We start from the raw sequence: 52,058 nt of genomic DNA, 5'->3' as shown, positions 1-52,058 counted from the left end.
CAGGCCCCGGTGGACGACGCGTCCACCGGGGCCCACCCGCGTCACCACCACGCGGTCGATCGTCCTTCCGGCCGCTCAGCCGCCGAGGATCCGTAGCCCGGGCAGCAGGCCCGGGATCAGCGGGGGCACCTCGACGCCCTGTTGCGGGGCGCCGTCGGCGGTCGGGCTGGGCGTGGCGGACGGTTGGGCCGGTGCCTGGTCCGGCGCCGGGTCCGGACTGGGCGAGGGCTTGGCGCCCGTGAGCCCGTTGGTGAGGTTGTCGACCAGCCCGCCGACCGGGGCCGGGACGACGTTGCCGGGCACGCTGCTCGGCAGGATGTCGACCGGGGCACCGGGAGCGGCCGGAGGCGCAGGAACGGTCGCCCCCGCGGACGGGGCACGCTCGGCGGTGCCGGGCCTGCCGCTGCCGGCCGTGCTGCCGGCCGGACCCGCGCCGGAGCCGCCCTGCGCGGGCGCGCCGGGAGCCGGGTTGCCGCCCGTGGCCGTGGTGCCGGCGGGACCGCCGTCCCCACCGGTGGCCGGGGTCTGCGCGCCGCCGCCCGCCCCGCCGCCGGCCGGTGCACCGCTCTTGGCGGGCGGTTCGGCCAGGCGCAGGGGCGCGACGTCCTCGCTTATGTCGTCGAAGAGCTGTTCCACCAGGTGGGCCTGCGGGATCAGCTGGACGGGCAGCTTGGACTGGACCTCGGCCCAGGCGCCGTCCTCGCCCTCGGCGAAGCCGGCGAGGGTGCGCATCGGGTCGAGCGAGCCGTTGCTGCGGTACACGGCGCGCAACAGGTCGCGGCCCCGGAGGGCGTCGGCGTGCATGTCGTCGAGCGCCTTGCGGACCTGGTCGACCGTGCCCGGGCTGAGCGAGCCGCCGGTTCCGGTCCGCCCGACCAGCGACCGGGCCTCGCCGAGCCGGGTGGCCGCGTTGTCCAGCAGCAGCTCGCCGCGCTCGGTGTCGGATTCCGCGAGGTTGAGCCGGAGTCCTTCCAGGCCGCGCTTCATCCCGTACAGCGGATCGCCCGGCAGTGCCCCGGTGCTGGCGGCCGCGGCGCCGGCGAGGCTCCCGACGGCCAGCCCGGCCACCAGCCCGCCGATCGCGAACCGGCGGCTCCAGCGGCCGCGCGGTGCACTCCGGATCGCCCGATGGCGGCGCTGCCGGGGCACCGTGGCGCCCGGTCCACCGGCGAAAGCCTGCTCGAACGCGGCCATCAGCTGGGCGCGTTGGACGGTCCGGACTTCGCGGTCCAGCTCCGGGCCGGGCAGCGCGCCGAGCGCGCCGACCATGTCGATGAGCCCGGCCATGGTGGCCGGACCTGCGCTGCCGGCCGTGCTCCTGGCCGTTTCCGCGCCGTCGGTAGCGAGTTGCTCCGCCTGGTGGGCCTCCAGCGCCTCGGCGAAGGCCTTCGCCCGCCGGTGCTCCAGCACGTTTGCCGTCACGGGCCACACCTCCCTTCGTCGTTGTCGACACCCCGGCCTGCCGGACGGTTGCCCCGGCAAGCCAATGCCACTCCATCGGGTGAGAGGTCGCAATTCGACTTGACCGTACGCCTGGTGGAGGCTTGCACGCTGGCCAACGAGTGGTGCGGGCGGTCGGTTACGCACGGCTGATCATCGGACCGACCGTTCACCCGGACGTGTCGGACCGTCATCGGGGATGACGGCCCGCCGGTTATCTCCCCCGCCGCGCCGGGGCCGCCCCCGGCCTGCGCCCCGTTCACCGTGCGTCGGGCGGGAGCAGGCGGGCCAGGGTGCGGACGGCGCGGTACTGGAGGGTCTTGATGGCGCCCTCGTTCTTGCCCATGATCCGCGCCGTCTCGGCGACCGAGAGCCCCTGCAGGAAGCGCAGTGTGACGCACTCCTGCTGCTGCGGGTTGAGCCGCCGGACCGCCTCCAGCAGGGCCGCGTTGGACAGCGACTCCAGGACCGAGTCCTCCGGGCTGCGCTCGCACTCGTTGGAGTCGAGCATCTCGCCGGTGGTGACCTCCAGCCGGAACCGGCTGGACTTGAAGTGGTCGGCGACCAGGTTGCGGGCGATGGTCACCAGCCAGGCGCCGAAGTCCCGGCCCTGCCAGGTGAACGTGCCGATCCGGCGCAGCGCGCGCAGGAACGTCTCGCTGGTGAGGTCCTCGGCGGTGGCCCGGCTGCCGACCCGGTAGTAGATGTAGCGGTAGACCGTGTCCGAGTAGTGGTCGTAGAGGCGGCCGAAGGCCTCGCTCTCGCCGGCCTGGGCCCGCTCGACCAGCTCCATGATCGGATTGTGCTCGGTCTCGTAGCCGGGGCCGGTGGTGGTTCGGGTCCGGCTCCGGCCGCCCGTGCCGGCGGCTCCGGTCCGTCCGCGCGCACCGGTGCCGGCGGAGCCGGCCGAGCCGGCTGCGGTGGTGCGCAGCAAGGGGGCTCCGGTGTGCGGCTGGCCGGGGCCGAACGCGGCTCCGGCGGGAACCGGTTGGGGCGAGGTCACGAGCTGGCTGCGGAGCAGGGTGCGCAGCAGTTCGAGGCCGGTGGAGATCTGCCGGGGCGGGACCGGGCGGCCGCGGAGGCTGGTGCGGGAGCGCAGGGGCGCGGACGACGGGCGGGAGGGTGCAGGCGCGTCGTTCCGGACGGGTGGGTACACGGGACTCCCAGAGGCAGAACTGTGGACGGATCACCTCCGCCTGCGCGGAGAGCACGGCCGCACCACCCGGTCATGCCGGGGCGGGTGGGTGACGCGCATCCAGGAGAGAATAACGCTTTGTGCAATGACAGCTACACCGTGTGGTCGAAGTGGTCGTTTGGGATCCGCATTGACCACTTATAAGGCTGACACTGACCGAACGTGTCATCGATCATCCGGCCCAACGTGACCGAACGGGTGCGCCGGGTGACCAATTCGGCGGCGCGGGGGGCGGTTTCCCTGTCCTGGGCGCGGATAACCCCTGACTTTCCCGGACTGGCGAGCGATCAGAACCGGTCACCTGGTGTCGGGTTCGGTCGATGACCCTGAATCGACGTCCGGCGCGCCGGAGTTAGCCCGTAAGAGCGGCCTGGTCAGCGCGCGAATTGACCGGGCTCACTCCGTCGGGCGGCCTGGCGGGAGGATCGGGTCCGGGTGCGCGCCCGGGCGGGTCCGGGCCGGGGTCAGGCCCGGTGGCGGCGGTGCAGGGCCACCGCCGCCGCCACCGCGCCCGCCGTCACCCCGAGCGCGGCCGCCGCCGGCAGGCCCACCCGGGCCGCCTTCCGGCCGGTCCGGAAGTCCCGGACGCGCCAGCCCTGCGAGCGGGCGTGCCGCCGCAGCGCGCCGTCCGGGTTCACCACGTACGGGTGCCCGACCAGCGAGAGCATGGGGATGTCGTTGGCCGAGTCGCTGTACGCGGCGCAGCGGTCCAGGTCGAGCCGCTCCCGGCGGGCAAGCGAGCGGACGGCCGCCGCCTTGGCCGGGCCGTGCAGCATCTCGCCGACCAGCCGGCCCGTGTACGCGCCGTCGCGGGCCTCGGCGACGGTGCCGAGCGCGCCGGTCATGCCGAGCCGGGCGGCGATGATCCTGGCCACCTCCACCGGCGCGGCGGTGGCCAGCCAGACCCGCTGGCCGGCGTCCAGGTGCATCTGGACCAGGGCGCGGGTGCCGGGCCAGACCTTGTCGGCGATGACCTCGTCGAAGACCTCCTCGCAGAGGGCCTCCAGATCGGCGGTCCGCTTGCCGGCGACCAGGCCGAGCGCCGTGTGCTGGGCGTCGGCCATGTGGTCCGGGTCCTCGGCGCCGTGCAGCCGGAACCACGCCTGCTGCCAGGCGAAGCGGGCGATGTCGCGGCGGGTGAGGAAGCCGCGGCGGTAGAGGCCGACGCCGAGGTAGAAGATGGCGGCGCCGCGCAGGATGGTGTTGTCGCAGTCGAAGAAGGCGGCGGCGCGCGGGTCGTCCGGCTCGGGGGTGTGGTTCTCGGTGGGGGCCTTGGGTGCCTTGCCGCGCCGCGCGTGCTGCCCGGCGCCCTCCCCGGCGCTCTCCTCGGTGCCTTCCCCGGCGGGCCCGGTCTCCCCGCTCGGCCCGGCGACGGTCCCGGGGGCCGGCTCCACGTCGGCGGGCGGCTGCGGCGCGGTGCGCAGGGCGGCCTCCGCGGCCTCGGCCGCGGCCTCGCCCGCCAGGGCGATCCGCGCGGTGGTGGGTCGCCTTGTCTGGAGGAGCCTTCGGAGCACGGCCATGTCACCGAGCATAGCCAGCGGGTCGCGGGGCGGCCGTGACGGCGGCGTGCCGGGCCGGTGAACAGCCGCGCCGTCCGCCCGACCGGCCGCTCCGCGAGCCGGCCGCGGCCCCGTCGCCCCCGGACCGCCCACGGAACCGCGCCCGACCGCGCCCGACCTCGCCCGGCCGCCCCGGCCGCCGTCCGGCGGCCTGTAGGGGCGGCGCACAATGGCGGGGTGAGCCCACTGCTGCGACGTGACAAGAACCCGAAGCCGGCCGAGCGGACCGTGACCCTGGTGGCCAAGCCCGGTTGCCACCTGTGCGACGACGCCCGGGAGGTGATCGTCCGGGTGACGGGCGAGCTGGGCGCGACCTTCGAGGAGAAGGACATCACGCAGGACGAGGAGCTCTACCGCCGCTACTGGGAGCAGATCCCGGTGACCCTGATCGACGGCCGCCAGCACGACTTCTGGCGGGTGGAGGAGAAGCGTCTGCGCGCCGCGCTCGGCGGCTGACGCCCCCCGGGGGCCCGGCGGGCGGCGCCCGCGCCCCCGCCGGTCGGCGGGGTCGGTTCGCCGAATCGTTGTGAAGAATCCCCGCACGCGGCTTGGGGCGCCCCCCGGTGCTCGGCTTACGATCGAACTCGTCTGCGCCCATGGGGGGCTGAGCACGCGAGGAGTGCCGCCATGCTTCCCGGTCCGCCCCCCGCGGCGCCCCCAGGGCCGCCCGCCGCCCCGTCGGCCGGGCCCGGGGGTTTCGCCGTGGTGGACGTGGAGGCGACCGGCCGCAGCCCCTGGCGGCACCGGGTGGTCGAGGTCGCCGTGGTGCTGCTGGACGAGCGGCTCCGTCCGGAGGACGAGTTCTGCACGCTGCTGGACCCGCTCGGGCCGGTGGGCCCGACCCATGTGCACCGGATAGCGCAGGAGGACGTCGAGGGCGCCCCGCGGTTCCGCGAGATCGCGCCCAGGCTGCTGGAGCTGCTGGCCGGTCGGGTGCTGGTCGGCCATCACGTCACCTGCGACCACGCCTTCCTCGATCGTGAGTTCGCCCGGATCGGGGTCCCGCTGCCCTCCGTGCCGCTGCTCTGCACGATGCGGCTGGCCCGGACCCACCTGCCGGAGGCCCGCGGGTTCGGCCTGGCGGCCTGCGTGGAGGCGGCCGGTCTGGGCGGGTTCGCGGCCCACACCGCGCTGGGCGACGCCCGGGCCACCGCCGGGCTGCTCCGGCACTGCCTGGGTGCGCCGTCCTGTCCGCCCGGCGACTGGGTGGAGCCGCTGCGGGCGGCGGCCCGGGTTCCGTGGCCGAGGTTGGGCGGCGCCCGGTCCCGGCCGGAGGGGGAGCCGGTCCCGCTGGTCCGCCGTGAGCTCCCGCGCGAGCCGTTGTACGGCCCTCGGCCACCCGCTGCACCGCCCCCGGCGGTGGCCCGGAAAGCGCCCGGTGCTATAGGTGCCACGGCGTGATGCGCATCACTGTGTGGGGACAAATCGGACACCATCTTTGTGCACACGTTCACAAACGCATAGCCTGGCTGCCAAAGCCCAGCTTCACCCACAGGAGCACCGTGGCAATCGGCCGATCACCACAGAGCAGTTCGCAGACGCCCGAGCAGGGCGCCGCGCGCCGACCCTCGCGTGCCCGGGGAATCCCGGAGGCGACAGTCGCGCGCCTGCCCCTCTATCTGCGCGCGCTCACCGCGCTCTCCGAGCGCTCGGTGCCGACGGTCTCCTCCGAGGAGCTGGCCGCGGCCGCCGGGGTGAACTCCGCCAAGCTGCGCAAGGACTTCTCCTACCTGGGCTCGTACGGCACCCGCGGCGTCGGCTACGACGTCGAGTACCTCGTCTACCAGATCTCCCGCGAGCTGGGCCTGACCCAGGACTGGCCGGTCGTCATCGTCGGCATCGGGAACCTCGGCCACGCGCTCGCCAACTACGGCGGCTTCGCCTCCCGCGGCTTCCGGGTCGCGGCCCTGCTGGACGCCGACCCGGCCGTGGTCGGCAGCAGTGCGGCCGGCCTCCCGGTGCGCCACATGGACGAGCTGGAGTCCATCGTGGAGAGCCAGCACGTCTCGATCGGCGTCATCACCACCCCGCCCGGTGCCGCCCAGCAGGTCTGCGACCGGCTGGTCGAGGCCGGTGTCACCAGCATCCTGAACTTCGCCCCGACCGTGCTGACCGTCCCGGACGGCGTCGACGTGCGCAAGGTGGACCTTTCCATCGAGCTGCAGATCCTCGCCTTCCACGAGCAGCGCAAGGCCGGCGACGAGCCGGACCGTGCCGAGTCCGTGCTCGACCGCGCCCCCGGCCCGGTCCGGGCGGCCGCCGCCAAGCTGCGCCGTGCCGCCGGCGGCAGCACCAAGGCCCGTCCGGCCACCGAGCCCGCCAAGGACGGCGACCCGGCGGCGAAGTCCCAGCCCGGCAAGCCCGGTGAGGGCGACCTCTCCGCGGTGATGCCGGCATGAGCGGGCAGCACTGGCAGCAGGGGCACTACGGGCGGATCGTCGGCGGCCGGGTGCCGTCCGCCGCGCCCGCCGAGCCCGCCGAGCGCGGCGGACGCCGCTCGGGCATCGGGATCCGCGGTACCGGGGGTCGGGCGTGAGTCTTCTCGTCGTAGGGCTGAGCCACCGCACCGCCCCGGTCGGCGTGCTGGAGCGCGCCGCCCTGACCGGTGAGGTCCCGACCCGGCTGCTGCACGACGCGGCCGCGTCCGCGACGGTCGCCGAGGCCGCGCTGCTGAACACCTGCAACCGGATCGAGCTGTACGCGGACGTGGACAAGTTCCACGCCGGCGTCGCCGAGCTGTCGCTGCTGCTCGCCCACCACAGCGGGGTCGACCTGGAGGAGCTCACCTCCCACCTCTACGTCCACTACGAGGACCGCGCCGTCCACCACCTCTTCTCGGTGGCCTGCGGCCTGGACTCGATGGTGGTCGGCGAGGGCCAGATCCTCGGCCAGCTGCGCGACTCGCTGGCCAGGGCGCAGGACGAGCACACCGCGGGGCGCGGCCTGAACGAGCTTTTCCAGCAGGCACTGCGGGTCGGCAAGCGGGCGCACAGCGAGACCGGCATCGACAAGGCCGGCCAGTCACTGGTGACCTTCGGCCTGGAGCAGGTCGCGGCCGGCGCCGGCGAGATCGCCGGCAAGCGGGCGCTGGTGGTCGGCGCGGGCTCGATGAGCTCGCTGGCCGCCGCCACGCTGGTCCGCTCCGGCGTCACCGACCTGCTGATCGCCAACCGGACGCCCGAGCGGGCCGAGCGGCTGGTCGGGATCCTCGGCGCGGACGTCGCCCGCACCCTCGAACTGGCCAAGGTGCCCGAGGCGCTGGCCGACGTCGACCTGGTGATCTCCTGTACCGGCGCGGCCGGCGTGGTCATCAGGTCCGAGGACGTCGCCGCCGCAGTGGCGTCCCGCCACGCCGACACCCCGCTCGCCTTCCTCGACCTGGCCATGCCGCGCGACGTCGACCACGCCGTGCACGAGCTGCCCGGCGCGCTCCTCGTCGACCTGGAGAGCCTCTCGCACGCCCACGCGGCGACCCCCGGCGCCGGCGACGTCGACGCGGTCTCCGGCATCGTCGCCGAGGAGGTCACCGCCTTCGGCGCCGCCCAGCGGGCCGCCCGGATCGCCCCGACCGTGGTGGCGCTGCGCGCGATGGCCTCCGAGGTCGTCGCCGCCGAGCTGGGCCGCCTGGACTCCCGGCTGCCCGCGCTGGACGACCGCTCCCGCGCCGAGATCACCCAGACCGTCCGGCGGGTTGTCGACAAGCTGCTGCACGCCCCGACCGTACGGGTGAAGCAGCTCGCCGCCGAGCCGGGCGGTGCCTCCTACGCGGACGCGCTGCGCGAGCTGTTCGACCTCGACCCGGCCGCCGTGCACGCGGTCTCCGGCACACCGATCGGCACCCAGCAGCCTGCGGGCGGGGGCGCCAGATGAACCGTCAGCCATCCCACGAGTACCACCGGGACGATCACCTCATGAATGGTCAACCGCTCACCGGCCAGTCCCCGGACGCCACCGCACCCCTGCGGCTCGGCACCCGGCGCAGCGCGCTCGCCATGGCCCAGTCGGGCATGGTCGCCCGCGAGGTGACCCGGCTCACCGGGCGCCCCGTCGAGCTGGTGGAGATCACCACCTACGGCGACACCTCGCGCGAGGCGCTGGCCCAGATCGGCGGCACCGGCGTCTTCGTCTCCGCGCTGCGCGACGCGCTGCTGGAGGGCCGGATCGACTTCGCCGTGCACTCGCTCAAGGACCTGCCCACCGCCGCCCCCGAGGGTCTGGTGCTGGCCGCCGTCCCCGAGCGCGAGGACTTCCGCGACGCCCTGGTGGCGCGCGAGGGTCTGACCCTGGGCGAGCTGGTGGAGAAGCTGGCCGGCTCCGGCCGCACGGCCCGGATCGGCACCGGTTCGCCGCGCCGGATGGCGCAGCTGAACGCCTGGGCCCGGGCCCGGGGCGCACAACTGGAGACGGTGGCGATCCGCGGCAACGTGGACACCCGGATCGGCTTCGTCGCCTCCGGCGAGCTGGACGCCGTGGTGCTGGCCACCGCCGGCCTGAACCGGCTCGGCCGCGCCGCCGAGATCACCGAGCACCTGGACCGCGAGCTGATGATCCCGGCCCCCGGCCAGGGTGCGCTCGCCGTCGAGTGCACCCCCACCGCCGTACTTCCGGACGGGGGGTCGCTGGCTGCCGCGCTGTCGGCTCTGGACCACACCCCCACCCGGGTCGCGGTGGCCGCCGAGCGCGCCCTGCTGTCCGCCCTGGAGGCCGGCTGCTCCGCACCGGTCGCCGGCCTGGCGGTCCGGGGCCACGAGAACGAACTGCGGCTGGAGGGCGTGGTCGGAACCACCGACGGCGCCACCCTGCTGAAGATGTCCGCCGACGGTCCGATCGTCCTCGACGAGACCGCCGAGCAGCGGGCGGCGGCCCTCGGCCGCGCGCTGGCCGCCCGGCTGCTCGACGCGGGCGCGGCCGCCCTGATGGGGGAGCGAGCCCGATGAGCCCCACCGCCGCCACCGACAGCCCGTTCCCGGCCGACAGCCCGTTCGGGGGCGTGGTCCCCGCCACCGGTCGATGCACCTTCCTGGGTGCGGGCCCCGGCGACCCGGGCCTGCTGACCCTGCGCGCGGTCGAGGTGCTGGCTTCGGCCGACATCCTGGTCGCCGACCCGCTGACCGCCGCCGCGGTGCGCAGCCACTGCCCGTCCGGCGTGCAGGTGCACGCCCCGGGTGCGGAGGGGCCGGAGTTCGACCTGGCCGAGCTGGTCCGCGAGGCCGTGCGGTCCGGCAAGCACGTGGTGCGGACCGTCGACGGTGACCCGGGCCTGGACGGCTGTGCCGCCGAGGAGATGCTCGGCTGCGCCGGCGCCGGGATCGCCTTCGAGGTGATCCCCGGGGTCGCCCAGTCGGTCGGCGTGCCGGCCTACGCCGGTGTGCCGCTGCGCGGCGCGGCCGGCACCGACGTCCGGTTCGTGGAGGGCGCGGCCCTGTTGGCCGGCTCGCCGGTGGACCTGGGCGCGCAGGAGACCACCCTGGTGGTGCGGACCACCCTGGGCCAGCTGCCCGCCACCGCCAACGCGCTGGTCTCCAACGGTCGCAAGCCGGAGTCGGCCCTGAGCGCGACGCTCTCCGGCACCACCACCCGCCAGCGCACCTTCACCGCCACCCTGGCCACCATCGCGGCCGACCTGAAGGCGGCCCGGGTGCTGCCCTCGCCGGTGTCGGCGCCGGTGGACCCGGCCACCCCGGTCATAGCCGTGGTCGGGGAGCAGGTCGCGCACCGCTCCTCGCACTCCTGGTTCGAGACCAAGCCGCTGTTCGGCTGGAACGTCCTGGTGCCGCGGACCAAGGAGCAGGCGCACGGCCTCTCCGAGCAGCTCCGCTCGTACGGCGCGGTGCCGCAGGAGGTGCCGACCATCGCGGTCGAGCCGCCGCGCACCCCGCAGCAGATGGAGCGGGCCATCAAGGGCCTGGTCACCGGCCGGTACGAGTGGATCGCCTTCACCTCGGTGAACGCGGTGCGCGCCGTGCGGGAGAAGTTCGAGGAGTACGGCCTGGACGCCCGGGCGTTCGCCGGGATCAAGGTCGCGGCGGTCGGCGAGACCACCGCGCAGGCGCTGGTCGACTTCGGCGTGAAGCCGGACCTCGTGCCGTCCGGCGAGCAGTCCGCCGCCGGCCTGCTGGAGGACTGGCCGCCGTACGACCCGGTGTTCGACCCGATCGACCGGGTGCTGCTGCCGCGCGCCGACATCGCCACCGAGACCCTGGTGGCCGGCCTGGTCGAGCTGGGCTGGGAGGTCGACGACGTGACGGCGTACCGGACGGTGCGCGCCTCGCCGCCGCCGGCCGAGACCCGTGAGGCGATCAAGGGCGGCGGCTTCGACGCGGTGCTGTTCACCTCGTCCTCGACCGTGCGGAACCTGGTCGGGATCGCGGGCAAGCCGCACAACGTGACGGTCATCGCCTGCATCGGCCCGGCCACCGCGAAGACCGCCGAGGAGCACGGCCTGCGGGTCGACGTGATGGCCCCGGCGCCGTCGGCGGCCGCGCTGGCCCAGGCACTGGCGGACTTCGGGGCCAAGCGCCGCGACACCGCGACGGCCGCCGGCGAGCCGGTCTACCGGCCCAGCGAGCGTCGTCCCGGCTCGCGCCGCAAGGCCGCACGCTGACAACGGCCGGGGGCGGCCCACCCGCCGCCCCCGGCACTCGCACCACCGTTCGGAGAGAGAAGCAGTGTCCGCTGAATTCCCGTACGTCCGCCCGCGCCGCCTGAGGTCGACCCCGGCGATGCGCCGCCTGGTCGCCGAGACCCGGCTGCACCCGGCGGAGCTGATCCTGCCGGTGTTCGTCCGCGAGGGCGTGCGCGAGCCGGTGCCGGTCTCGTCGATGCCCGGGGTGGTCCAGCACACCCGCGACACCCTGCGCAGGGCCGCGGTCGAGGCGGCCGAGGCGGGCCTGGGCGGCCTCATGCTGTTCGGCGTCCCGGAGGTGCAGGACGCCGTCGGCAGCGAGGGCACCAACCCCGACGGCATCCTCCAGCAGGCGATCCGGGACGTGGTCGCCGAGGTCGGCGACGCCCTGGTGGTCATGTCCGACCTCTGCCTGGACGAGTACACCGACCACGGCCACTGCGGCGTGCTGGCCGCCGACGGCTCGGTGGACAACGACGCGACGCTGGAGCGCTACGCCGAGATGGCCCGGGTGCAGGCCGACGCCGGCGTCCACCTGGTCGGTCCGTCCGGGATGATGGACGGCCAGATCGCGGTGGTCCGGCGGGCCCTGGACGAGGCCGGCCACCAGGACGTGGGCATCCTCGCCTACACCGCCAAGTACGCCTCGGCGTTCTACGGTCCGTTCCGGGAGGCGGTCGGCTCCTCGCTGAAGGGTGACCGCAAGTCCTACCAGCAGGACCCGGCGAACGCGCGGGAGGCCCTGCGCGAGCTGGAGCTGGACGTCGCCGAGGGCGCCGACCTGGTGATGGTCAAGCCGGGCATGGCCTACCTGGACATCCTGCGCCAGGTCGCCGACGCCTCGCCGGTGCCCGTCTCGGCGTACCAGGTGTCGGGCGAGTACGCGATGGTCGAGGCGGCCGCGGCGAACGGCTGGATCGACCGGGAGCGGATGATCCTGGAGACGCTGACGTCGCTGCGCCGGGCCGGCGCCGAGCAGATCCTCACCTACTGGGCGGTCGAGGCCGCCGCGATGCTGAAGTAGCGGCGGACGCACGAAGGCCGGGCCCCTCTGTGGTGAGGGGCCCGGCCTTTCGTCTACTTCTCCCAGCCGCCGATGTGGGCGAAGCCCTCCGCGCCGCCGACGACGTCGGTGGAGGTGGCGGCTCCCCATCCGTGCCCGCCGGTGTGGATGTTCGAGGTGTGGGCGAGACCCCACCACTCGCCGGCCGCGAACACCGGGTCGGCCGACGCGACGAACTCGCCGCCGCCGACCAGGCCGACGTGCGCGGACGCCGGGGTGGCGACACCGGCCAGCGCCAGCGCGCCGAAGGCGGTCAGCGCGACCTTGCCCAGCTTGCTCTTCATGGATCTGCCCTCTCTTCCGGAGCGTCCGGTCGGAACGCTCTGCCTCTGACGTGTGCTCCGGTCCGTGTCCGGGCGGCAGCTCTGACACGTGAACACACGCTGCCGTCCGCACCGGCGCCCCACGCGCCGTTCCGACGGCCTGTCACCCGGCCGGCCCGCACGCGGAGTGCGGCCGGCCGGACGTCCGGTCCCGTACGCCGGGAGGGCCCGGGGACCAGACGTCCCCGGGCCCTCCGCCGCACCGTGCCGCAGGATCAGCCGATCAGGTGCGAGACACCCGCGTCGCCCGAGGACTGGGTGTTCTGGCCGACGTTGCAGATCTGCTTCGGGGTGCTGTTGAGGATCGGCACCTCGACCGGGACGGCCACGCCGAGGACGGCGACCGCGATGTTGTGGACCTCCGGCAGGCAGATGTTCGCGTTGTCGAGGGTGTGGAAGTTCGGGCTGTGGTCGCCGTGGGTGCCGGTCTGGTTGGTGCCACCGTTGCCCTGGACCGAGACGGCGGAGCCGTCCGAGTCGGCGATGGCCGAGGCCGAGCCGGCGGACATCGCGATGGCGGCGGCGGCGAGGCCGGCGGCGGCGAGGGACTTCTTGATCATTTCGGTGTTCCTCTCGGGGGATGAATCGGGGAGCGATTCGAAGGGTGGTTCTGGAGGGGTGACGCAGGTGGGGCGAGCGGTCAGCCGATGAGGTGGGAGACGCCCGAGTCGCCCTTGGTCTGGGTGCCCTGACCCTGGGTGCAGTACTGCTTGCCACCGCTGTTGGCGATCGGGACCTCGACCGGGACGGCCACGCCGAGCACGCCGACGGCGATGTTGTGGATCTCCGGCAGGCAGACGTTCGCGTTGTCCAGGAAGTGGAAGTTCGGGCTGTGGTCGCCGACGGTGCCGGTGAAGTTGGTGCCGCCGTTGCCCTGGAAGGACCCGGCGGAGCCGTCCGAGTCACCGATGGCCGAGGCCGGCGCGGCGGCGGCGGCCAGCGCGGCGGCAGCCAGCCCGGCGGCGGCGAAGGACTTCTGGATCATGGGGAGATCCCTCTCTGAAATGCTCTTGAGTTTCCGTGCGTACAACGCGTACAACGCTCAGACCCGGTCTGCAGTCACTGACGTTCAGATCAAAGAATGACGGCACGGAAGGTTACGGGGATTTTTGAAAAGAGTCCGGGAGGCGCGACCCGAACCCCTTCCCGGTCGGATTATTAGCCCGAACCGGTTAACGCCCGCAATCCGGGATCCCGGTGGCTCGTTGAGACAGATTGCTTTGGGCTGCGCCCGCGCAGCCCTCCCCAGAGATCTCCAGTACGGACAGGCGGAACGGTGAAAAGCATGAGGTTCTCCAAGCGGGCCGGCGCGATGCTGCTGGCGGTCGGTGCGGGCGTACTCGCCTCCCAGGGGGCGGCCTCGGCCGCGGCCCCGGTCAGCCCCGAGCAGGTCGGGGCGCTGGAGGACCAGCTGGCGACCCAGCAGGTCCCGGTGGACGTGCCGGTGGCGCCGTTGGGCAGCCGGATCTCCGGCGGCATCCCGACCTCGCTGCTGATGCCCCCCGTGCCCGCCCACACCACCGGCGGCGCGCTGATCCCGGAGCGGATCGTCCCCGCCCTCGGCACCGGCAAGGTGGGCCCGACCGCGAAGGCCGAGCTGCCGCTGCCCCTGGTCGACCAGGGCGCCGACCTCGGCGAGCTGCTGCTGGACGCCCCGGCCGCGCCGCTGCACGCCGACACCCCCGGGCTGGGCCTCGGCAGGCCGCTCTCGGTCGTCCAGGACGGCACCGGACAGCTCGCCGACGGCCGGGTCAAGGTGGACGAGATCGACCCGCGGCTGGTGACCGGCGCCGTCCAGGCCGTTCCGGGGGCCAAGGCCACCCTCGGCAACGAGGACGAGCGGATCTCGGTGACCGACTCGGTGGGCAACCTGGCGACCACCACCACCGCGACCGCCACCGGCGTGGTGCAGGAGACCGGCCTGGCCGGCCTCGCCCAGCTGTAGCAGCCGCCCGCACCGCAGCGCGCAGCACGCCGGACGCAGTACACGGGAGAGCCCGGCACCCCGCTCCGAACGGGGGTGCCGGGCTCTCCCGCGTACGGCCGTGGATCGCGGACGGCCGCCGGGCGTCCGGCTCAGCCGGGCAGTGCCCCGAGCAGCTGGCCGACCACCGGCAGGTCGCGCGGTCCGCCGCCGGCGCTGAGCGGGCCGGTCAGCGTCTCGGTGCCGATCGGCGCCAGGCCGGTGTTCTCCGGCTTGACGGTCGCGCCGTTGTTCAGCACGTCGGCCGAGGAGTTGGCCCACGGGTCCAGACGCAGGTCCTTGATCGGTGCGACGCCGTAGCCGAGGCCGGTGGTCGTGCCGCCGAGTGCCTGGGCGAGGTCGGTCTTGGTCAGCGAGGCACCGCCCTCGGCCGGGGCCGCGTGTGCGGCTCCCGCGCCGCCGAGCAGCATCGCGGCACCCAGGGCGGCGGCGAGGCCGGCCCCGCTCTTCTTCGAAACCATGCGGAATCACCCTTCGGGGGAGTGGGTCCCGGCGCGGCCGGACCGCGCCCGGGTACGCCGAACCGCCCCCCGGCCGGTGGGCCGGAGGGCAGCGCGGCCGGAACGCGTGCCGGACGGGATCAGCAGTCGTCCTCGACGTGGTGCTGCGGCGCCTCGGCGTTGATGCAGGTGTTGCCGAACGCCGGGTTGAGCAGGCCGATGACGTTCACGGAGTTGCCGCACAGGTTGACCGGGATGTGCACCGGGACCTGGAGCTGGTTGCCGGAGACGACACCGGGCGAGCCGGCGGCGACGCCCTCCGCGCCGGAGCTGGCGGAGGCGGCGCCCGCCGCACCCATCACCAGGCCGGCGGCGGCGGCGGAGAGGACGGCGGCCTTCTTCACGTTCTGCATGGGGGTTGATCTCCTCGATCACACACGGTAGCGGGCCGCACCCCGCCACTGGCGGGGTGCGGCACGGATTCGGCAGTACGGCGGTCACCGGTGCGGCGACCGCCGGTTCAGCCGGCGTTGACGCAGGTGTTGCCGAACGCCGGGTTCAGGATGCTGACGATCCCGATGGAGTTGCCGCAGACGTTGACCGGGATGTGCACCGGGATCTGGATCTGGTTGCCGGAGAGCACACCCGGGGAGCCGGCGGCGACACCCTGGGCGCCGGAGCTGGCGAACGCGCCGCCGGCCGCACCGACCACCAGACCGGCGGCGGCGAGGGACAGGGCGGCGGCCTTCTTGAGGTTACGCATGTGGTTCTTCCTCCGTTTTCTGCCCGACCGTCTGTGGAATAGTCGGGAGCCGGGCGAGGTGAAATCCTTGCCCGTCGGCTTCTGGGAATGCCGTGATTGTCACTCGGGCGGCCCAGATGGCGCGTGTCGCCCATGGCTCGGGCGATGATTCGGCCGCCGCTTCACCGCGCGCCGCGAACGATTCCCGCACGGCCGGGAAGAATTCGTGCAGACGCACGACCAGGAGGAATTCCGGACGGGCTTGGACCGGCGTCGGATCTCCCGGAGTCGAGGTGCCGCCCGTCTGGGGGCGGGCCGGGCGGCGGTGCCGCCCCGGATCAGGCGTTGACGCAGGTGTTGCCGAACGCCGGGTTGAGCAGGCCGACCACGTTGATCGAGTTGCCGCACAGGTTGACCGGGACGTGCACCGGGATCTGGATCTGGTTGCCCGAGGCCACGCCGGGGGAGCCGGCCGCGACGCCCTCGGCGGACGCGCCGTGGGCGTGGGCGGCGCCGGCGCCGGCGGCCAGCAGGGCGGCGGTGGCCGCGGTGCCGAGGACGCCGTGGGCGAGCTTGCGCATGTGCGGGACTCGATTCGTCGTAGAGAGCGTCGTGAGGAGCGGGGCGGAGCGTGTTCCGCCAGGGAGAACGAGGGAGCGCTCGGGGGGAAACGGTCGGATGTGCTGATCACCCGAATGCCTGGCGGGCCGTTCCGTTCCTCCGGATGGGTGACAGTGGGGGTGCCCCAGCAACCGGCTCGACCGGGTCTCGTTGGAGATGTCGCACTCCCCGTGCATCTCTGTCGAACAGTCAGGAGGCTCGTATGAGCATCAAGAAGACGGCCGCCGTCGGCGCCGCTGTAGTCGGCATCGTGGCGGCCGGTGCCGGCACCGCGATGGCCAGCTCCGGTGCGGAGGGTGTTGCCGCGGGTTCCCCCGGTGTCATCTCCGGCAACCAGCTGCAGGTCCCGGTCCACGTTCCGGTCAACCTGTGCGGCAACACCATCGACATCATCGGTCTGCTGAACCCCGCGTTCGGCAACACCTGCGTCAACCACGGCTGATCTGCGACCGGTCCGGCCCGCTGCGAGCCGCCGTTCCCGTGCTTCCCTCCTGGGGCGCGGGGCGGCGGCTCTCGGCATGTCCGGGGGCGGCCGGCGGGGGCGACCGGTGAGCCCGGCCGGTTCGGTCCGCCCCGTCCGCCCCGTTGGTCCCGTCCGGCCCGTCCGGCCCGTCGGTTCGGTCGGTCCGGGCGGTCGTCAACTGCCGGTGTTGTCAGGGGCCTTGTTGCGTTACTTGTCAGTACCTAGAATATGAGACCTGCTCACCTTTCTACGCTCCGAAGCTCCGAAGCCCCCCACGCTCCGAACCGTCGGGCACCCCCCGGCCGGGCGGTCCCCACCCGCAAGGAGTCGCGTGTGATCAGGTCACGACGGGCAGGTGCGCGGCGGAACCGGACGGTCGCGCGCCGCTCCCCCTACGGCGCGCTGCTGGCGGCGGGCGCCCTCGTCGCCGCCCTCGGCACGGTCGCCACCCCCGCCGCCCTCGGCACGGTCGCCACCCCCGCCGCCCTCGCGGGCGCCGCCCCGGCGGGCTCCGGGGCCGCCACCGCCCGCCCGCCCGCGATCGTCGCCCTCGGCGACAGCGCCATCTCCGGGGAGGGCGCCGGCACCGACACCGCCGACGGCTACTTCCCCGAGACGGACAGCCCCGCCAACTACTGCCACCGGCACCCCAAGTCGGAGATCTTCGTCACCGACATCGCCGGCGTCACCCCGATCGACCTCGCCTGCTCCGGCGCCCAGACCGGCGACCTGGTCAGCGACCCCGAACTGGCGAAGATCACCGGCCCCGGCAGCGGGGACTTCGGCGAGGCCAAGCAGGACGTCCAGCTCGCCGGCGTGGCCGCCGCGTACGACGTGAAGCTCGTCGTCGTCACCATCGGCGCCAACGACGACTTCGACTTCAGCGGGATCATGATGCACTGCCTCGCGCAGTACTTCCCGATCCCCAAGGACCAGGGGTGCCGCGACACCATCGGCAGCGCCGAGATCGCCCGCCGGGCCCAGCAGGTCCGGCCCAAGGTGGTCGCCGCGCTGCAGAACATCCGGCAGACCATGCGGAGGGCCGGCTACGCCGACGGCTCCTACCAGCTGGTCTACCAGTCGTACTTCAATCCGATCACCCCGGACATCCGGCGCAACGACTACCTCGGCAAGGTCGCCGACGGCTGCCCGGCCTTCCCCGAGGACCTCGCCTGGGGCCACAACTGGGTGGTGCCGCTCTTCAGCGACGCGCTGCGCGGGGCGGCCGAACAGGTGCCCGGCGTCCGCTACCTCGACCAGCGCCGGGTCGCCTTCGGCCACGAGGTCTGCGCGAAGTGGACCAGCTCCCCGTACGAGTACACCAACGGGGACGTCATCAACCTCTCCGAGTGGGTCCGCAACGGCTGTGACCAGCAGATCGGCATCCCCGGCCTGTGCATGAACATGGTCCGCCAGTCGTACCACCTGCGGGTGGCCGGCTACCGCGGCGAGGGGGTCTGCCTCGGCCAGTTCTACGCCCGCACCGACCTCACCCAGGCGTACTGCACGCTCGACCAGCGGAACACCACCTCCATCCAGCCGCTCACCCCCGGTCGACCGATCGCCGACGAGCCCGAGGACGGCGCCTGGTACCGGTTGGCCAACGCCGCCGACGGCCGGGCGCTGGACCTCAGCGGCGGCGGCACGTACGGGGACGCCACCAACGGCCGGGCCGCCATCACCTATCCGGCCACCGGCGGGCTCAACCAGTCCTTCGTCCTGGAGGCCGGGGCCGGCGGCAGCTACGAACTCTCCTTCAGCGGCAACCGCGCCATGTGCCTGGACGCCGACGCCGGCTCGACCGCACCCGGCACCCGCATCCAGCAGTGGCGGTGCCACGGCGGCGGCAACCAGCGCTGGTTCGTGAAACCGGCCGGCGACGGCCTCTGGAAGCTGGCCGACTCGCAGGACCAGGGCAAGGTCGTCACCGCCACCGGCCGGCTCGACGCCGGGGGCAACCCGCTCGTCCAGCTCGCGGCCGACACCGGTGCCCCCACCCAGCTCTGGCAGCTCACCAAGCTCGGCATCGTCCACCTCCGGGACTGACCCGCCCCGACCGGCCGCCGCCGCCCCGCTGCCCGGGGTGGCGGCGGCCCTGCCGTGTCACCGCCGTCTCCCCGCCGCGTGTCGCCGCTGTCCGTCGCTGCCTGTCCGTCGCTGCCTGTCCGTCACTGCCGTCCGTCGCTGCCGGGCCGCGGCTCCCGGTGGTGGAAGGGCGGACACGGAAGGTTGGGGTGGGGCGGGAGAAGGCGGTGTCGTAGGCTCGGCCGGCGTCGCTGTGTCGGTCGGCGCGCCGGTCACGAGTGGGGCGGGGAGTCCAGAGCTGATGAGCACGGCATCGAGCACCGAGTCGTCGGGCGGTGGCGCGGGAGTGCCGCCGCCTCCGGAGACGGTGGAGCGGGAGGTCGGGGCGGAGCCGGAGCGACGACAGGGGCGGTTCGCCGCCGCGGTCGACCGGTTCGCGCCCGCGCTCGGCGCGTACGCCGTGGTGAAGGCGACCGGCCTGACCGTCTTCCTGCTGCTGCTCTCGCACACCGAGGACTTCCTGAAGAAGGACCCGGGGCGGGGCGGCGGCGCCCAGCCGTGGGACGTGCTGGGGACCTGGGACGGCATCTGGTACCAGCGGATCGCCGAGAACGGCTACGACCCGCAGCTGATCGCGCTGCACGGCTACCCGCTCGCCACCTACTACGAGAACTCGGCCGCGTTCTTCCCCCTCTACCCCTGGCTGATGCGCCTGGTGGGGACGATCACCGGGCTGGGGCCGTACGGCTCGGGCATCGTCGTCTCGGTGATCGCCTCGTTCGTCGCGGCGGCCGGGATCTTCGCGATCGCCGAGCGGCTCGGGGGCTTCCGGGCGGGCGTGATCGCGGCGGTGATCTGGGGGCTCTTCCCGGGCTCGGGCGTGGAGTGGGCGGTCTACTCGGACTCGCTCTTCGTCGCCCTGTCCACCTGGGCCTGCTACTGCGTGATGACCCGGCGCTGGCTGGCCGCGGGAACGCTCGCGCTGGTGGCCGGTCTCAACCGGCCGACCGCCGCCGCGCTGATCGCGGCGGTCTCGATCACGGCGCTGGTGGCGCTGGTCCGGCGCACCGACGGGATCGCCCGCCCGCTGACCGCGATGCTGATCACCCCCTGGGGGCTGCTCGGGTACGTCGCCTGGGTCGGCTACCGGATGGGCGACTGGACCGGCTACTTCAAGCTGCAGCGCGGTGCCTGGAACCGCTACTTCGACTGGGGGGCCTCGACCGCCCGCACCACGCTGGACGTGGTCACCGGGCACTGGACGTTCTGGCAGTCCAACCCCGCACCGGACCTGATCGCGGTGGCGCTGCTGATCGCCCTGCCCGGGCTGCTGGTGCTCCTGCTGCGGCTGCGACCGCCGCTGGTGCTGGTGGTCTACACGCTGCTGACCCTGTTCACCGCGCTGAGCAGCAACCAGATCTACGGCAACATCTCGCGCTACCTGCTGCCGGCCTTCCCGCTGTTCATCGGGCTGGCGATCGCGCTGCGCCGGCTGCGGCCGACCACGGTGGCGGGCCTGTTCGCCATGCCCGCGGTGGCGGCCGGATGGTACGCCGGGTACGCACTGTTCGAGCTCGGCATCCCGTAGCCGGGCCCGCCCGTGCGGGAGTTCCCGTGCGGGAGCGCCGGTGGAGGAGTGCCGGCGGGGGAGTGCCGGTGGGGGAGACCGGGCACTCCCGCACGGGATCATCCGCCTGCGGACGGTGTTGCTAGTCTCGGAGCCATGACGACGAGTCCGCCCGCGCGCCAGATCCGTGACATCTCCGGCCTGCTGGACCACGCCAGTCACGTCCTGGCGACGCGGATGGCGGCCGCCTTCGTCGAGCTCGGCATCACGCCGCGCGCGTACTGCGTGCTCTTCCACGCCCTGGAGGGCGAGCGCACCCAGATCCAGCTGGCCGAGCTCGCGGACCTGGACAAGACCACCATGGTGGTGACCGTCGACGAGCTGGAGAAGGCCGGGCTGGCCGAGCGCAGGCCGTCCGTCACCGATCGCCGGGCCAGGATCATCTCGGTCACCGGGGACGGCGAGCGGGCCGTCGAGCGGGGTACGGCGATCGCGGACCGGGTGCACCGGGAGGTGCTGGAGTCGCTGCCGGAGGGCGAGCGCACGGTGTTCGTCTCGGCGCTGACCCGGTTGGTGGGCGGCGCGCTGGCGGAGCCGGTGGAGAGCGAGCGCACGGTCCGCCGGGCGCGCCGGGCGCGGAGCTGAGGCCGCCCGAAGGACGGTCGGCGATCGGGCGCATCGGGGCGGCCGGGTCCGCCCGTGGCGCCCGGTCCCCGTCGCGGCGGTGAACCTTTTCGGTGGAGTGCGCGGCGGATCAACGGAACTGTGGCGGACAGAACGTCGCAGCACGGCGGCCGGTCCACGGAAATGACCGTTCGACAGGCGCGGAGGAGACGTCGCCGAGCCGAACCGGCGCGGGCGGCAGTCGTCAGGGGGGGCGGATCGTTTCCGGGCCTCCGCACCGAGGTGTGAATCCGCTCGCGTGTGCCTGTTCTCCCCGGCGCCGCGCAGGCACGGCGGCGGACGAACTCCGGGCAGTCCGATCGGAGTCGGGGGCGGGGCTGCGGGACTCCTCGCACAGCGGCGGCACACCGGAGAGCCGCCCCGTCGCCGCAGCGGTGACAACGCCGGTGGCAACGCCGCGACAACGCCGGTGAAAGCGGCATGGCGCGGATCTTGACCGCCCGGATCCGGGCGGTCAAGCACCGAGCGGGAGATTCCCGGCCTGCGGCCGAAGGTCCGCGAACGCCCTCCTCCCTGTTTCGTCGCGTTCGACGTCCTCCGGTGGCGTGGCACCGCGGAATTCGGCCCGACAGCGGTCGGGCATTTCCGGTTCACGGAGGGGGGCTCACGGGCGCGAGGGCATCCGCCCGCTCGCGCGACGGGGGTCGGGGAGGGCGGGGTCCCTGGCCGAACGCCCTGCCGAGGGCCACCGCGGCCCGTCCCGCCACCGGTCCAGACCTCTGCCGGGACCTCCGCCCCGAGCTCCGCCCCGACCCGTGCTCCGACCCCTGACGACGTCCTCACCCGGCGCGGCGGAAGGCGGTTTCCGGTCGGCTTGTATGCTCCACCTGGCACCAGGGGGGCATTTCCTGGCCGCCGTTCGTTCGATGGCACAGCCGTGAGAGGTGCGGGGATGTCGGGTCGCCGAGACAGGAGTCAGCCCAGCGTGGCCCGACCACGGTCGGAGGGCTCGACCGGCTCGGCGGGTTCCACGGGCGGCCCCACCGGCTCCGGCACCCGTTCCGGCGCCCGGGCGGCGACGGCTCCGGCCGCCAAGGACGGCGCCACGGGCTCGATCCCGGCCCCCCGGGCCGGCGGACGTGCCGAGGCCCGAAAGGCGGCGCAGTCGCAGGGCCGTGGCGGCCGCGGCGGCCAGGGCGGCGACGGGGGCCAGGGCGGTGGTTCCGGGCACCGCAGGTCCGGCGGACGCGGCAAGAAGCCCGAGCGGAACGTCAAGAAGATCGTCGGCTGGACGGCGGTCGGCGCCCTGGTGCTCATAGCCGGCACCGGCGGAGCGATCTACTTCAAGCTCAGCGGCAACATCAAGACCTTCGACTCGGACGCGGTCAGCAAGGACCGCCCGCCGGAGGCCACCGCGGACGCCAACGGCAACAAGCCGGTGAACATCCTGCTGATCGGTTCCGACAGCCGCGGCGGCGGGAACTCCGACCTCGGCGGCGGCAACTCCGAGGGCGCCCGCTCGGACACCACGATCCTCCTGCACGTCTACGCCGACCACAAGAACGCCATCGGCGTCTCGATCCCCCGCAACACCCTGGCCGTGATCCCGCCGTGCAAGCTGCCGAACGGGAAGTGGACCAAGGAGCAGAAGGGCGACGACGTCCTCTTCAACGCCGCGTTCGAGACGGGCGGCTCACCGGAGGGCAACCCGGCCTGCACCCAGAACACGGTGGAGAAGCTCACCGGGATCCGGGTGGACCACACCATCGTCGTGGACTTCTCGGGCTTCTCCTCGATGACCAAGGCCGTCGGCGGCGTCGAGGTCTGCCTCCCCAAGGCGATCTACGAGGGCGACATCAACCCGAACCTCAACAAGAAGGGTGCGCAGGTCCTCCCGGTCGGCAAGCAGAAGGTGGACGGCCAGAAGGCCCTCGACTACGTCCGGCTGCGGCACGGCATCGGCGACGGCTCCGACATCGGCCGGATGAAGCGTCAGCAGGCCTTCATGAGCTCGATGATCAGCACGGTGAAGAAGCAGGGTCTCGACCCGACCACCCTGTTGCCGCTGGCCGACGCCGCGACCAAGTCGCTGCGCGTCGACGAGGGCCTGAACTCGGTCGACAAGCTGATGTCCCTCGCGCTCTCGCTCAAGGGCATCGACATGCACGACCTCAAGTTCGTCACCCCGCCGTGGCGTTACCACGGTGCCAACCTCGACCTGGTGAAGCCCGACGCCGACAAGCTGTGGGAGGCCATCCGGGCCGACCACACCCTCGACGGCAAGGACGCCACCGGTCAGCAGCCCGACGCACCCGCGGCGGCGCCGGAGACCCCGGCCGTGCCGACGCCGGCGGCCCCGACCACCACCGCCCCGCCCACCACCGCGGCCGTGACGACCCCGGTCAAGGTGGCGGTCTACAACGGAACGACCGTCAACGGCCTGGCGGGCAAGGCGAGCGAGGCCCTCAAGGCGGCGAAGTTCACCGTCACCGGCACCATGACGGCGAAGTCCACCAACAAGGCCACCACCACGATTGAGTACGGCGCCGGGCAGAAGGCCAACGCCGAGAAGGTCGCCGCGCTCTTCCCCGGGGCCACCCTGGCCGCCAGTTCGGCGGCGGGGATCAGCGTGGTGCTCGGCAAGGACTACGCCGACGCCAACGGCGGCGCCGCCGCCTCGGGTGCGCCGGCGGCCACCCCGACCGCGCCCGCCCCGCTGCCCACCTCGGTCACCGAGGAGGCCCGCTCGGCCGACGACGACATCTGCGCCAACACCACCTACGGCTCCGGCGGCTGACCTGCCGACGACTCCGGCCCCGAACGTCGGTTCGGGGCCGGGGCGGGTGTTCCGGTGTCAGGTGTTCCGGTGTCAGGTATCCCAGGTTCGGGTCCGGGTTCGGACCGGAGGGATCAGGGCCAGACGAGACAGTAGAGCTGGTGGCCGGCGTCGTGCAGGCGGTTCGCGAAGTCCTGCCACTCGTGCAGCATGCTGTAGATCACGAAGGCGTCGCGCGGGCCCCGGCGGTCGGGGACGGTGGACCAGATGAACGCTGCGGCGCCGAGCTCGGTCTCGTCCGCCTTGCGCAGCGGCTCGACCACGTTCTGCGGGAGCTGCACGACGGCGTAGTCGGGGTGCAGCACCACCAGCTCCAGCGGCGGGACCTGGTGCAGCGGCACGCCCTGGATGCCGGTGAGGACCATGGCGCTCATGGTCTCCGGCTTGATCTTGGTGGAGAGGTGGCCGTTGGGCGAGCCGCTGGTCTCCATCAGGTCCCCGAGCCGGCCGAGCGAGCCGAGCTCGCCCGCGTCGAGGCCGAGCCCGCCGGGGCCGAGCGCCGTCGGGACTCTGGCGGCGGTGGCGCGGTCGGGTGCCCCGAAGTACTTGTAGGTCACCCCCACGCGTCCCTCACCCCGCCTCTCGCCACCACGACCGCCACGCCCCGTTCCCGCTCCCGTACCCCCGCGTGCGGCCTCGGCGGGGCGGCGGGGGCCACCCGCGGCCTCGTCGTAGCCGTCCTGCGCCTCGGACACTCGGACCATCCTCACCGGAATTCGCCGGAATCGACAGACCCCCGCACACCCGGCGTCCCGCCGGACGTGCTCCTTACCCGTCATGCGCCGCCGTACCCAGTCGAGGTACGCGGCAGTCCTCTTCACACCCCTGCATCGACACGGAGTGCCCGTGCATCCCGAGTGCGGGGCACTCTGGACGCACTCCGGGTACATAGTCTGACTGGTTCGGAGAGCCGACACAGCCAGGGGACCCGTTGTACGGATAACCGTACAGACTTTGGCGCCCGGATCATCGTTCCAGATGATGAGGTCCGACATGCAGAGGTGAAGGACACGATTTGAGACCATGTCCCACGTGAGCTACCCCTACGAAGCACCCCAGTCCCAGTCGCTCTTCGACCGCGCCTCGGTCGTCACCCCCGGCGGCGTCAACTCCCCGGTGCGCGCGTTCCGCGCCGTCGGAGGTACGCCGCGCTTCATGGTGTCCGGCACCGGCCCCTACCTGACCGACGCCGACGGGCGCGAGTACGTCGACCTGGTCTGCTCGTGGGGCCCGATGATCCTCGGCCACGCGCATCCCGCCGTGCTCGACGCCGTCCGGGAGGCGGTGACGCGCGGCACGTCGTTCGGCACGCCCGGCCAGGGCGAGGTCGAGCTGGCCGAGGAGATCGTCGCGCGGGTCGCCCCGGTCGAGCAGGTCCGCCTGGTCTCCTCCGGTACCGAGGCCACCATGTCGGCGATCCGGCTGGCCCGCGGCTTCACCGGCCGGGCCAAGATCGTGAAGTTCGCCGGTTGCTACCACGGCCATGTGGACGCGCTGCTGGCCGCCGCCGGTTCCGGTGTGGCCACCTTCGGCCTGCCGGACACCCCGGGCGTCACCGGCGCGCAGGCCGGCGACACCATCGTGCTGCCGTACAACGACCTCGCCGCGGTCGAGGAGGCCTTCCGGGCCCACCCCGGCGAGATCGCCTGCGTGATCACCGAGGCCTCGCCCGGCAACATGGGCGTCGTCCCGCCGCTGCCCGGCTTCAACGCCGGCCTGGCCCGGGTCTGCGGGGAGAACGGCGCGCTGTTCATCTCCGACGAGGTGATGACCGGCTTCCGCGTCTCCAAGGCAGGCTGGTACGGCCTGGAGGCGGCGCGTGAGGGCTGGGCGCCCGACCTGCTGACCTTCGGCAAGGTCATGGGCGGCGGCTTCCCGGCGGCGGCCTTCGGCGGCCGTGCCGACGTGATGGCCCACCTGGCCCCGGCCGGCCCGGTCTACCAGGCCGGCACGCTCTCCGGGAACCCGATCGCCACCGCGGCCGGCCTGGCCCAGCTGCGGGGCTGCACCGACGAGGTGTACGCCACCGTCGACCGGGTCGCCGCCGAGGTCTCCGGCCTGGTGTCGGACGCGCTGACCAAGGAGGGCGTCGTGCACCGGCTGCAGACCGCCGGGAACATGTTCTCGGTGTTCTTCACCGAGGGCGCGGTCACCGACTACGAGCGGGCGAAGACCCAGGAGGCGTTCCGCTTCACCGCGTTCTTCCACGCGATGCTCGCCGAGGGCGTCTACCTGCCGCCGTCCGCGTTCGAGTCCTGGTTCGTCTCGGCCTCCCACGACGAGCGGGCGGTCGAGCGGATCGCCGCCGCCCTGCCCATCGCCGCCCGGGCGGCCGCCGAGGCCACCGCCCCGGCCACGGCCTAGGCTCCGGACGACCCCTACGAAGCTCCCAGGAGTACTGAGAAGTGAGTGCCGAAGAGATCACCGTCGTCCACCTGATGCGGCACGGCGAGGTGCACAACCCGGAGGGCGTCCTGTACGGCCGCCTCCCGGGCTACCGACTGTCCGAGCTGGGCCGGCAGATGGCCGACCGGGTCGCCGAGGACCTGTCCGGCCGGGACATCACCCACGTGGTGGCGTCCCCGCTGGAGCGGGCCCAGGAGACCGCCGAGCCGATCGCCAAGTCGCACGGCCTGGACGTCGCGGTGGACGGGCGGCTGATCGAGGCGGAGAACATCTTCGAGGGCAAGACCTTCGGGGTGGGCGACGGCTCGCTGCGCAACCCGGCCTACTGGAAGTACCTCACCAACCCGTTCCGGCCCTCCTGGGGCGAGCCGTACCTGGAGCAGGCGGTGCGGATGATGGGCGCGCTGGCCGCCGCCCGGGACGCCGCGCGCGGGCACGAGGCGGTCTGCGTCAGCCACCAGCTGCCGATCTGGATCGTCCGCTCCTTCGTGGAGCGCCGCCGGCTCTGGCACGACCCGCGCAACCGGCAGTGCTCGCTGGCCTCGCTGACCAGCTTCACGTACGAGGGGGACCGGATCGTGTCGGTCGGCTACCGCGAGCCCGCCCGCGACCTGCTGCCGGTGCACCTGGTCGGCAAGGGCGGCAAGAGCAAGCCGGTGGGCAAGAGCTTCGGCGCCTGACCCCGCGCCCTCCGCGGCGACGCCCTCCCCGCGGCGTGGCGTCCTCGTGACGTGGCGTCCTCGCCGCGGCGTGCTCGCCGCAGCGTCACCGCCGTGGCGGCGGAACCCCGTGCCCCGGGGCACGCGGCTCCGCCGCCACGGACGCCGTGCGGCGGACGGGACGAGTGCCCCCGCCCGATGTAGGGCCCGGCTAAATATGGGGTTCATCACCCTCGCCGCGACCCGCCGCTCCGGTACCGCCGCAGGTCAGAGGGGGTTCGACACGGAAGGCCGGACCCCCCCGAACCTGCCTGGAACTCCATGCGAAACTTTTCACATGTCTGGCATGACGCGCCCCCGTCCCCGTCTCGCCGCAGCGGCCGCCGCCACCGCCGTCGCCGCCGCGCTCGCCCTCAGCGGCTGTTCCTCCTCCGGTTCGTCGGCCAGCGGTGACGGCCAGATCGGTTTCGTCAAGGCCAAGGGCAGCAACATCTCCACGGCTGCCGCCGGACATCGCCAGGACGCGCCGGACATCTCCGGCAACACGCTGGAGGACACCCCGGTCAAGCTCTCCGACTACCGGGGCAAGGTCGTCGTCCTCAACGTCTGGGGTTCCTGGTGCGGGCCGTGCCGGGCCGAGGCGGACGACCTCCAGCGGGTCTGGGACAAGTACAAGGACCAGGGCGTCCAGTTCCTCGGCATCAACACCCGGGACCCCGAGAAGGCCAACGCGGTCCGCTTCGAGCAGGAGAAGGGCGTCACCTACCCCAGCCTCTACGACCCTGCGGGCACCCAGCTGCTGAAGTTCCCCAAGGGCAGCCTCAACTCGCAGTCCGTGCCGACCACCATCGTGGTCGACCGCGAGGGCAAGCTCGCCGCCCGTGCCGTCGGCGGCCAGATCGACGACGGCCTGGAGTCGATGATCCAGCCGGTGCTCGCGGAGCAGAAGCAGTGAGTGCCGCACTCCTCGCCGACACGACCGGGACGATCCAGAGCGGGGCGCTGCTGGTGGCCGTGCCGATCGCGCTGGTGGCCGGTCTGGTGTCGTTCTTCTCGCCGTGCGTTCTGCCGCTGGTGCCCGGCTACCTCTCCTACGTCACCGGCTTCTCCGCCGCCGACCTCGCGGACGCGCGCGGGGCCCGGCGCGGCCGGATGCTGGCCGGGGTGCTGCTGTTCATCCTCGGCTTCACCGCCGTCTTCGTCTCCACCGGGGCGCTGTTCGGCTACTTCGGGTCGACGCTGCTGGAGCACGAGCGCGTCATCTCGATCGTGCTCGGCGCGCTGACCGTCGTGATGGGCCTGGCCTTCATGGGGCTGGTGCCCGGGTTGAGCATGCGCGAGCTGCGCTCGCACCGCCGCCCGGCGGTCGGCCTCGTCGGCGCGCCGATGCTGGGCGTGGTCTTCGGCGTCGGTTGGACGCCCTGCCTCGGCCCGACCCTGGCCGCCGTGCAGAACCTGGCGCTCAACGAGGCCGATGCCGGCCGCGCCGCGCTGCTGATGACCGCCTACTGCCTGGGCCTGGGCGTACCGTTCGTCGTGGCCGCGGTGGCCTTCCGCCGGGCGCTGGGCGCCTTCGGCTGGGTCAAGCGGCACTACCCGCTCGTCATGCGGATCGGCGGCGGCATGCTCGTCGTGGTCGGTCTGCTGCTCGTCACCGGGCTCTGGAACTCGATGGTGAACGAGCTGCAGTCCTGGACCGCCTCCTTCCAGATCGGAATCTGACCGTGAGCAAGACCACGACCGGTACCGAGCTGCCCGCGCAGGAGGTCGAGGACGCGGCGGAGAGGATGACCACCGCCCCGATCGAGTCGGACGGCCCGACCGGCATCGGCGTGCTCGGCTGGCTGCGCTGGATGTGGCGTCAGCTGACGTCGATGCGGGTCGCGCTGATCCTGCTCTTCCTGCTGTCGCTGGCGGCCATCCCCGGTTCGCTGATCCCGCAGAACGGCCAGAACCAGTTCAAGGTCGAGAGCTGGAAGGCGCAGCACGCCACGGTCGCGCCGATCTACGAGAAGCTCCAGCTGTTCGACGTCTACAGCTCGGTCTGGTTCTCGGCGATCTACATCCTGCTGTTCGTCTCGCTGGCGGGCTGCATCGTCCCCCGCACCTGGCAGTTCGTCGGGGTGCTGCGGGCGCAGCCGCCGGCCGCGCCGCGCAACCTGACCCGGATGCCGGTGTACGCGGCCTGGCGGACGGACGCGGACGTCGCGGACGTCAACGCCGCCGCGCACCGGCTGCTGCGGGCGCGGCGGTTCCGCGCGCACCTCGGCGGCGGCGCGGTGGCGGCCGAGAAGGGCTACCTGCGCGAGGTCGGCAACCTGGTCTTCCACCTGTCGCTGTTCGCGCTGCTCGGCGGTTTCGCCTGGGCGAGCCTGGCGAGCGGCACCGGCGGCAAGCTGCTGGTCGAGGGCGAGGGCTACTCGAACACCATCACGCAGCTGGACGACTTCACCGGGACCAGGTTCTACGGCACCGACGACCTCGACCCGTTCTACGTGAAGCTGAAGAACTTCACCTCGAAGTTCCAGAGCCGGGGCGACCAGATCGGCAGCGCACGGGAGTTCACCGCGCACGTCGAGTACTACGGGGGCAGCGACGCCGGGAAGCTCAAGCAGGGCACGATCGAGGTGAACCACCCGCTGGAGGTCGGCGGCAGCAAGTTCTACCTGATCGGGCACGGCTACGCCCCGGTGATCACCGTGCGGAACGGCGCGGGCGACGTCGTCTACACCGGCGCGACCCCGTTCCTGCCGCAGGACGGCAACCTGACGTCCACCGGTGTCGTCAAGGTCTCCGACTACGGCGACAAGGACGGCAAGAAGACCCAGATGGGTTTCTCCGGCTTCTTCCTGCCGACCGCCCCGGTGGCGTTCGACCGGAACACGGGCCCGCGCTCGCTGTTCCCCGGTGACGCGGACCCGGCGCTGGTGCTCAACGCCTACGCGGGAGACCTGGGCACCGACTCCGGCCTGCCGCAGAACATCTACCAGCTCAACACGAAGAACCTCACCCAGCTCCAGCAGGAGGGCGAGCCCGCCAAGGTCCGGTTGAAGCCGGGCCAGGGCTGGACCCTTCCGGACGGCTACGGGAGCGTCACCTTCGAGGGCTACAAGCAGTGGGCCAGCTTCAACGTCTCGCACCGTCCGGGCAACGGGATCGCCCTCGTCGGGGCGGTGCTGGCGATCCTCGGCCTGATCGGCTCGCTGTTCGTGCAGCGGCGCCGGATCTGGGTGCGGGCGGTGGCGCTTCCGGACGGTGGCACGCTGGTCGAGCTGGCCGGGCTGGGCCGCAGTGAGTCGGCGAAGATCGCCGAGGAGCTGGCCGAGCTGGCGGTCGACCTCCAGGACGACGCGCCCGCGCTCGACGACCCGGACGACGACCCGGACGACGACGCTGCCGAAGCCGAAGCCGAAGCCGAAGCCGAAGCCGAAGCCGAAGCCGACGCACACGGCTCCGACGAGGCCGACGGGGCCTCCGCACCACCCGCACCTTCCGACCCCGCAGTCCCTGCCGACCAGAACTCCAAGGAGTAGACGGTGCACCTCGCCTCGTCGGTCGACCCACAGCTGGCCGACCTGTCCAACAAGCTGATCTACTCGGCCATGGCCGTCTACCTGATCGCCATGTTCGCCTACATGTTCGAGTGGACCTTCGGTGCCAAGGGTGCCGTCGCCGTCCGCTCCATCGAGCAGGCCGGCCTGGCCGAGACCGTCGCCGAGGCCGATGCCAAGGCCAAGGGCTCCAAGAAGGTGACCGTCACCGTCGCCTCCGCGCGCGGCGGCACCACCACGCTCACCCGCACCGCACTGGCCGGCGAAGGCGCGACGGTGGTGACCAGCGGTCGCGGCGACGACGAGGTCGACGGCCCGGGTGCGGCCGGCACCAGCGAGAAGGCCGACCTGGCCGGCCGGATCGCGGTCTCGCTCACCGTGCTCGGAGCCCTGCTGCACGTGGGGGGCGTGCTCACCCGCGGCCTCTCGGTGTCCCGCTGGCCGTGGGGCAACATGTACGAGTTCTCCTGCGCCTTCGCGCTCGCGATGACGGTGGCCTTCGTCGGCCTGCTGCTGTCGAAGAAGCCGGTCCGCTGGCTCGGCCTGCCGGTCACCCTGGCCGTCGTGCTCACGCTCGGCATCGCCACCGAGGTGCTGTACACCGAGTCCGAGCAGCTCGTTCCGGCGCTGCACTCGTACTGGCTGGCGATCCACGTCTCCACCGCGATCGTCTGCGGCGGCGCCTTCTACGCGGCGTTCATCGCGACCCTGCTGTACCTGGGCAAGGACTCCTTCGACAAGCGGATGGCGGCGGGTCTGACCAGGGGCCCGCTCGGCACCTCGCCGTCGATCTGGCGCCGGCTGCCCGCCGCGTCGACCCTGGACAAGCTGTCCTACCGGATCAACGCGCTGGTCTTCCCGCTCTGGACCTTCACGATCATCGCGGGCGCGATCTGGGCCGAGGCGGCCTGGGGCAAGTACTGGGAGTGGGACCCGAAGGAGACCTGGTCGTTCATCACCTGGGTCGCCTACGCGTGCTACCTGCACGCCCGCGCCACCGCCGGCTGGAAGGGACGCAAGGCCGCCTACCTGGCCCTCGGCGCCTTCGCCTGCTGGCTGTTCAACTACTACGGCGTGAACATCTTCGTCACCGGCAAGCACTCCTACGCGGGGCTCTGACCGGGGGCTGCACCACCCACCGGCCCGGCGCTCCGCACAAGGAAGCCGGGCCGAGGTGCGAGAGGGGTAGTTCGTGCCGGCCGTCCGGTCCGGCACGGGAATGAACCGAGGAGGAAATCGCGCAATGGAGTGCGACGAGGTCATGCTGACCGTCCGAATCACCGCCGCCGAGCGCACGTTGCTCCGCCGGCTCGCCCAGGGGCACCGGAGCGACGTGTCCGAGGTGGTGGCAGACGGCCTGCTGGACATCATTCCCACGTTCAGCTCGCCGACCGACGCCTACCGGCTGCTGGGGGCCCTCGCGGCGCCCGCGCCGTGCGCGCTGACCGTCTGGCTGCCGACGCCGCTGGCCGATCTGCTGGTGCCGGGTGCGGCCCGGATCGCCCAGGTGACGGAGGTCCGGATCGGCTCTGCCAGCGCCATGCTGGGCGCCGCGCTGCGGCTCTGGCTGGCCCAGGACCCGGTCCGGCTGGCGGCCAACCTCAGCGTGATGCACGCGGGTCGTCCGTCGGCCCTGGTCGCGGCCTGACCTGACGGCGGTACCGGGGGAGCCACGGCGCCGGTGCGGGCGCCGGATCAGCCGGCGAGCGACAGGCCCCGGCAGACCGGGGCGGGCCCGACGGGGGTCGGCCCGCCGTCGGCCGGACCGGCCAGCAGCCGGCACTCGGCGACCGTCCGGCCGTCCTGCACCAGCAGGACCCGGACCGGGAGCCGCCGTACGTCACGACCGGCCCCGGGGCCGCTCTCCGGGGCGGGCTCGCGGACGGCCCGGACCAGGCAGGGGCGGTCCAGCGCGATGGGGGCGTGGAAGGACGTGACCAGCTCGACCGGCGCCACCCGGGCCGGGTGGCAGAGCCGTTGGGCGGCCTGGCGCGCCGCCTCCAGGACGAGCATCCCGGGGACGTGGTCGGGGGCCGGGTCCATCCGGTCGAACAGCGCAGGGTGGTCGGCGTCCGCGCGCAGCAGCCAGCTGCCGGGCAGCAACGAGGGGCCGAGCACGACGTCGGCGGCCCGCTGGCGGCCGACGAGTTCGGGCGCGGTGCAGGACTCCGGGGGCCGGGGAGCGGGAGCCGGGCGGCCGGGGCCGCGCAGCCGGGCGTACGAGGCGGGGGAGAGCACCCGCAGTTCGCCGGAGCCGCGGCCGACCGGACGGCCGTCCCGTTCGATCTCGGCGTGCACCCGCAGGGCGGCCAGCCGGCCGTGCCGCATCCGGACGTCCTGGCAGCCGACGCGGAGCATCAACGCGGCGGGGGCGGGGGCGATCGCGAGGCCGTCGAGGCCGGCAGGCCCGAGCGCGTAGCTGAGTTCGTCGAGCGCGTAGTGGTGGTCGTGCGGGACGCCGAAGCCGACGTGGCCGATCAGCAGGGCGGCCTGGCGGATCGTCTCGGCCATCAGGACGGGGTCGTGGTGGCGGTCGCCGGGCAGCCGGTAGAAGCCGTGCAGCCGGGGCCACTGGGCACCGAGCAGGAAGTCGTACGGGCCGGTGGCCTGCCAGCCGGTGATCAGGACCTCGGCGACCGAGGAACGGTGCACCAGACGGCGCGAGACGGTCCGCTCGTGGAAGTCGTAGCGGGCGTGGCCGGGGTGGCCGGGAGCGGGGTGGGGGTACGGAGAATCGCCGTCCGGTTCTGCGATCGCTGGCATGGCGGGCCCCACTCCCGGGTGTCGGTCGACCGGCCGCGTGAGCGGCCTCGGAAAAACATACAGGCCACCCGGTTTCTGCTCGGCGTGCGGGGCCGCCACTGCCGGAAAGCCGACATGCACACGCTACCCGGCCGCTGGTCTGCGGGAACGTCCGGCCGGGAGAGTCCGGACCTTGGACGGGGGTCGGTCCCCCCTGGACGGCGGGGACCGACCAGGGGCTAGATTAGATACCAACCATGCGGTTTCGGGCGGGCCGGTCCGCATGCGTGGCGCCGCACCACCACCGACGGCGGCGCCGAGACAGCACCCGGGCGAGCCGGAGCTCGCCGCGGCCGGGGCCGGAGGGGCCGAGTGGCTAAGCAGGAACGGGCGGGGCGAACCAGGCAGGCCGTGCTGCTGGCCGCGGCGGACACCTTCGCGGACGCGGGCTTCGAGTCGGCCAGCCTGGTCGACATCAGTCGCCGGGCGGGCGTCAGCAAGGGCGCGCTCTACTTCCACTTCGTCTCCAAGCAGGCGCTCGCCGACGGTGTCCGCGCCGAGGCCGGGGACGCGATCGGCGCGGCCGTGCTGCGGGCCCTGCGCGGCGCCGCGCCGGCCGTCCAGGAGCTGATCGACCTCACCCACGAGCTCGGCCGGCTGCTGCGCGAGGACGTGGTGGTCCGGGCCGGTGTGCTGCTCGGCCTCGGCGGCCGGCCGGCGGCCTGCGCGGGCGGACTGGTGGTGGCGCCGGCGGGATCACCCCCGGAGCCGTCGGCGGACGCCTGGCGCAGCCTGACCGCCGTCTTCCGGACCCTGCTCGACCGTGCGGGGGAGGCCGGCGAGCTGCGCCCCGGGCTGGACCGGGGCCAGGCCGCCGAACTGCTCACCACGCTGGCGGCCGGGCTGGTGCTGTTCGCCGCCGAGTCCACCGGCCGGCTCGCGGAGGAGGCGGTCCGCGGGCTCTGGGCGGCCGCGCTGCCCGCCCTCGTGCCGGCGGAGCGCTTCGGGGAGTACCGGACCTGACAGCGGGGCGGGCGGCGGATCAGGCCGGGGGCGGTCCGGGATCCGGTGCCTTCGCCGGTGGTGCGTCCGCGGGCGGCGTGCCCGCAGGCGCTTCGGCGGGCGGCAGCCGGTCGGCCAGGACGAGCCGGGCCAGGGTGTGCGGCGGGACGAGGCCGGGCAGCAGGAGCGTCCAGAGGTCGGCCATCCGCCGCAGGAGGTCCCGGCGGTCGGTGAACACCTGCGAGCTGAGCTGGATGCCGGTCACCGCGCCGGTGATCACTCCGGCCGCGGCCGCCGGTTCCACCCCGGGGCGGAGCTCACCGGAGTCCCGGGCGTGCTCCAGCAGTTCGCGGGCCGCGTCCGTCCAGCCCTGGTAGGCGGCGATCTGCGGCTGGGTGAAGCTGCCGTGCTCGATGGTCAGCCGGATCGAGCCGCGCAGCACCGGGTTGTCGAGCAGGGCGTGGGCGAAGGCGTAGCCGAGGTCGATCAGGGTCTGCACCGGGCTCTCGGAGGCCGGCTGCCAGGTGGCCAGCCAGGCGCTCTGGCCCGCGATCACGGCGAGCGCCAGCTCTTCCTTGGAGCGGAAGTGGAAGTAGAGCGCGCCCTTGGTGACGCGGGCCCGTTCCAGGATCTCCGCCATGGTGGCGGCCGCGTAGCCCCGCTCGTCGAACACCTCGGCCGCGGCGAGCAGCACCGCCTGGCGGGTCGCCAGCGCCCGGGCCTGCCTGGCCATCGCAGCCTCCTCGGATAGTTCTGGTCGTCGGCAGCGGCTGGATCCCACGGGCCGACGGGGCGGCGGGCCGCGTACCGTCCGGTGGCGATCCTATCGAGCACCCGGGGTCACTCTCCGGCGCGCGAATGGCATCGCGCGCCGGTCTGTACGCCGGTTCACGTGTACGAACGTGCGCCGTGGCTCTGCGCCGCGACCGTGCGCCGTGACTGCGCACCGCGACCGTGCGCCGCGATCGTGCACCGCGAACGCCGAGGGCCGGCCACCCCGAGGGTGACCGGCCGTCGGTCGTGCGGTCCGGTGCTGCGGGCGGGCCTCAGGCGGCCCACTGCCAGCTGACCGGCGAGTAGTACGCCGGGCGGCGCTCCAGGCGCTGCCAGTTGGCGATCGGCTCGACCGGCGAGGCGGCGGAGGCCGCCTGCTGGGCGGACGCGGCGCGCGCCATCAGCACGGCGGTCAGGGCGGCGAGCTCCTCGTCGGTGAGCGAGCCGCGGACGATGCGGACGAGTGGTTCGGCGGAAGCGGTCATGGTCCGGTCTTCTCCCGGCGGAAGAGGGTGAGGGGTCGTCGGCACTGTGGCCGCGGTGCTGTCCGCGGCCGAACCGCGCTGTTACATCGGGGGGTTGCCGTGCTTGCGGCTCGGCAGGTCCGCGTGCTTGGTGCGCAGCATGGCCAGCGAGGAGGCCAGGACCTGGCGGGTCTCGGCCGGGTCGATGACGTCGTCCACGAGGCCGCGCTCGGCCGCGTAGTACGGGTGCATCAGTTCGTTCTTGTATTCCTTGATCTTCTGCGCGCGCATGGCGTCCGGGTCGTCGGCGCCGTTGATGTCGCGGCGGAAGATCACGTTGGCCGCGCCCTCCGCGCCCATCACGGCGATCTCGTTGGTCGGCCACGCGAAGGACAGGTCGGCGCCGATCGAGCGCGAGTCCATCACGATGTACGCGCCGCCGTACGCCTTGCGCAGGATCAGCTGGATGCGCGGCACGGTCGCGTTGCAGTAGGCGTAGAGCAGCTTGGCGCCGTGCCGGATGATGCCGTCGTGCTCCTGGTCGACGCCGGGCAGGAAGCCGGGGACGTCGAGCATGGTCACCAGCGGGATGTTGAAGGCGTCGCACATCTGGACGAAGCGCGCGGACTTCTCGCTGGCGTTGATGTCGAGGACGCCGGCCAGCGACTGCGGCTGGTTGGCGATGATGCCGGTGACGTGGCCGTCGATCCGGGCCAGCACGCAGAGGACGTTGGTGGCCCAGCGCTCGTGGACCTCCAGGTACTCGCCGTGGTCGACGATCTCCTCGATCACCTTGCGCATGTCGTACGGGCGGTTGCCGTCGGCCGGCACCAGGTCGAGCAGCGAGTCGTTGCGGCGGTCCACCGGGTCGTCGTTGACGACCGGCGGCGGCATCTCGCGGTTGTTCTGCGGCATCAGGGAGAGGAGGAAGCGGACCTCCTCGATGCAGGACTGCTCGTCGTCGTACGCGAAGTGCGCGACACCGGAGACGCCGGAGTGGACGTCGGCGCCGCCGAGCCCGTTCTGGCTGATCTTCTCGCCGGTGACGGCCTGCACCACGTCCGGGCCGGTGATGAACATCTGCGAGGTCTCGCGGACCATGAAGATGAAGTCGGTCAGGGCCGGCGAGTAGGCCGCGCCGCCGGCGCACGGGCCGAGCATCACGGAGATCTGCGGGATGACGCCGGAGGCCCGGGTGTTGCGCTGGAAGATGCCGCCGTACCCGGCGAGGGCGGTGACGCCCTCCTGGATGCGGGCGCCGGCGCCGTCGTTCAGCGAGACCAGCGGGGCGCCGGCCGCGATGGCCATGTCCATGATCTTGTGGATCTTCTGGGCGTGGGCCTCGCCGAGGGCGCCGCCGAAGATCCTGAAGTCGTGTGCGTAGGTGAAGACCGTCCGGCCGTGCACGGTGCCCCAGCCGACGATCACGCCGTCGGTGTGCGGCTTCTTGGCCTCCAGGCCGAAGCCGGTGGCGCGGTGCCGGCGGAGCGGCTCGACCTCGCGGAAGGAGCCCTCGTCGAGCAGCAGGTCGATACGCTCGCGGGCGGTCAGCTTGCCCTTGGCGTGCTGCGCCTCGGTGGCCTTCTCGCTGGGGCCGCGGCGGACCTGCTCGCGAAGCTCGTGCAACTCGGCGACCCGCCCTCGGGCGTCCGCCGGGCTCTCCGGGATGTCGTCTCCGACCGGTGCCTCATGCACAACCGTCATCTCGAACCACTCCAAAGGTGAGGGAACTGTCCGACAGCCAACGTCTGCGATGCCCCCGGCTGCGAATCACTTCTTCACTTATGACTGTACGAGGGGCCGCGTGCTGGTTTCGGCGTCGATTCCGTACAAGGTCGCGTCCGTTTAGATGTCAGGGCTGCACAGAACCCGTAGCGTTTCAGCCCATGCGGCCGGTAGCTGTTCGATTACCCCGAGCTTTCGCCCAGGTGGCCGCCGGATGATCTGAGCATGAGGAAACCCGCAGGTCAGGGCTGTCATGAGCAGCGCCGATCGGGTCGGATCGAGGATCGCTCAAGGGTCGCTCGGTGCGGCCGTGAAGGCTGTGCCGGACGGCCGGTGGCGGCAGGGCAGTCGTAGGGATGCACCAAAAACTCCGCAGCCCACCCGGTGGGTACCGGGTGGGCTGTCCGAGCTACGGGGGGTCAGCTCCTCCGGCCGTCCTCCGGATCCTCCCTGCCGCGCAGCTCCTCCTCGCGGCGGCGCAAATCCGCCTCCCACTGCTTGAGCATGTCCTCGTGCTTCTTGTCGTCCTTCTTCAACGACGCCAGGAACTCCGGGTCGTCGTCCGGCGCGAGCGGCCGGCCTCCGCGCGGGCGGTCGAACCCGGAGCCGCCGTCGCCGTTCACGTGGCGGCCCGCACCGGCGGTCCGCGGGGCGTTGCGCTGCTTGCCGGCCACCAGCCAGGCGATCGACCCCACCAGCGGGAAGAGCAGCACGATGATCACCCAGACCACCTTCGGCAGGTGCTTCACCTCGTCCTCGGGGGTGGTCAGGCAGTCGATGAAGGCCCACACCCACAGGGCGAGCGGGAGTACGAAGGTCAGAATCCTCAGCACGGCGGCGATCTCCCCCGGCGACGGCGGTGGCGGGCGGGCGACTCCTGGAGCGGCGGGACGCTTCAGGGGGGCCCTTGACACAGGCCAGGCTAGCGGGTGGCGGATACTGGCTGGCATGGCATACGACGATCTCCGCTCGTTCCTGCGGGCCCTCGACCGCGAAGGCGACCTCAAGCGCATCAAGGCGGAGGTGGACCCGTACCTGGAGGTCGGCGAGATCGTCGACCGGGTGCAGAAGGCCAAGGGCCCCGCGCTGCTCTTCGAGAACGTCAAGGGTTCCTCGATGCCGCTGGCGATGAACGTCTTCGGCACCGAGCGCCGGCTGGCCAAGGCCCTCGGGCTCAAGGGCCCGGAGGAGATCTCCGAGAAGATCGCCGGTCTGCTGAAGCCGGAGCTGCCGCAGGGCTTCACCGGGTTCCGGGACGCCTTCGGCAAGCTCGCCTCGATGGCCCACGTGCCGCCGCGGAACGTGAAGTCCGGTGACGCGCCGGTGCACGAGGTCGTGCTCACCGGCGAGGACGTCAACCTGGACGAGCTGCCCGCGCTCTTCACCTGGCCGCTGGACGGCGGGTCGTTCTTCAACCTGGGCCTCACCCACACGAAGGACCCGGACTCCGGCATCCGCAACCTCGGTCTGTACCGCCTCCAGCGGCACGACCGGCGGACCATCGGCATGCACTGGCAGATCCACAAGGACAGCCGCAATCACGCGGCGGTGGCCGCCGCGCGGGGTGAGCGGCTGCCGGTCGCGATCGCCTTCGGCTGCCCGCCGGCCGTCACCTACGCGGCCACCGCCCCGCTGCCGGGCGACATCGACGAGTACCTGTTCGCCGGCTTCGTCGCCGGGGAGCGGGTGAAGATGGTCGACTGCAAGACCGTGCCGCTCCAGGTGCCGGCCGACGCCGAGGTGGTCCTGGAGGGGTGGCTGGAGCCCGGGGAGCTGCTGCCCGAGGGCCCGTTCGGCGACCACACGGGCTTCTACACGCCGCAGGAGCCGTTCCCGGCGCTGACGATCGACTGCGTGACGATGCGCCGCCGTCCGATCCTGCAGTCCATCGTGGTCGGCCGCCCGCCGACCGAGGACGGCCCGCTGGGCAAGTTCACCGAGCGGTTCTTCCTGCCGCTGCTGAAGATCATCATCCCGGACATCGTCGACTACGACCTGCCCGAGGCGGGCGGCTTCCACAACTGCGTGATCGTCTCGATCGACAAGAAGTACCCGAAGCACGCCCAGAAGACGATGCACGCCATCTGGGGCGCGCACATGATGTCGCTGACCAAGCTGATCATCGTGGTGGACGCCGACTGCGACGTGCACGACTACCAGGAAGTCGCCTGGCGGGCCTTCGGCAACGTCGACTACAGCCGCGACCTGACCGTCGTCGAGGGTCCGGTGGACCACCTCGACCACGCCTCCTACCAGCAGTTCTGGGGCGGCAAGGCGGGCATCGACGCGACCCGCAAGCTGCCCACGGAGGGCTACACCCGGGACGGCGGCTGGCCCGAGATGGTCTCCTCCGACCCCGAGACCGCCGCCCTGGTGGACCGTCGCTGGAAGGAGTACGGCCTGTGAGCACGGCGGCAGCCCTCCCCGAGGTCCCGCCCGGGAAGGTCAAGAGCTTCCTCCGGCTGGTGATGATCGAGCACTCGGTCTTCGCCCTGCCCTTCGCCTACATCGCGGCGCTGACCGCGATGTTCCTGTCCGACGAGCGGGTGCACTGGGGCGAGCTGTTCGTCGTCACCGTCTGCATGGTCGGACTGCGGACCTTCGCCATGGCGGCCAACCGGATCATCGACCGGGAGATCGACGCCCGGAACCCGCGCACCGCCGGGCGTGAACTGGTCACGGGCGCCGTCTCGCTGAAGACCGCGTACGTGGGCTCGGCGGTCGCGCTGATCGTCTTCCTGGGCGCGGCGGCCCTGCTGAACCCGCTCTGCCTGGTGCTCGCGCCGGTCGCCGTGGTGCCGATGGTGGTCTACCCGTACGGCAAGCGGTTCACCGACTTCCCGCAGGCCATCCTGGGGATCGCCCAGGCGATGGGACCGGTGGGCGCCTGGCTGGCCGTCACCGGCACGTGGTCCTGGGACGCGGTGGTGCTCGGTGCGGCGGTCGGCATCTGGATCGGCGGCTTCGACCTCATCTACGCCTGCCAGGACGTGGAGTCCGACCGGGCGGGCAGCGTGCGGTCGGTGCCGGCCCGGTTCGGCGTCCCGGCGGCCATCCGGGGCGCGCGCGGCTGCCACGTGGTCACCACGCTGCTGCTCGGCTGGTACGCGGTGCTGACGGACGCCGGGCCGGCGTTCTGGGTGGGGCTGCTGGTGGTCGCGGGCGCCTTCGTCTACGAGCACACCATCGTGAAGCCCCACGACCTCTCGCGGCTGAACCGGGCGTTCTTCCAGACCAACGGGTTCGTCGGGATCTCGCTGTTCTTCTTCGCGCTGGTCGACCTGGTGGTGCGCGGCCTCGGCATCTGAGCAGGGGCCGCGCCCTCCGGGGCGTCAGCCCTTCGACTCGTCCAGCGTGTGCTTGACGAGCGCGTTGGCGTGGCCGTGGCCGAGGCCGTGCTCGGCCTTGAGCCAGGCGACCAGCTCCGCGTGCTTGCTGAGCGGGGAGGAGCGGATCAGCTCCTTCCAGTGGGAGACGGGGTGGCCGTACTTCTCCTCGATGGAGGGGAAGTAGCTGGCGGGGCCGTTGCCGGGGAGGGCCATGGGGATTCTCCTGACGTCCGAACGGTCTTGGGAGTTCGATCTTCACGCATTCAGCTTGACGGTGACAGCGGTGAGCCAGCCGAGCCCGAGCGCGGCGCCCAGGGTGAAGGCCAGCACCGTGGCCCCCGATGCGGCGAAGCCGAGGAGCACGGCGGCGGCCACCAGGCGGGAGGCGAGCGCCCAGCCGCGGTCCAGGTGCCGGGCGAGGACGAGGAAGGCCGCGCACAGGGCGAGGAAGCCCACCGCCCCGCCGATCAGGTGGACGGTGCCGTGCGCGCTCAGCTCCGTCACCCGCCCTTCGGGCGCCCCGACCGGGAACCCGGCTCCGGGGTCGGCCGCGAAGAACCCGTCCAGGACGAAGGCCGCGCCGAACACCCCGACGAGTCGCGGCGCCCAGACGCCGGCGGGCAGCGCGAGCCGCAGCCCGACGGCGCCCGTGACGGTGAGCAGACCGGTGAGGAGGAACGCCGTCTGCTGGATCCAGCCGAGGTCGCCGAGGCTCAGCTGGCTGAGCGCGTTGCGGGTGAAGTCGAAGCCCTCGCGGGTCAGGCCCCCGACGACGCCGACGGCGAGGAAGAGCGGCCCGGCGGCGGCGCCGGCGGCCAGCAGGGCGCGGGTGGTGGAGCGGGCGCGGTCGGCCGGGGCGGTCGGGGTGATCGGCGCTGCCATCGTGTTCGTCATGCCAGTAGGACCGGGGGCGGCGCGAGAACTCATCGGGACCGGCGATGTGATCCGGGTCACTCTCGATGAGACAAGCACACTATTGCTGTTCGTGTCCCAGTCGTTCCTCTGCGTGGCTAGCGTTGCCACCGGAAGGCCCGAGCACCGGTTCCTTGAAGGGATTTGGCACATGGCCAGGGAACTCGACCCGTCCCGTTCGCCCCGCGCGTTCTGGGGCGAGGAGATCAAGCGGCTGCGGGAGGAGGCGGGGCTCTCGCAGGAGGCGCTGGGGAAGCTGCTGTTCTGCTCGGGCGCGTACGTCGGCCTGCTGGAGGGGGCGGTCCGGAACCCGCAGGAGGACATGTCGGTGCGCTTGGACGACGTGCTCAGCACCGGCGGCCACTTCCTGCGCGTCTACGAGATGTACCGGAAGTCCTCGCGCTACGCCGACTACTTCCGGCACGCCGCCGAGTTGCAGGGACTGGCGCTGACCATCAGCGAGTTCTCCCCGCTGCTGGTGCCGGGCCTGCTGCAGACGCCCGACTACGCGAGGGCGTTGTTCGAGTCGGCGCAGCCGCTGCGGAAGGCGGCCGAGAACGAGGAGATGGTCGCGGCCCGGATGTCGCGGGCCGAGCTGCTCGATCGGAAGTCCGCGCCCATGTACTGGGCGGTCCTGGACGAGGCGGTGCTGAGGCGCCCCGTCGGCGGCGAGGCTGTGATGGCAGGCCAGTTGAGGTATCTTGCCGCTCTGTTCCAGGCGCGCAAGGCACTCATCCAAGTGGTTCCGCTGACGGCGGGTGCGCACTCGTTGATGGTCGGCTCCCTCAGCCTGATGACCTTCGAGGATGCGCCGCCGACGGCCTATGTCGAAGGGCTTCTCACGGGGAATCTGGTGGACGATCCGGCGCTGGTCGACCAGTGCTCGCTGGCCTACGATCTGGTCAGGGCTGCCGCGTTGTCGCCGGAGGCGTCCCTGGCCCTGATCGAATCGGCGGCGGAGGACCACGCGGATGCAGCGAACCGAGCAGTGGCGCAAGAGTAGTTACAGCAGCGGCAACGCAAACGACAACTGCATCGAGGTGGACGACGCGCGCCCCGGTTCGGTCCGTGACTCGAAGGACCCGCAGGGTCCGCGACTGCGCTTCACCCCGGCGGCGTGGCAGTCCTTCGTGACCGCCACCGCCGACGGCGAGTTCGACGCCGGCTGACGCACTCACCGACTCGCAGCGAAGGCCGTCCCCGAATCACCGGGGGCGGCCTTCGAGCCGTTCGGGGGCGCTACTGGCAGGCGCGGCCGTCCTGCGAGGTCCTCCGATGCCGGGGACCGGCGCGGGGCGCAAAGCGGTGGGCGGGGCGGGTGCCCGGCCGTGCCGCCGACCTGGTCGCGGCCGAGCACCCGCCGGGTGCCCGCCGGGTGCCCGCCAGACACCCGCGCGCGCAGCCGGCCCTAGCGTCGCGGTGTGACGAAGACGTCGTTCACGACGTACCCGTCCAGTCCGTGCAGCTCGCCGTAGGCGATCAGGTCGCTGCTCCGGTTGATGAACCCGCGTCCCGAATAGTTGAGCGAAGTGTTGCAGAGGACGCTGAATCCGGTGAGTTCGCCGAAGGCGGTCAGCAGTGCACCCATGGCCGGGTTCGCGGTCGGGTCGACGGTCTGGGTGCGGGCCGTTCCGTCGACGTGGGTCACCGCGCGCAGGTCGGCGGATTCGACCCGGCTGAAGTACAGCATGTAGGGGTCGGGGAGGCCACCGCCGAACCAGCGGCCCGCTTCCTGCTCCAGGCAGATCGGGGCGATGGGGCGGTAGCTTTCGCGCTGTTTGATCCCGTTGAGGCTGGCCGTGGTCTCCTCGGTGAAGGGAGCGGCCAGGATCGACCGGTTCCCGAGGGCGCGGGGGCCGATCTCCCAGCGGCCCCGCGCCCAGCCGATGATCTTCCCGTCGCGGAGGTGGCGGGCGACCTCGCCGTGGTCCAGCGGGCGGATCTCGTAGCGCTGCGGGTCGAACGCGATGTCCTCCACGAATTCGCCGCCCGCGTAGACGTCCCACTCCAGGTCGGCCGACCCGGTGTAGAAGTGCTGGGCGTCGATGGCGGTGCCGATCGCGGAGCCGCTGTCGTTGGGACACGGCGGAACGAAGACCGCGGGGAAGAGCCCGCACTCGCGCCAGCGCCGGTTCCACTCGCAGTTGAGCCCGCAGCCCCCGGAGATGAGCAGCGGGATTCCCTCGGTCAGGTGCTCCCGGGCGTACGCGTGGAAGCGGTCGAAGATGGCGTCCGAGAGCCGGGCCGCCAGGTTCTTGTAAGCGCTCGATTCCACACCGACGTTGTGGAAGGGGGAATCGGTCATCCGGTCCTTCAGGCTCCCGGTGATGACCTCCTTCTGGCCGAGGACGAAGTCGATCACGTCCTGTTCCGCCCGGGTCGCCGGCCGGTTCTCGGCGAATCCGGCCAGGGCCATCTGCTTCCCCGCGTCCTGGAACCGGACGAACTCCTGGTGCGGACTGAACTTCGGGTCGGCGAGCGCGAAGCCGTAGGAGTACTTGTTGCCGGGGTAGTTGAGCACCTCCTTGAGATGGGTCACCTTCCCGTGCTGGTCGATCCGGTAGAACGAGCCGATGTTCCCCTCCCACACCAGGCTGTAGAAGGGCTGGTCCCGGCGGAGTGCCGACATGCCGTAGGACGTCATGATGTGGGAGCGCTCATGGGTGGACGAGAAGACGCGCACGGCCTTGCCGAAGAACCGGCCGGCCTCGTCCGTGATCGCGGATGCGCCCACACCGAAGTACCCGGCGCGCGAAGCCTGGTCGGTGCACTGGGTGCCCTTGATCCAGCCGCTCACGGCGACGACGTCGGGCTGCCTGTCCAGCCGGTCCGCCGCCGTCGCGAACAGTTCGGCCGTCGGATTGCTGTAGCGGAGGAACGAGTCCTTCTCCGCTTCCAGGGAGAAGAGCAGCCTGCCGTCGTCGACGGCCGCGATCGCCCCGTCATGGCCTTCCTTGAGGGAAAGAATCAGCATGATGGTCCGTTTCTCGGTGGGTTCCGCGTCCGACGGTTCGGGGCGGGCTCAGGGGCCGGGCGGCCCGGGTGCTGCGGGCGGCGCGGAGAGGGCCTTCAGGGCGAGCCGGTGCAACCGCGGGTTGGCGGACAGGGCGCCGGTGCCGTTCCGGGGCGAGGTGCCCAGGAGGTCGGTGCAGAGGCCGCCGGCCTCCTCCACGAGAACCTGTACCGCGGCGATGTCCCAGGGGTTGACGACCGGTTCGGCCGCGATGTCGAGCGTTCCCTCGGCGACCATGCAGTGCTGGAGGAAGTCGCCGAAGGCACGGTCCTCCCAGCAGGCTTCGGCCAGGCGCAGATAGGCCGCACGTGAGTGGAAGACGTCCCAGGTCCGGGTGCTGGTGGTGGAGAGGTATGCCTGGTCGAGGCGGGTGCGGCCGGAGACCCCCAGGCGCACGGGGGCGGTGCCGGCCGGTCCCCGGCGCAGCCAGGCGCCCCGGTCCGCCGCCGCCCACCAGCGGCTGTGCAGGGCGGGGGCGCTGATCACGCCGACGGTGGGGCGATCGTCCTCCAGCAGGGCGATCAACGTGGCCCAGACCGGTACGCCGCGCAGGAAGTTCTTGGTGCCGTCGATGGGGTCGACCAGCCAGGTGCGCCCGGAGGAGACGGAGCCGCCGGTCTCCTCCCCGGCGAACGCGTCATCGGGGCGGGCGGACCGCAGTTCCGCGCGGACGGCCGTCTCGACGGCGGTGTCCGCGTCGGTCACGGGTGTACGGTCCGGCTTCTCCCGGACCCGCAGGTCGAGGGCGTGGAAGCGGCGGACGGTGAGCCCGTCGGCGAGGTCGCCCAGACGGAGGGCCAGTTCGAGGTCGTCCTCCGGTGGCACGGGCGGCGTCACCGGATCACCTCGTTCGCAGTTCGAGCAGGTGGTACTCCATGACGCCCACTTCCTCGATCCGGCGGACCTTGCGCAGCATGTCGATCCGCAGGCCGGCCTCACCGGCGAGCACGTCGAGCCGTTCACGGTCCCCGAGGTGGGCGGTGCCCAGCAGCAGCCGGCCGCCGTCGGTCAGGTGCTCGTGCGCCCCGGCGAGGTAGCGGGCCTGGCCCCGGTAGCCCGGGTCGAAGACGGCGGTGTGGATGTCGCTGGAGAGGGCGAAGCCGTCCTCCACATAGGTCCAGGGCACGTTCCAGAAGATCGTGTCGAAGCGGCTCAGGGGATCGAGCGCCGTGTACATGTCGCTGTGGAGGGCGCGGACCCGGTCGCCCACACCGTGCCGCTCGGCGTTGGCGACGGTATTGGCCACGGCCTTCTCGTTGACGTCCAGTGCGGTGACGGAGGCACAGCCGCTGAGTGCGGCGGTGACGGCGATGACGCCCGTACCGCAGCCGACCTCCAGGAACGAGCCGTCCCGGGGATAGGGCACCACCGAGGCCATCACCTCGGTGGCCGCGCTCAGCGTGCTGGGCCAGACACCCCGGTGCAGGCTCCATTCCCGTCCCAGCAGGGTGAAGGTGTCCGGCAGGTCGTCACCGGCGAGGGCGTGCTGCAGGGCCCTCGCCACGTCCTCCGGCGACTCTTCGACAGTCATGCCCGCTCCCTCTTCGGCAGTGCGGTTTCGGTCATCGGGGCAGCTCGGCGGCGTACCGGACCAGCGCTTCGCGGTGACGGCCGATCTTGCGGAACGCCTCGGCGTACTGGTCGATGAGCACCGTGTCGTCGGGCCAGGCGGTGAAGGTCGGCAAGGAGAGCGCGTGCTGCTCGACGTGCTCGGCCTGCGAGTCGGCCCCCGGCGTGGTGGCCTTCTTCGGGACTCCGGGGAAGAGAGGGTTCTCGGTGCGGGCGTAGAGCGGCAGGGTGGACAGCCGGGGGCCGGAGGGGGCGCCGACCTCCATGCCCTCGGCGCGCAGCGCCCGGATGAGCACCGAACGTGGAACGCCACCCAGCGCCTGGGGCCGGTAGAGCGGCTTGTAGCCGTACCAGGCGCCCATGTCGACGTGGTCGGCGACATGGACCTGCTGCAGGTACTCCACGTCGGCGAGCTGCTCGCCGAGGTGCCGCAGGCACCGGTGCCGGGCCTCCTTGCGTGCGGGGAAGGCGGCGAGGGCATGCCGGGCGACGATGGCGTTGAACGGTGACATGCGCAGCTTGAGTCCGAAGCCCGTGACCCAGTGGGCCCGCAGGTCCTCGTCGAGGACGGAGTCCCGGGAGCGGTCCCGGTAGTGCCCGAGGAGGGTGGCGCGGTCCTGGATCCCGGGGTCGCTGGTGACGAGGATGCCGCCTTCTCCGGCGTAGACGGCCTTGTTGGCCTGGAGGGAGAAGACGGCGGCGTCGCCGAAGGTGCCGACCGGCCGGCCCTTGTAGCGGCTGCCGTGGGCGTGGGAGCAGTCCTCCAGGACGCGCAGCCCGTGCCGTTCGGCGATCGACAGGATCGCGTCCATGTCGCAGGGGTGGCCCCACTGGTGGACGACGGTGACGACCTTGGTGTGCTCGGTCAGCGCGGACTGGAGCGCCTTGGGGTCCAGGCCGCGGGTGTCGGGGTCGATGTCGGCGAGGACCACGTCACCGCGCAGCGCGAAGACGGGGCTCAGCGCGGCGTGGTAGGTGAGCGCCGGTCCCACGACATCCACCCCCTCGCGTACGCCGAGGGCGAAGTAGGCGGCGAGGAGCGCACTGGTGCCGGAGTTGAAGGTGACCGCGTAGCGCGCGCCGCCGTTCAGGAAGGCGAGGAAGTCGGCTTCGAGCCGGCCGATGGGGCCGCTGTTGCCCTTGATGGAGATGTCGGTGTTCCGCTGTGCGGCCAGCTCGGACAGCTCCGCCTCGTCCGCGGGGGGCGGCCACACCTCGTGGGGCAGTGGCCGCGAGATGGCGGGTGCGCCCCCGAGAAGGGCGAGCCGTTCGTCGGTACTCATGTGCTCTCTTCCTGTCCTTGCGGGGTGGGTCAGGCGCATCGGTCGGTGAGTCCGCTCGTCCCGCCCGATCGGGCCCGGTAGATTCCGTCGATCGTGCGAACGGTGGCGAGTTGACGCAGGAGGTGGTCCCGGCGGTAGTCGCGGTCCTCCAGGCGGTCCAGGTAGCGGATGAACATGGAGCGCGTGATGTCGGTCCTGGATCCTTCCGGGGCGTAGCGTTCCAACTGGGCCCCTCCGACGGCATGCAGGGTGGCCGCGCCGGGGGCGACGGTCAACGCGCCTTCCGAACCGAGCACGCAGAGCTGTTCGGTCTTCGCGAGGCTGTGGCGCGAGATGCGCAGCGAGCCCGCCAGCCCCCTCGACGGGTAGCTGCACAGGAGGGCGACCAGATCCTCCAGTCGGCGATCCCGCGTCTCCTGGTACTGGTGCACGAAGGCCGAGTGCACCCGGGGGGTTTCGGGGAACATCCCGTTGAGCACATCGACAAGGTGGTAGCCCATGTCGAGGAGCACACCACCCCTTGCCTGCTCCCGGGACGCGCGCCAACCCGTGGTCGGACGAGCCAGGTTGAAGTGGTAGTCGTAGGAGAACCAGTAGGGCCTCCCGATCCGCGCGAGGTTGTCCCGGGCGAACCGGAACACCGGGTCGAAGTTCCGTTGCAGCAGTGTGAAGACGCTGCGGTCGGCCTGCTGCGCGAGATGTATCAGCTGGCGCGCTTCAGGTTCGGTGACCGCGAACGGCTTCTCCTTGATGACGTGCCGGCCGTGCGCCAGCAGCCGCGTACAGACCGGGAAATGCTCGCCGTGAGGCACGGTGACCACTGCGGCGTCGAATTCGACGGCTTTCAGTGCGTCGTCGAGGCTCCCGTAGTACGGGAATCCCCATGCGTCGGCGAGTGGCACGGCGGGCGGGGCGGAGTCGACGCCGCCGACGATATCGGCAATCTCCTGTACGATCGGCAGGTACTCCTTTCCTTGATGCCCGGCAAATCCGATCATCAGCACTCGTGGTCGCGGACGGATGTCCTTCAGCCTGTCGCCGGGCATGCAGAATATTCCCCTCGCAGAACACCGCTCGACGATGACGTGGGAAGTCGGGAAAGGGTTGTTCAGCCCGGATCGGACGTACGTGTCCGCAGACGGTTCAGAGAGCCGTGCGGCTCCCCGAAGGGTCGGCGCGCCAAGCGTGTGCCGCGGTCACGACGTCCTTGATGAAGGTGCTGCCGCTGCGCAGTGTGTTCTCGTCGAGCAGCGTGACGTCCTCGGCGGCCAGCCAGGCGAACTCGGTGTGCTTGTCCCGTTCGAGTGCGGGCGAGGAGAGGTCTCCGTCCACCTCGACGAGGTAGTCCGACTCGATGTGTCGTATGCCGTCCCCCGTCCACTCCGTGTGTGCCACCCGGGCGAGAACGCGGCGCAACCGCCACCCCGTCTCTTCCGATATCTCCCTGCGGAGCGCGTCCAGGAGGGACTCCCCTGGTTCCACGGCTCCACCGACCACGTCCCAGCAACCGGGGAAGAGGGAGCGGTCGGCCGAGCGGCGTTGGACGAAGATCCGGCCGGCCGGATCACGGATCAGTGCGCCCACCACCGGTCGGGGCCGGGCTTCCCCGGTCATGAGGGTCCCCCGTCGCGCTCGGACGGGCACGGGGGTTCGGAACCAGTATTCCCGTACGAACGGCCGAACGGGCGGGGGGGCGAGCGGTCCGAACGGCGGGGTCGGGGCGGGACGAAGCGGTCTGGATTCGAACTGGAGAATGAACGACCTGAAGCTTGCCTCTCCACTCCGCGAGGTTAGCCGAATCCCGGAGAACAAGTGCGAGGGCGAACTTCTTCAGGGCGCCTTGAGTTCCACTTGACACGGCGAACGGTCGCGTGCTGAGGGATTGCCTCCCGGTGTGTGCCGCGGCCCCGCCCCGGCGGAATCGCCGGGGCGGGGCCTTGTCCGCGCACGGTCCGGTATCGGCCCGGTCCGGCTGCCCCATGGCGACGGGGCTCCGGCAGCGGATTCTTGAGCGATTCTTTCCTGCCGCCGCTGACGGATCGTGACGGAACTCTATTGGCCGGATCGGCCGCCCTTCGCGTCCCGGCGATGCCGTCCTCCGGCCCCGCCGACCCGGCCGGCGCCTCCGTTCACCGGCGGCGCGCGACCACGAAGGCGTAGCCGATCTCCGCGAGGGCACCGAACCGGGGAAGGGAACGGGCGAAGTCGAAGAACTCGTAGTGCGGGTCGTCCACGGAGGGGGTGACACGCGCGAAGGCATCGGCGAACGCCTGGTAGGTGCGCCGGACGTGCTCCCCGATGTCCTGGAACTCCAGAACCTCCAGACCGGCGCGGTCGAGGGCCGTGCGGAGCTCCGCCGGCTCGGGGAGCGCAGGGGACCCGAACGCCCGGCAGGTCCGGCGGACCGTCTCCGCGGCCTCACCGGTCACCGGCGACCGGAGCAGCACGTCGGTGACGACCAGCGTGCTGCCGGGCCGCAGGGTCCGGGCGATCTCGGTGAGGGCGGCGGTCCGGTCGGGAATGTGCATCATGGACTCGACCGCCCAGGCACCGTCGAAGGACGCGGACTCGAAAGGCAGTGCGCAGGCGTCCGCGTACCGGAAGTCCACCCGGTCGGCGAGCCCGGCGGCATCCGCCCGGGTCCGTGCGAGGGCGATGTCCTCGGCGCTGACCGAGATTCCTGACACCTGGCCACCGGTGGCCCGGGCGATGCGCAGCGCGGGCCGTCCCGTTCCGCAGCCGACATCCAGCAGACTGCGGCCGGGTGCGGCGCCCAGCCGCCCCGCCACGAGGTCGGTGAGCCGGTCGGTGGCCTGGTCGAGCGACCGTCCGTCCGCCGGGCTGTCCCAGTAGCCGACATGAATGTTCCCGTCGACGGCCGCGCCGGCCACGATCTCGGGGTGCTCGTCACGGAGCGGGTCAGGGTCGGGTGAGGACGGGACGCCGTGCTGCGCGGACGGGTTGTCGGTCATCGCGATCTCCCGGGTGCGAGGGGTGAGTCGGCGGGTGACGAGGGCCGGCGGCGTTCGCCGGGAGCGGGCAAAGGTGTTCCCGGACGAACGCGACGCCGTTCCGCTCTTCCTGAAGGACTTCCCGTGCGACCGGTGGTGGGAACCGCTTCTCGGTGACCGGCTACCGCAGGGCGGTGATGGCGGTGGCGAGGTAGACGTCGTGGACGTGCCAGTGGCCGTCCAGGGTGGGGAGCGGGGAGGGGGCGAGGAGGACGGCGGTGAAGGTGCCGTCCGGGCGGAGGGTGAGGTCGGCCTCGGAGAAGTCGAGGAAGCGGTCGTCACTGCGCGGCCGACCTGCAGATCCTGACCTCGGCAGGAACCGCGACAACACATCCCACTCGGCATCCGAAAGCTCATGACGCCGCACCACAACCGACGTGATCTCTCATCGCTTGATCAGATTTGAAGACGGACCCTAGCATCGCCGCATGATCGACGACGGCACCGACTGGAAGTCCGACCGCATCGGCAGCGCGCTGCGGGGTGAGAACCCGACCGTGATCCGGCGCCTGGACGCCGGGTTCGCTGTGATCGGGGACGTGCAGTTCCTGCCCGGCTACGCGATCCTGCTCACGGACGAGCCTGGCGTCGAGCGGCTCTCCGACCTGCCGAGGGCGCGCCGGATCGCGTACCTGGAGGACCTCGACCGGCTCGGCGAGGCCGTGGAGCGGGCGTGCCGGGCGGCCGACCCGGCGTTCCGGCGGGTCAACCTGGAGATCCTCGGCAACACCGACCCGATGCTGCACGCGCACGTGTGGCCGCGCTTCGGATGGGAGCCCGAGGACCTCGTCCGGGTGCCCGTCTGGCTCTACCCGGCGGACCGGTGGCGTGACGACCGGTACGCGCTCGGCCCGGCGCAGGACCCGATCCGGGCGGCGATCGGGGCCGAGCTGGATGCGCTCAGGTGAAAGCCGGTGGTGCAGACCACTCGTTCTCGTGAATCCGCTGACCAGGGTGCGGACGCCGTGCCAACTCCGCTCTAACCTGCGGAACATGGACATCGTGATCCCGCTCTTCGACGATTTCGAGCCGCTCGACGCGGTCGGCCCGTACCAGGTGCTCGGGTATCTCCCGGGCGCCGTCGTGCGGTTCGTCTCGACGAGCGGGACCGGCCGGGTGGTCGACACCCTGGGCGGGCTGAGACTGGACGTTCCCGCCCGGTACGAGGAGGTCGAGTCGTGCGACGTCCTCCTCGTGCCGGGCGGGAACGGGGCGCGTCCGCTGCTGGACGACGCCGGGTTCACCGACTGGATCCGCCGGGTGCACGCGACCACCCGGTTCACCACCTCGGTCTGCACCGGTGCGCTGCTGCTCGGGGCGGCCGGACTGCTCAAGGGGCTGGTGGCGACCACCCACTGGGCGGCCGCGGGCGAGCTGGCGGCGTACGGTGCGACGTACACGCCGGAACGGGTGGTCCGCCGGGAGCGGATCGTCACGGCGGCCGGGGTCTCCTCCGGCATCGACATGGCGCTCCGGCTCGTGGCGCTGCTCGCCGACGAGACCACCGCCCGGGCGATCCAGCTCCACGCCGAGTACGACCCCCAGCCCCCGTTCGACTCCGGTTCGCCGGCGAAGGCGTCGCCCGCGGTGCTGGAGCGGATCCGCGAGATCGGCTAGGCCGGGGCGGGCGGGCGGGCGGGCAGGCGGGCAGGCGGGCAGGCGGGCCTCCGGGCGGGGCCGAGGCGTCACCCCCGGAGGAAGGACTCCAGGGAGGCCGCCAGCGCGACCGGTGTCTCGTGCATCGGGTAGTGGCCGCTGTTGGGGAGCTCCTCCAGCTCGGCGTTGGGGTAGTGGGTCAGGAAGGTGCCGCGCATCACCTCGGCGGTCAGAGCGAGGTCGTGCGCTCCCACGATCACCTTGACCGGCACGGGATTCCCGTCGATCCGTTCCACCAGGTCGGCGGTGGCCCAGTCGCGCACGTAGCCGCCGAACGCCTCGCGGGTGGACAGTGACAGCGAGCGGTTCACCATCAGGTCGAGCCAGACCCGGCCGGCCCGCCGCCCGGTCACCAGATCGATGATGGCGAACCGCTTCTCGCGGTCCTCCGCCGCCCCGTAGAACAGCTTCTCGGCCGCCGCGTCCATCGGGTACACGCTCGCGGGGACGGGCGC

The 52,058-nt window shown here is 72.4% G+C and carries 55 protein-coding genes (1 of these 55 only partly in view); 28 read left to right on the top strand and 27 right to left on the bottom strand.

Annotation, left to right across the window (positions count from 1 at the left end; genetic code table 11):
* Window positions 1–75 precede the first annotated feature (75 nt).
* From ACFWIC_RS12930 to ACFWIC_RS12920, 3 genes are all read right to left on the bottom strand, one after another.
* Entirely contained in the window at window positions 76–1,422 is a 1,347-nt protein-coding gene (locus ACFWIC_RS12930) for a DUF5667 domain-containing protein (RefSeq protein ID WP_380353630.1), read from the bottom strand.
* A 277-nt stretch (window positions 1,423–1,699) separates the two neighbouring features.
* Window positions 1,700–2,473: an ECF subfamily RNA polymerase sigma factor, BldN family gene (locus tag ACFWIC_RS12925; protein ID WP_380353642.1), complete on the bottom strand. Its 774-nt coding sequence runs from the start codon at window positions 2,471–2,473 to the stop codon at window positions 1,700–1,702.
* A 626-nt stretch (window positions 2,474–3,099) separates the two neighbouring features.
* Window positions 3,100–4,155 carry an HAD family hydrolase gene (locus ACFWIC_RS12920; protein ID WP_380518211.1) on the bottom strand — a complete coding sequence of 352 codons (1,056 nt, stop codon included), beginning with the start codon at window positions 4,153–4,155 and terminating at the stop codon, window positions 3,100–3,102.
* 216 nt (window positions 4,156–4,371) lie between these two features.
* On the opposite strand from ACFWIC_RS12920, the gene ACFWIC_RS12915 reads away from it, so the two are divergent.
* The 8 genes from ACFWIC_RS12915 to hemB all read left to right on the top strand — a co-directional run bounded on the left by ACFWIC_RS12915 (window position 4,372) and on the right by hemB (window position 11,843).
* Entirely contained in the window at window positions 4,372–4,650 is a 279-nt protein-coding gene (locus tag ACFWIC_RS12915; RefSeq protein ID WP_355403235.1) for a glutaredoxin family protein, read from the top strand.
* A 246-nt stretch (window positions 4,651–4,896) separates the two neighbouring features.
* On the top strand, window positions 4,897–5,595 hold the full coding sequence (locus ACFWIC_RS12910; protein WP_355403237.1) for a 3'-5' exonuclease: 699 nt from the start codon (window positions 4,897–4,899) through the stop codon (window positions 5,593–5,595).
* 101 nt (window positions 5,596–5,696) lie between these two features.
* Window positions 5,697–6,593, top strand: coding sequence for a redox-sensing transcriptional repressor Rex (locus tag ACFWIC_RS12905; RefSeq protein WP_329885532.1), 897 nt, complete (start codon window positions 5,697–5,699; stop codon window positions 6,591–6,593).
* Window positions 6,590–6,730: a hypothetical protein gene (locus ACFWIC_RS12900; protein WP_329951432.1), complete on the top strand. Its 141-nt coding sequence runs from the start codon at window positions 6,590–6,592 to the stop codon at window positions 6,728–6,730. The genes ACFWIC_RS12905 and ACFWIC_RS12900 overlap by 4 nt, the downstream gene beginning before the upstream one ends.
* Complete coding sequence (locus ACFWIC_RS12895; protein WP_329885529.1) at window positions 6,727–8,064, top strand: glutamyl-tRNA reductase; 1,338 nt, start codon at window positions 6,727–6,729, stop codon at window positions 8,062–8,064. The genes ACFWIC_RS12900 and ACFWIC_RS12895 overlap by 4 nt, the downstream gene beginning before the upstream one ends.
* A gap of 41 nt (window positions 8,065–8,105) precedes the next feature.
* Window positions 8,106–9,131, top strand: coding sequence for a hydroxymethylbilane synthase (hemC, locus tag ACFWIC_RS12890; RefSeq protein ID WP_329951433.1), 1,026 nt, complete (start codon window positions 8,106–8,108; stop codon window positions 9,129–9,131).
* On the top strand, window positions 9,128–10,798 hold the full coding sequence (locus ACFWIC_RS12885) for a bifunctional uroporphyrinogen-III C-methyltransferase/uroporphyrinogen-III synthase (protein WP_329885527.1): 1,671 nt from the start codon (window positions 9,128–9,130) through the stop codon (window positions 10,796–10,798). Before hemC ends, ACFWIC_RS12885 begins: the two co-directional genes overlap by 4 nt.
* Window positions 10,799–10,862: 64 nt before the next feature.
* Window positions 10,863–11,843, top strand: a complete 981-nt coding sequence (hemB, locus tag ACFWIC_RS12880) for a porphobilinogen synthase (RefSeq protein ID WP_329885526.1) — start codon at window positions 10,863–10,865, stop codon at window positions 11,841–11,843.
* A gap of 53 nt (window positions 11,844–11,896) precedes the next feature.
* Here the strand turns inward: hemB and ACFWIC_RS12875 are convergent, their stop codons facing one another.
* The 3 genes from ACFWIC_RS12875 to ACFWIC_RS12865 form a co-directional block, all read right to left on the bottom strand.
* Window positions 11,897–12,166 carry a hypothetical protein gene (locus ACFWIC_RS12875; protein WP_329951434.1) on the bottom strand — a complete coding sequence of 90 codons (270 nt, stop codon included), beginning with the start codon at window positions 12,164–12,166 and terminating at the stop codon, window positions 11,897–11,899.
* Between the two features lie 254 nt (window positions 12,167–12,420).
* A complete protein-coding gene (locus ACFWIC_RS12870) occupies window positions 12,421–12,765 on the bottom strand; it encodes a rodlet layer protein (RefSeq protein ID WP_327678146.1) in 345 nt (114 codons plus the stop codon).
* An 80-nt stretch (window positions 12,766–12,845) separates the two neighbouring features.
* Window positions 12,846–13,190, bottom strand: a complete 345-nt coding sequence (locus tag ACFWIC_RS12865) for a rodlet layer protein (RefSeq protein ID WP_327678144.1) — start codon at window positions 13,188–13,190, stop codon at window positions 12,846–12,848.
* A gap of 300 nt (window positions 13,191–13,490) precedes the next feature.
* On the opposite strand from ACFWIC_RS12865, the gene ACFWIC_RS12860 reads away from it, so the two are divergent.
* Window positions 13,491–14,150, top strand: a complete 660-nt coding sequence (locus ACFWIC_RS12860; protein WP_329885523.1) for a hypothetical protein — start codon at window positions 13,491–13,493, stop codon at window positions 14,148–14,150.
* Between the two features lie 131 nt (window positions 14,151–14,281).
* Here ACFWIC_RS12860 and ACFWIC_RS12855 read toward each other — a convergent pair whose 3' ends face one another.
* From ACFWIC_RS12855 to ACFWIC_RS12840, 4 genes are all read right to left on the bottom strand, one after another.
* Window positions 14,282–14,650, bottom strand: a complete 369-nt coding sequence (locus ACFWIC_RS12855; RefSeq protein ID WP_329885522.1) for a hypothetical protein — start codon at window positions 14,648–14,650, stop codon at window positions 14,282–14,284.
* A gap of 119 nt (window positions 14,651–14,769) precedes the next feature.
* Window positions 14,770–15,042, bottom strand: a complete 273-nt coding sequence (locus ACFWIC_RS12850) for a chaplin (protein WP_329885521.1) — start codon at window positions 15,040–15,042, stop codon at window positions 14,770–14,772.
* A gap of 107 nt (window positions 15,043–15,149) precedes the next feature.
* Entirely contained in the window at window positions 15,150–15,392 is a 243-nt protein-coding gene (locus ACFWIC_RS12845; RefSeq protein WP_329885520.1) for a chaplin, read from the bottom strand.
* Between the two features lie 317 nt (window positions 15,393–15,709).
* Window positions 15,710–15,952: a chaplin gene (locus tag ACFWIC_RS12840; protein WP_329885519.1), complete on the bottom strand. Its 243-nt coding sequence runs from the start codon at window positions 15,950–15,952 to the stop codon at window positions 15,710–15,712.
* Between the two features lie 242 nt (window positions 15,953–16,194).
* On the opposite strand from ACFWIC_RS12840, the gene ACFWIC_RS12835 reads away from it, so the two are divergent.
* From ACFWIC_RS12835 to ACFWIC_RS12815, 5 genes are all read left to right on the top strand, one after another.
* Window positions 16,195–16,434, top strand: coding sequence for a chaplin (locus ACFWIC_RS12835; protein WP_329885518.1), 240 nt, complete (start codon window positions 16,195–16,197; stop codon window positions 16,432–16,434).
* A 354-nt stretch (window positions 16,435–16,788) separates the two neighbouring features.
* On the top strand, window positions 16,789–18,501 hold the full coding sequence (locus tag ACFWIC_RS12830) for an RICIN domain-containing protein (RefSeq protein ID WP_380518200.1): 1,713 nt from the start codon (window positions 16,789–16,791) through the stop codon (window positions 18,499–18,501).
* Between the two features lie 280 nt (window positions 18,502–18,781).
* Complete coding sequence (locus ACFWIC_RS12825) at window positions 18,782–20,068, top strand: hypothetical protein (RefSeq protein WP_329950297.1); 1,287 nt, start codon at window positions 18,782–18,784, stop codon at window positions 20,066–20,068.
* Window positions 20,069–20,203: 135 nt separating this feature from the next.
* The gene (locus tag ACFWIC_RS12820) at window positions 20,204–20,692 is read left to right on the top strand and encodes a MarR family winged helix-turn-helix transcriptional regulator (RefSeq protein ID WP_380353601.1); all 489 of its coding nucleotides are present in this window, start codon (window positions 20,204–20,206) and stop codon (window positions 20,690–20,692) included.
* Between the two features lie 964 nt (window positions 20,693–21,656).
* Window positions 21,657–23,468, top strand: coding sequence for an LCP family protein (locus ACFWIC_RS12815; RefSeq protein ID WP_380518196.1), 1,812 nt, complete (start codon window positions 21,657–21,659; stop codon window positions 23,466–23,468).
* 113 nt (window positions 23,469–23,581) lie between these two features.
* Here the strand turns inward: ACFWIC_RS12815 and ACFWIC_RS12810 are convergent, their stop codons facing one another.
* The gene (locus ACFWIC_RS12810) at window positions 23,582–24,064 is read right to left on the bottom strand and encodes a hypothetical protein (protein ID WP_327678121.1); all 483 of its coding nucleotides are present in this window, start codon (window positions 24,062–24,064) and stop codon (window positions 23,582–23,584) included.
* 466 nt (window positions 24,065–24,530) lie between these two features.
* On the opposite strand from ACFWIC_RS12810, the gene hemL reads away from it, so the two are divergent.
* The 7 genes from hemL to ACFWIC_RS12775 all read left to right on the top strand — a co-directional run bounded on the left by hemL (window position 24,531) and on the right by ACFWIC_RS12775 (window position 31,771).
* Window positions 24,531–25,871, top strand: coding sequence for a glutamate-1-semialdehyde 2,1-aminomutase (hemL, locus tag ACFWIC_RS12805; protein ID WP_329950300.1), 1,341 nt, complete (start codon window positions 24,531–24,533; stop codon window positions 25,869–25,871).
* A gap of 74 nt (window positions 25,872–25,945) precedes the next feature.
* Window positions 25,946–26,593: a histidine phosphatase family protein gene (locus ACFWIC_RS12800; protein ID WP_329885745.1), complete on the top strand. Its 648-nt coding sequence runs from the start codon at window positions 25,946–25,948 to the stop codon at window positions 26,591–26,593.
* A 325-nt stretch (window positions 26,594–26,918) separates the two neighbouring features.
* On the top strand, window positions 26,919–27,527 hold the full coding sequence (locus ACFWIC_RS12795) for a TlpA disulfide reductase family protein (protein WP_329950301.1): 609 nt from the start codon (window positions 26,919–26,921) through the stop codon (window positions 27,525–27,527).
* Complete coding sequence (locus ACFWIC_RS12790) at window positions 27,524–28,294, top strand: cytochrome c biogenesis protein CcdA (protein ID WP_329885511.1); 771 nt, start codon at window positions 27,524–27,526, stop codon at window positions 28,292–28,294. The genes ACFWIC_RS12795 and ACFWIC_RS12790 overlap by 4 nt, the downstream gene beginning before the upstream one ends.
* 2 nt (window positions 28,295–28,296) lie before the next feature.
* Window positions 28,297–30,105 (top strand): cytochrome c biogenesis protein ResB, encoded by a 1,809-nt coding sequence (locus tag ACFWIC_RS12785; RefSeq protein ID WP_380518191.1) that lies wholly within the window; start codon window positions 28,297–28,299, stop codon window positions 30,103–30,105.
* Window positions 30,106–30,108: 3 nt separating this feature from the next.
* Window positions 30,109–31,242: a c-type cytochrome biogenesis protein CcsB gene (gene ccsB, locus ACFWIC_RS12780; protein ID WP_329950302.1), complete on the top strand. Its 1,134-nt coding sequence runs from the start codon at window positions 30,109–30,111 to the stop codon at window positions 31,240–31,242.
* A gap of 124 nt (window positions 31,243–31,366) precedes the next feature.
* Window positions 31,367–31,771: a hypothetical protein gene (locus tag ACFWIC_RS12775; protein WP_329885508.1), complete on the top strand. Its 405-nt coding sequence runs from the start codon at window positions 31,367–31,369 to the stop codon at window positions 31,769–31,771.
* A 47-nt stretch (window positions 31,772–31,818) separates the two neighbouring features.
* Here ACFWIC_RS12775 and ACFWIC_RS12770 read toward each other — a convergent pair whose 3' ends face one another.
* On the bottom strand, window positions 31,819–32,886 hold the full coding sequence (locus ACFWIC_RS12770) for a ScbA/BarX family gamma-butyrolactone biosynthesis protein (RefSeq protein WP_380518189.1): 1,068 nt from the start codon (window positions 32,884–32,886) through the stop codon (window positions 31,819–31,821).
* 351 nt (window positions 32,887–33,237) lie between these two features.
* Between ACFWIC_RS12770 and ACFWIC_RS12765 the strand changes: the two genes are divergently transcribed.
* On the top strand, window positions 33,238–33,888 hold the full coding sequence (locus tag ACFWIC_RS12765; protein ID WP_329885506.1) for a ScbR family autoregulator-binding transcription factor: 651 nt from the start codon (window positions 33,238–33,240) through the stop codon (window positions 33,886–33,888).
* 19 nt (window positions 33,889–33,907) lie between these two features.
* Here the strand turns inward: ACFWIC_RS12765 and ACFWIC_RS12760 are convergent, their stop codons facing one another.
* The 4 genes from ACFWIC_RS12760 to ACFWIC_RS12745 form a co-directional block, all read right to left on the bottom strand.
* Window positions 33,908–34,600 (bottom strand): ScbR family autoregulator-binding transcription factor, encoded by a 693-nt coding sequence (locus ACFWIC_RS12760; protein WP_380518186.1) that lies wholly within the window; start codon window positions 34,598–34,600, stop codon window positions 33,908–33,910.
* 313 nt (window positions 34,601–34,913) lie between these two features.
* Entirely contained in the window at window positions 34,914–35,126 is a 213-nt protein-coding gene (locus ACFWIC_RS12755; RefSeq protein WP_380518183.1) for an acyl-CoA carboxylase subunit epsilon, read from the bottom strand.
* Between the two features lie 81 nt (window positions 35,127–35,207).
* On the bottom strand, window positions 35,208–36,809 hold the full coding sequence (locus ACFWIC_RS12750; protein WP_329885503.1) for an acyl-CoA carboxylase subunit beta: 1,602 nt from the start codon (window positions 36,807–36,809) through the stop codon (window positions 35,208–35,210).
* A gap of 440 nt (window positions 36,810–37,249) precedes the next feature.
* Entirely contained in the window at window positions 37,250–37,663 is a 414-nt protein-coding gene (locus ACFWIC_RS12745) for a PLD nuclease N-terminal domain-containing protein (protein WP_329885502.1), read from the bottom strand.
* A 115-nt stretch (window positions 37,664–37,778) separates the two neighbouring features.
* Here ACFWIC_RS12745 and ACFWIC_RS12740 point away from each other — a divergent pair, with 115 nt between their 5' ends.
* A complete protein-coding gene (locus tag ACFWIC_RS12740; protein ID WP_329885501.1) occupies window positions 37,779–39,236 on the top strand; it encodes a menaquinone biosynthesis decarboxylase in 1,458 nt (485 codons plus the stop codon).
* Window positions 39,233–40,138: a menaquinone biosynthesis prenyltransferase MqnP gene (mqnP, locus tag ACFWIC_RS12735; protein ID WP_329885500.1), complete on the top strand. Its 906-nt coding sequence runs from the start codon at window positions 39,233–39,235 to the stop codon at window positions 40,136–40,138. Before ACFWIC_RS12740 ends, mqnP begins: the two co-directional genes overlap by 4 nt.
* Before the next feature lie 24 nt (window positions 40,139–40,162).
* Here mqnP and ACFWIC_RS12730 read toward each other — a convergent pair whose 3' ends face one another.
* Window positions 40,163–40,372, bottom strand: coding sequence for a DUF4287 domain-containing protein (locus ACFWIC_RS12730; RefSeq protein WP_329950306.1), 210 nt, complete (start codon window positions 40,370–40,372; stop codon window positions 40,163–40,165).
* Between the two features lie 42 nt (window positions 40,373–40,414).
* Complete coding sequence (locus ACFWIC_RS12725) at window positions 40,415–41,053, bottom strand: DUF998 domain-containing protein (RefSeq protein WP_329885498.1); 639 nt, start codon at window positions 41,051–41,053, stop codon at window positions 40,415–40,417.
* 169 nt (window positions 41,054–41,222) lie between these two features.
* On the opposite strand from ACFWIC_RS12725, the gene ACFWIC_RS12720 reads away from it, so the two are divergent.
* Both ACFWIC_RS12720 and ACFWIC_RS12715 read left to right on the top strand, forming a co-directional pair.
* Window positions 41,223–42,074 carry a helix-turn-helix transcriptional regulator gene (locus ACFWIC_RS12720; protein ID WP_329950307.1) on the top strand — a complete coding sequence of 284 codons (852 nt, stop codon included), beginning with the start codon at window positions 41,223–41,225 and terminating at the stop codon, window positions 42,072–42,074.
* Entirely contained in the window at window positions 42,043–42,240 is a 198-nt protein-coding gene (locus tag ACFWIC_RS12715) for a DUF397 domain-containing protein (protein ID WP_329950308.1), read from the top strand. Before ACFWIC_RS12720 ends, ACFWIC_RS12715 begins: the two co-directional genes overlap by 32 nt.
* A gap of 239 nt (window positions 42,241–42,479) precedes the next feature.
* On the opposite strand, the gene ACFWIC_RS12710 is transcribed toward ACFWIC_RS12715, so the two are convergent.
* The 8 genes from ACFWIC_RS12710 to ACFWIC_RS12675 form a co-directional block, all read right to left on the bottom strand.
* Complete coding sequence (locus ACFWIC_RS12710; protein ID WP_380518176.1) at window positions 42,480–44,045, bottom strand: carbamoyltransferase C-terminal domain-containing protein; 1,566 nt, start codon at window positions 44,043–44,045, stop codon at window positions 42,480–42,482.
* Window positions 44,046–44,093: 48 nt separating this feature from the next.
* Window positions 44,094–44,921 (bottom strand): histidinol-phosphatase, encoded by an 828-nt coding sequence (gene hisN, locus ACFWIC_RS12705; protein WP_380518173.1) that lies wholly within the window; start codon window positions 44,919–44,921, stop codon window positions 44,094–44,096.
* Window positions 44,922–44,925: 4 nt separating this feature from the next.
* Entirely contained in the window at window positions 44,926–45,615 is a 690-nt protein-coding gene (locus ACFWIC_RS12700) for a methyltransferase (RefSeq protein ID WP_329950311.1), read from the bottom strand.
* A 31-nt stretch (window positions 45,616–45,646) separates the two neighbouring features.
* A complete protein-coding gene (locus ACFWIC_RS12695) occupies window positions 45,647–46,936 on the bottom strand; it encodes a DegT/DnrJ/EryC1/StrS family aminotransferase (protein ID WP_380353570.1) in 1,290 nt (429 codons plus the stop codon).
* 29 nt (window positions 46,937–46,965) lie between these two features.
* Complete coding sequence (locus tag ACFWIC_RS12690) at window positions 46,966–47,982, bottom strand: Gfo/Idh/MocA family protein (protein ID WP_380518169.1); 1,017 nt, start codon at window positions 47,980–47,982, stop codon at window positions 46,966–46,968.
* Window positions 47,983–48,079: 97 nt separating this feature from the next.
* Window positions 48,080–48,550 (bottom strand): NUDIX hydrolase, encoded by a 471-nt coding sequence (locus ACFWIC_RS12685; RefSeq protein WP_380518166.1) that lies wholly within the window; start codon window positions 48,548–48,550, stop codon window positions 48,080–48,082.
* Window positions 48,551–49,065: 515 nt separating this feature from the next.
* Window positions 49,066–49,908, bottom strand: coding sequence for a methyltransferase domain-containing protein (locus ACFWIC_RS12680; RefSeq protein ID WP_329885489.1), 843 nt, complete (start codon window positions 49,906–49,908; stop codon window positions 49,066–49,068).
* A 160-nt stretch (window positions 49,909–50,068) separates the two neighbouring features.
* Window positions 50,069–50,278, bottom strand: coding sequence for a hypothetical protein (locus ACFWIC_RS12675; protein WP_329885488.1), 210 nt, complete (start codon window positions 50,276–50,278; stop codon window positions 50,069–50,071).
* 97 nt (window positions 50,279–50,375) lie between these two features.
* Here ACFWIC_RS12675 and ACFWIC_RS12670 point away from each other — a divergent pair, with 97 nt between their 5' ends.
* Together ACFWIC_RS12670 and ACFWIC_RS12665 are read left to right on the top strand one after the other, a co-directional pair.
* On the top strand, window positions 50,376–50,855 hold the full coding sequence (locus ACFWIC_RS12670; RefSeq protein ID WP_329950315.1) for a diadenosine tetraphosphate hydrolase: 480 nt from the start codon (window positions 50,376–50,378) through the stop codon (window positions 50,853–50,855).
* 85 nt (window positions 50,856–50,940) lie between these two features.
* The gene (locus ACFWIC_RS12665; RefSeq protein WP_329885486.1) at window positions 50,941–51,564 is read left to right on the top strand and encodes a DJ-1/PfpI family protein; all 624 of its coding nucleotides are present in this window, start codon (window positions 50,941–50,943) and stop codon (window positions 51,562–51,564) included.
* Window positions 51,565–51,632: 68 nt separating this feature from the next.
* On the opposite strand, the gene ACFWIC_RS12660 is transcribed toward ACFWIC_RS12665, so the two are convergent.
* Window positions 51,633–52,058, bottom strand: the 3' portion of a protein-coding gene (locus tag ACFWIC_RS12660) for an alpha/beta hydrolase (RefSeq protein ID WP_329885485.1). The gene runs 330 nt beyond the window's last position; 426 of the gene's 756 nt are visible here — the last part of the coding sequence; the start codon falls outside the window, past its right edge — the gene reads right to left on this strand; its stop codon occupies window positions 51,633–51,635.

It is taken from the genome of Kitasatospora sp. NPDC127035, from assembly GCF_042726075.1.
Lineage (GTDB): Bacteria > Actinomycetota > Actinomycetes > Streptomycetales > Streptomycetaceae > Kitasatospora.
This window is presented reverse-complemented; position numbering and strand designations above follow the sequence as displayed.

Bases quoted from the DNA above. Each gene is read 5' to 3' on its own strand.
- ACFWIC_RS12920 (WP_380518211.1), bottom strand. From the start codon at position 4,155: ATGGCCGTGCTCCGAAGGCTCCTCCAGACAAGGCGACCCACCACCGCG.
- ACFWIC_RS12900 (WP_329951432.1), top strand. From the start codon at position 6,590: ATGAGCGGGCAGCACTGGCAGCAGGGGCACTACGGGCGGATCGTCGGC.
- hemC (WP_329951433.1), top strand. From the start codon at position 8,106: ATGAATGGTCAACCGCTCACCGGCCAGTCCCCGGACGCCACCGCACCC.
- ACFWIC_RS12885 (WP_329885527.1), top strand. From the start codon at position 9,128: ATGAGCCCCACCGCCGCCACCGACAGCCCGTTCCCGGCCGACAGCCCG.
- ACFWIC_RS12875 (WP_329951434.1), bottom strand. From the start codon at position 12,166: ATGAAGAGCAAGCTGGGCAAGGTCGCGCTGACCGCCTTCGGCGCGCTG.
- ACFWIC_RS12870 (WP_327678146.1), bottom strand. From the start codon at position 12,765: ATGATCAAGAAGTCCCTCGCCGCCGCCGGCCTCGCCGCCGCCGCCATC.
- ACFWIC_RS12865 (WP_327678144.1), bottom strand. From the start codon at position 13,190: ATGATCCAGAAGTCCTTCGCCGCCGCCGGGCTGGCTGCCGCCGCGCTG.
- ACFWIC_RS12860 (WP_329885523.1), top strand. From the start codon at position 13,491: ATGAGGTTCTCCAAGCGGGCCGGCGCGATGCTGCTGGCGGTCGGTGCG.
- ACFWIC_RS12855 (WP_329885522.1), bottom strand. From the start codon at position 14,650: ATGGTTTCGAAGAAGAGCGGGGCCGGCCTCGCCGCCGCCCTGGGTGCC.
- ACFWIC_RS12850 (WP_329885521.1), bottom strand. From the start codon at position 15,042: ATGCAGAACGTGAAGAAGGCCGCCGTCCTCTCCGCCGCCGCCGCCGGC.
- ACFWIC_RS12845 (WP_329885520.1), bottom strand. From the start codon at position 15,392: ATGCGTAACCTCAAGAAGGCCGCCGCCCTGTCCCTCGCCGCCGCCGGT.
- ACFWIC_RS12840 (WP_329885519.1), bottom strand. From the start codon at position 15,952: ATGCGCAAGCTCGCCCACGGCGTCCTCGGCACCGCGGCCACCGCCGCC.
- ACFWIC_RS12835 (WP_329885518.1), top strand. From the start codon at position 16,195: ATGAGCATCAAGAAGACGGCCGCCGTCGGCGCCGCTGTAGTCGGCATC.
- ACFWIC_RS12825 (WP_329950297.1), top strand. From the start codon at position 18,782: ATGAGCACGGCATCGAGCACCGAGTCGTCGGGCGGTGGCGCGGGAGTG.
- ACFWIC_RS12820 (WP_380353601.1), top strand. From the start codon at position 20,204: ATGACGACGAGTCCGCCCGCGCGCCAGATCCGTGACATCTCCGGCCTG.
- hemL (WP_329950300.1), top strand. From the start codon at position 24,531: ATGTCCCACGTGAGCTACCCCTACGAAGCACCCCAGTCCCAGTCGCTC.
- ACFWIC_RS12800 (WP_329885745.1), top strand. From the start codon at position 25,946: ATGCGGCACGGCGAGGTGCACAACCCGGAGGGCGTCCTGTACGGCCGC.
- ACFWIC_RS12795 (WP_329950301.1), top strand. From the start codon at position 26,919: ATGACGCGCCCCCGTCCCCGTCTCGCCGCAGCGGCCGCCGCCACCGCC.
- ACFWIC_RS12775 (WP_329885508.1), top strand. From the start codon at position 31,367: ATGGAGTGCGACGAGGTCATGCTGACCGTCCGAATCACCGCCGCCGAG.
- ACFWIC_RS12770 (WP_380518189.1), bottom strand. From the start codon at position 32,886: ATGCCAGCGATCGCAGAACCGGACGGCGATTCTCCGTACCCCCACCCC.
- ACFWIC_RS12760 (WP_380518186.1), bottom strand. From the start codon at position 34,600: ATGGCCAGGCAGGCCCGGGCGCTGGCGACCCGCCAGGCGGTGCTGCTC.
- ACFWIC_RS12755 (WP_380518183.1), bottom strand. From the start codon at position 35,126: ATGACCGCTTCCGCCGAACCACTCGTCCGCATCGTCCGCGGCTCGCTC.
- ACFWIC_RS12750 (WP_329885503.1), bottom strand. From the start codon at position 36,809: ATGACGGTTGTGCATGAGGCACCGGTCGGAGACGACATCCCGGAGAGC.
- ACFWIC_RS12740 (WP_329885501.1), top strand. From the start codon at position 37,779: ATGGCATACGACGATCTCCGCTCGTTCCTGCGGGCCCTCGACCGCGAA.
- ACFWIC_RS12730 (WP_329950306.1), bottom strand. From the start codon at position 40,372: ATGGCCCTCCCCGGCAACGGCCCCGCCAGCTACTTCCCCTCCATCGAG.
- ACFWIC_RS12725 (WP_329885498.1), bottom strand. From the start codon at position 41,053: ATGACGAACACGATGGCAGCGCCGATCACCCCGACCGCCCCGGCCGAC.
- ACFWIC_RS12720 (WP_329950307.1), top strand. From the start codon at position 41,223: ATGGCCAGGGAACTCGACCCGTCCCGTTCGCCCCGCGCGTTCTGGGGC.
- ACFWIC_RS12715 (WP_329950308.1), top strand. From the start codon at position 42,043: ATGCAGCGAACCGAGCAGTGGCGCAAGAGTAGTTACAGCAGCGGCAAC.
- ACFWIC_RS12710 (WP_380518176.1), bottom strand. From the start codon at position 44,045: ATGCTGATTCTTTCCCTCAAGGAAGGCCATGACGGGGCGATCGCGGCC.
- ACFWIC_RS12700 (WP_329950311.1), bottom strand. From the start codon at position 45,615: ATGACTGTCGAAGAGTCGCCGGAGGACGTGGCGAGGGCCCTGCAGCAC.
- ACFWIC_RS12695 (WP_380353570.1), bottom strand. From the start codon at position 46,936: ATGAGTACCGACGAACGGCTCGCCCTTCTCGGGGGCGCACCCGCCATC.
- ACFWIC_RS12690 (WP_380518169.1), bottom strand. From the start codon at position 47,982: ATGCCCGGCGACAGGCTGAAGGACATCCGTCCGCGACCACGAGTGCTG.
- ACFWIC_RS12685 (WP_380518166.1), bottom strand. From the start codon at position 48,550: ATGACCGGGGAAGCCCGGCCCCGACCGGTGGTGGGCGCACTGATCCGT.
- ACFWIC_RS12680 (WP_329885489.1), bottom strand. From the start codon at position 49,908: ATGACCGACAACCCGTCCGCGCAGCACGGCGTCCCGTCCTCACCCGAC.
- ACFWIC_RS12670 (WP_329950315.1), top strand. From the start codon at position 50,376: ATGATCGACGACGGCACCGACTGGAAGTCCGACCGCATCGGCAGCGCG.
- ACFWIC_RS12665 (WP_329885486.1), top strand. From the start codon at position 50,941: ATGGACATCGTGATCCCGCTCTTCGACGATTTCGAGCCGCTCGACGCG.